This is a genomic window from Microbacterium sp. MRS-1 (assembly GCF_000585455.1).
Taxonomy (GTDB): domain Bacteria; phylum Actinomycetota; class Actinomycetes; order Actinomycetales; family Microbacteriaceae; genus Microbacterium; species Microbacterium laevaniformans.
Genome location: NZ_JAUF01000041.1, coordinates 1 through 56,717, shown reverse-complemented (window position 1 = coordinate 56,717; position 56,717 = coordinate 1). Strand labels below are relative to the sequence as shown.

50 protein-coding genes and 2 tRNA genes (1 of these 52 running past the window's edge) are annotated in these 56,717 nt (G+C 70.1%); 25 read left to right on the top strand and 27 right to left on the bottom strand.

The window, feature by feature from the left end:
• Positions 1-307: the 3' portion of a translocase gene (locus AS96_RS08840; RefSeq protein ID WP_036288532.1), read on the top strand. Its footprint begins 71 nt before the window's first position; 307 of the gene's 378 nt are visible here — the last part of the coding sequence; its start codon lies beyond the left edge, outside the window; it ends in the stop codon at positions 305-307.
• Positions 308-317: 10 nt separating this feature from the next.
• Here the strand turns inward: AS96_RS08840 and AS96_RS08835 are convergent, their stop codons facing one another.
• From AS96_RS08835 to AS96_RS08825, 3 genes are read right to left on the bottom strand one after another with little or no spacing between them, the layout of a single operon-like run.
• Entirely contained in the window at positions 318-1,508 is a 1,191-nt protein-coding gene (locus tag AS96_RS08835) for a P-loop NTPase (RefSeq protein ID WP_036288529.1), read from the bottom strand.
• Positions 1,505-2,044, bottom strand: a complete 540-nt coding sequence (locus AS96_RS08830) for a DUF1003 domain-containing protein (protein ID WP_036288526.1) — start codon at positions 2,042-2,044, stop codon at positions 1,505-1,507. The genes AS96_RS08835 and AS96_RS08830 overlap by 4 nt, the downstream gene beginning before the upstream one ends.
• The gene (locus tag AS96_RS08825; protein WP_036288524.1) at positions 2,044-3,333 is read right to left on the bottom strand and encodes a magnesium transporter MgtE N-terminal domain-containing protein; all 1,290 of its coding nucleotides are present in this window, start codon (positions 3,331-3,333) and stop codon (positions 2,044-2,046) included. Before AS96_RS08825 ends, AS96_RS08830 begins: the two co-directional genes overlap by 1 nt.
• A gap of 98 nt (positions 3,334-3,431) precedes the next feature.
• Here AS96_RS08825 and AS96_RS08820 point away from each other — a divergent pair, with 98 nt between their 5' ends.
• Positions 3,432-4,103, top strand: a complete 672-nt coding sequence (locus AS96_RS08820) for a general stress protein (protein ID WP_036288554.1) — start codon at positions 3,432-3,434, stop codon at positions 4,101-4,103.
• Positions 4,103-4,756 carry an alpha/beta hydrolase family protein gene (locus AS96_RS08815; RefSeq protein ID WP_036288522.1) on the top strand — a complete coding sequence of 218 codons (654 nt, stop codon included), beginning with the start codon at positions 4,103-4,105 and terminating at the stop codon, positions 4,754-4,756. The genes AS96_RS08820 and AS96_RS08815 overlap by 1 nt, the downstream gene beginning before the upstream one ends.
• Positions 4,757-4,762: 6 nt before the next feature.
• Here AS96_RS08815 and AS96_RS08810 read toward each other — a convergent pair whose 3' ends face one another.
• The gene (locus AS96_RS08810; protein ID WP_036288520.1) at positions 4,763-6,193 is read right to left on the bottom strand and encodes an aminopeptidase P family protein; all 1,431 of its coding nucleotides are present in this window, start codon (positions 6,191-6,193) and stop codon (positions 4,763-4,765) included.
• Between the two features lie 55 nt (positions 6,194-6,248).
• Positions 6,249-7,280, bottom strand: a complete 1,032-nt coding sequence (locus tag AS96_RS08805; protein WP_036288518.1) for an endonuclease/exonuclease/phosphatase family protein — start codon at positions 7,278-7,280, stop codon at positions 6,249-6,251.
• Between the two features lie 91 nt (positions 7,281-7,371).
• On the opposite strand from AS96_RS08805, the gene AS96_RS08800 reads away from it, so the two are divergent.
• Positions 7,372-8,253, top strand: coding sequence for a PHP domain-containing protein (locus tag AS96_RS08800; RefSeq protein ID WP_036288516.1), 882 nt, complete (start codon positions 7,372-7,374; stop codon positions 8,251-8,253).
• A 185-nt stretch (positions 8,254-8,438) separates the two neighbouring features.
• Here AS96_RS08800 and AS96_RS08795 read toward each other — a convergent pair whose 3' ends face one another.
• Positions 8,439-9,962, bottom strand: a complete 1,524-nt coding sequence (locus tag AS96_RS08795) for a DEAD/DEAH box helicase (RefSeq protein WP_036288513.1) — start codon at positions 9,960-9,962, stop codon at positions 8,439-8,441.
• A 161-nt stretch (positions 9,963-10,123) separates the two neighbouring features.
• On the opposite strand from AS96_RS08795, the gene AS96_RS08790 reads away from it, so the two are divergent.
• Positions 10,124-10,840, top strand: coding sequence for a ferritin-like fold-containing protein (locus AS96_RS08790; RefSeq protein WP_036288510.1), 717 nt, complete (start codon positions 10,124-10,126; stop codon positions 10,838-10,840).
• 30 nt (positions 10,841-10,870) lie between these two features.
• Here AS96_RS08790 and AS96_RS08785 read toward each other — a convergent pair whose 3' ends face one another.
• Entirely contained in the window at positions 10,871-11,161 is a 291-nt protein-coding gene (locus AS96_RS08785) for a GlsB/YeaQ/YmgE family stress response membrane protein (RefSeq protein ID WP_036288507.1), read from the bottom strand.
• A gap of 17 nt (positions 11,162-11,178) precedes the next feature.
• On the bottom strand, positions 11,179-11,403 hold the full coding sequence (locus tag AS96_RS08780; protein ID WP_036283262.1) for a DUF3107 domain-containing protein: 225 nt from the start codon (positions 11,401-11,403) through the stop codon (positions 11,179-11,181).
• Between the two features lie 175 nt (positions 11,404-11,578).
• On the opposite strand from AS96_RS08780, the gene AS96_RS08775 reads away from it, so the two are divergent.
• Positions 11,579-14,764 (top strand): UrvD/REP family ATP-dependent DNA helicase, encoded by a 3,186-nt coding sequence (locus AS96_RS08775; protein WP_231477184.1) that lies wholly within the window; start codon positions 11,579-11,581, stop codon positions 14,762-14,764.
• Complete coding sequence (locus tag AS96_RS08770) at positions 14,761-18,048, top strand: ATP-dependent DNA helicase (RefSeq protein ID WP_036288504.1); 3,288 nt, start codon at positions 14,761-14,763, stop codon at positions 18,046-18,048. Before AS96_RS08775 ends, AS96_RS08770 begins: the two co-directional genes overlap by 4 nt.
• Positions 18,049-18,072: 24 nt before the next feature.
• Here the strand turns inward: AS96_RS08770 and AS96_RS08765 are convergent, their stop codons facing one another.
• The gene (locus AS96_RS08765) at positions 18,073-19,404 is read right to left on the bottom strand and encodes a phosphotransferase (RefSeq protein WP_036288501.1); all 1,332 of its coding nucleotides are present in this window, start codon (positions 19,402-19,404) and stop codon (positions 18,073-18,075) included.
• A 65-nt stretch (positions 19,405-19,469) separates the two neighbouring features.
• Here AS96_RS08765 and nudC point away from each other — a divergent pair, with 65 nt between their 5' ends.
• Positions 19,470-20,402: an NAD(+) diphosphatase gene (gene nudC, locus AS96_RS08760; RefSeq protein ID WP_036288499.1), complete on the top strand. Its 933-nt coding sequence runs from the start codon at positions 19,470-19,472 to the stop codon at positions 20,400-20,402.
• Positions 20,399-22,114, top strand: a complete 1,716-nt coding sequence (locus tag AS96_RS08755; RefSeq protein WP_036288496.1) for an ATP-dependent helicase — start codon at positions 20,399-20,401, stop codon at positions 22,112-22,114. The genes nudC and AS96_RS08755 overlap by 4 nt, the downstream gene beginning before the upstream one ends.
• 830 nt (positions 22,115-22,944) lie before the next feature.
• Here the strand turns inward: AS96_RS08755 and AS96_RS08750 are convergent.
• Entirely contained in the window at positions 22,945-24,354 is a 1,410-nt protein-coding gene (locus AS96_RS08750) for a zinc-dependent metalloprotease (protein WP_036288493.1), read from the bottom strand.
• Between the two features lie 135 nt (positions 24,355-24,489).
• On the opposite strand from AS96_RS08750, the gene AS96_RS08745 reads away from it, so the two are divergent.
• Together AS96_RS08745 and AS96_RS08740 are read left to right on the top strand one after the other, a co-directional pair.
• The gene (locus tag AS96_RS08745) at positions 24,490-25,608 is read left to right on the top strand and encodes a YlbL family protein (RefSeq protein ID WP_036288490.1); all 1,119 of its coding nucleotides are present in this window, start codon (positions 24,490-24,492) and stop codon (positions 25,606-25,608) included.
• A gap of 63 nt (positions 25,609-25,671) precedes the next feature.
• Positions 25,672-28,584, top strand: a complete 2,913-nt coding sequence (locus AS96_RS08740; RefSeq protein WP_036288487.1) for a UPF0182 family membrane protein — start codon at positions 25,672-25,674, stop codon at positions 28,582-28,584.
• 84 nt (positions 28,585-28,668) lie between these two features.
• On the opposite strand, the gene AS96_RS08735 is transcribed toward AS96_RS08740, so the two are convergent.
• Genes AS96_RS08735 through idi form a run of 7 tightly spaced genes read right to left on the bottom strand, consistent with a single transcriptional unit; the run spans position 28,669 to position 34,295 of the window.
• On the bottom strand, positions 28,669-29,541 hold the full coding sequence (locus AS96_RS08735) for a prenyltransferase (RefSeq protein ID WP_036288483.1): 873 nt from the start codon (positions 29,539-29,541) through the stop codon (positions 28,669-28,671).
• Entirely contained in the window at positions 29,538-29,882 is a 345-nt protein-coding gene (locus AS96_RS08730) for a lycopene cyclase domain-containing protein (RefSeq protein ID WP_036288481.1), read from the bottom strand. The genes AS96_RS08735 and AS96_RS08730 overlap by 4 nt, the downstream gene beginning before the upstream one ends.
• Positions 29,879-30,238, bottom strand: coding sequence for a lycopene cyclase domain-containing protein (locus tag AS96_RS08725; RefSeq protein ID WP_036288549.1), 360 nt, complete (start codon positions 30,236-30,238; stop codon positions 29,879-29,881). Before AS96_RS08725 ends, AS96_RS08730 begins: the two co-directional genes overlap by 4 nt.
• A 1-nt stretch (position 30,239) precedes the next feature.
• A complete protein-coding gene (crtI, locus tag AS96_RS08720) occupies positions 30,240-31,835 on the bottom strand; it encodes a phytoene desaturase family protein (RefSeq protein WP_036288478.1) in 1,596 nt (531 codons plus the stop codon).
• Positions 31,832-32,686 (bottom strand): phytoene/squalene synthase family protein, encoded by an 855-nt coding sequence (locus AS96_RS08715; RefSeq protein ID WP_036288475.1) that lies wholly within the window; start codon positions 32,684-32,686, stop codon positions 31,832-31,834. The genes crtI and AS96_RS08715 overlap by 4 nt, the downstream gene beginning before the upstream one ends.
• Positions 32,683-33,750 (bottom strand): polyprenyl synthetase family protein, encoded by a 1,068-nt coding sequence (locus tag AS96_RS08710; protein ID WP_036288472.1) that lies wholly within the window; start codon positions 33,748-33,750, stop codon positions 32,683-32,685. The genes AS96_RS08715 and AS96_RS08710 overlap by 4 nt, the downstream gene beginning before the upstream one ends.
• Positions 33,747-34,295 carry an isopentenyl-diphosphate Delta-isomerase gene (gene idi / locus AS96_RS08705; RefSeq protein WP_036288470.1) on the bottom strand — a complete coding sequence of 183 codons (549 nt, stop codon included), beginning with the start codon at positions 34,293-34,295 and terminating at the stop codon, positions 33,747-33,749. Before idi ends, AS96_RS08710 begins: the two co-directional genes overlap by 4 nt.
• A gap of 72 nt (positions 34,296-34,367) precedes the next feature.
• Between idi and AS96_RS08700 the strand changes: the two genes are divergently transcribed.
• The gene (locus AS96_RS08700; protein WP_036288547.1) at positions 34,368-34,835 is read left to right on the top strand and encodes a MarR family winged helix-turn-helix transcriptional regulator; all 468 of its coding nucleotides are present in this window, start codon (positions 34,368-34,370) and stop codon (positions 34,833-34,835) included.
• A gap of 81 nt (positions 34,836-34,916) precedes the next feature.
• Here the strand turns inward: AS96_RS08700 and AS96_RS08695 are convergent.
• Positions 34,917-34,993, bottom strand: a tRNA-Met gene (locus AS96_RS08695).
• Positions 34,994-35,124: 131 nt separating this feature from the next.
• Between AS96_RS08695 and AS96_RS08690 the strand changes: the two genes are divergently transcribed.
• Positions 35,125-35,928, top strand: a complete 804-nt coding sequence (locus AS96_RS08690; RefSeq protein ID WP_036288467.1) for a carbon-nitrogen hydrolase family protein — start codon at positions 35,125-35,127, stop codon at positions 35,926-35,928.
• On the opposite strand, the gene AS96_RS08685 is transcribed toward AS96_RS08690, so the two are convergent.
• Complete coding sequence (locus tag AS96_RS08685) at positions 35,909-37,126, bottom strand: aminotransferase class I/II-fold pyridoxal phosphate-dependent enzyme (protein ID WP_036288465.1); 1,218 nt, start codon at positions 37,124-37,126, stop codon at positions 35,909-35,911. The two genes, AS96_RS08690 and AS96_RS08685, sit on opposite strands and share 20 nt — an antisense overlap.
• A 100-nt stretch (positions 37,127-37,226) precedes the next feature.
• Between AS96_RS08685 and AS96_RS08680 the strand changes: the two genes are divergently transcribed.
• Positions 37,227-38,807: a trypsin-like peptidase domain-containing protein gene (locus AS96_RS08680; protein WP_036288462.1), complete on the top strand. Its 1,581-nt coding sequence runs from the start codon at positions 37,227-37,229 to the stop codon at positions 38,805-38,807.
• A 96-nt stretch (positions 38,808-38,903) separates the two neighbouring features.
• On the opposite strand, the gene AS96_RS08675 is transcribed toward AS96_RS08680, so the two are convergent.
• From AS96_RS08675 to AS96_RS08665, 3 genes are read right to left on the bottom strand one after another with little or no spacing between them, the layout of a single operon-like run.
• The gene (locus AS96_RS08675; RefSeq protein ID WP_036288459.1) at positions 38,904-40,193 is read right to left on the bottom strand and encodes a maltokinase N-terminal cap-like domain-containing protein; all 1,290 of its coding nucleotides are present in this window, start codon (positions 40,191-40,193) and stop codon (positions 38,904-38,906) included.
• A 22-nt stretch (positions 40,194-40,215) separates the two neighbouring features.
• Positions 40,216-40,455: a hypothetical protein gene (locus tag AS96_RS08670; RefSeq protein ID WP_051498812.1), complete on the bottom strand. Its 240-nt coding sequence runs from the start codon at positions 40,453-40,455 to the stop codon at positions 40,216-40,218.
• 48 nt (positions 40,456-40,503) lie between these two features.
• Complete coding sequence (locus tag AS96_RS08665) at positions 40,504-41,436, bottom strand: hypothetical protein (protein ID WP_051498811.1); 933 nt, start codon at positions 41,434-41,436, stop codon at positions 40,504-40,506.
• A gap of 102 nt (positions 41,437-41,538) precedes the next feature.
• Here AS96_RS08665 and AS96_RS08660 point away from each other — a divergent pair, with 102 nt between their 5' ends.
• Genes AS96_RS08660 through AS96_RS08650 form a run of 3 tightly spaced genes read left to right on the top strand, consistent with a single transcriptional unit; the run spans position 41,539 to position 44,799 of the window.
• Positions 41,539-42,942: an ABC transporter ATP-binding protein gene (locus tag AS96_RS08660; protein ID WP_036288457.1), complete on the top strand. Its 1,404-nt coding sequence runs from the start codon at positions 41,539-41,541 to the stop codon at positions 42,940-42,942.
• Entirely contained in the window at positions 42,918-44,471 is a 1,554-nt protein-coding gene (locus tag AS96_RS08655) for a hypothetical protein (protein WP_036288454.1), read from the top strand. Before AS96_RS08660 ends, AS96_RS08655 begins: the two co-directional genes overlap by 25 nt.
• 55 nt (positions 44,472-44,526) lie before the next feature.
• Positions 44,527-44,799 (top strand): DUF3039 domain-containing protein, encoded by a 273-nt coding sequence (locus AS96_RS08650; protein WP_005055043.1) that lies wholly within the window; start codon positions 44,527-44,529, stop codon positions 44,797-44,799.
• Between the two features lie 10 nt (positions 44,800-44,809).
• On the opposite strand, the gene AS96_RS08645 is transcribed toward AS96_RS08650, so the two are convergent.
• Positions 44,810-46,144 (bottom strand): nicotinate phosphoribosyltransferase, encoded by a 1,335-nt coding sequence (locus AS96_RS08645; protein ID WP_036288451.1) that lies wholly within the window; start codon positions 46,142-46,144, stop codon positions 44,810-44,812.
• A 66-nt stretch (positions 46,145-46,210) separates the two neighbouring features.
• Between AS96_RS08645 and murI the strand changes: the two genes are divergently transcribed.
• From murI to AS96_RS08625, 4 genes are all read left to right on the top strand, one after another.
• Positions 46,211-47,047, top strand: a complete 837-nt coding sequence (gene murI / locus AS96_RS08640) for a glutamate racemase (protein WP_036288448.1) — start codon at positions 46,211-46,213, stop codon at positions 47,045-47,047.
• A complete protein-coding gene (gene rph, locus AS96_RS08635) occupies positions 47,044-47,781 on the top strand; it encodes a ribonuclease PH (protein ID WP_036288445.1) in 738 nt (245 codons plus the stop codon). Before murI ends, rph begins: the two co-directional genes overlap by 4 nt.
• Positions 47,778-48,422 (top strand): RdgB/HAM1 family non-canonical purine NTP pyrophosphatase, encoded by a 645-nt coding sequence (rdgB, locus tag AS96_RS08630; RefSeq protein WP_051498810.1) that lies wholly within the window; start codon positions 47,778-47,780, stop codon positions 48,420-48,422. Before rph ends, rdgB begins: the two co-directional genes overlap by 4 nt.
• 66 nt (positions 48,423-48,488) lie before the next feature.
• A complete protein-coding gene (locus AS96_RS08625) occupies positions 48,489-49,406 on the top strand; it encodes a cation diffusion facilitator family transporter (RefSeq protein WP_036288442.1) in 918 nt (305 codons plus the stop codon).
• Positions 49,407-50,269: 863 nt separating this feature from the next.
• Here the strand turns inward: AS96_RS08625 and AS96_RS08615 are convergent.
• Complete coding sequence (locus AS96_RS08615; RefSeq protein ID WP_036288439.1) at positions 50,270-52,702, bottom strand: ATP-dependent DNA ligase; 2,433 nt, start codon at positions 52,700-52,702, stop codon at positions 50,270-50,272.
• Between the two features lie 59 nt (positions 52,703-52,761).
• Between AS96_RS08615 and ku the strand changes: the two genes are divergently transcribed.
• Complete coding sequence (gene ku / locus AS96_RS08610) at positions 52,762-53,610, top strand: non-homologous end joining protein Ku (RefSeq protein WP_036288436.1); 849 nt, start codon at positions 52,762-52,764, stop codon at positions 53,608-53,610.
• 1 nt (position 53,611) lies between these two features.
• Here the strand turns inward: ku and AS96_RS08605 are convergent, their stop codons facing one another.
• Positions 53,612-54,337, bottom strand: a complete 726-nt coding sequence (locus AS96_RS08605) for a DedA family protein (RefSeq protein ID WP_036288433.1) — start codon at positions 54,335-54,337, stop codon at positions 53,612-53,614.
• Positions 54,338-54,497: 160 nt separating this feature from the next.
• On the opposite strand from AS96_RS08605, the gene AS96_RS08600 reads away from it, so the two are divergent.
• Together AS96_RS08600 and AS96_RS08595 are read left to right on the top strand one after the other, a co-directional pair.
• A complete protein-coding gene (locus AS96_RS08600) occupies positions 54,498-54,689 on the top strand; it encodes an Arc family DNA-binding protein (protein WP_036288430.1) in 192 nt (63 codons plus the stop codon).
• Positions 54,686-55,378, top strand: coding sequence for a hypothetical protein (locus AS96_RS08595; protein ID WP_036288428.1), 693 nt, complete (start codon positions 54,686-54,688; stop codon positions 55,376-55,378). Before AS96_RS08600 ends, AS96_RS08595 begins: the two co-directional genes overlap by 4 nt.
• Before the next feature lie 35 nt (positions 55,379-55,413).
• On the opposite strand, the gene AS96_RS08590 is transcribed toward AS96_RS08595, so the two are convergent.
• Together AS96_RS08590 and AS96_RS08585 are read right to left on the bottom strand one after the other, a co-directional pair.
• Positions 55,414-55,495 (bottom strand) — tRNA-Leu (locus AS96_RS08590).
• 12 nt (positions 55,496-55,507) lie between these two features.
• On the bottom strand, positions 55,508-56,335 hold the full coding sequence (locus AS96_RS08585) for a formate/nitrite transporter family protein (RefSeq protein WP_036288425.1): 828 nt from the start codon (positions 56,333-56,335) through the stop codon (positions 55,508-55,510).
• A 170-nt stretch (positions 56,336-56,505) separates the two neighbouring features.
• On the opposite strand from AS96_RS08585, the gene AS96_RS08580 reads away from it, so the two are divergent.
• Entirely contained in the window at positions 56,506-56,688 is a 183-nt protein-coding gene (locus AS96_RS08580) for a hypothetical protein (RefSeq protein WP_036288422.1), read from the top strand.
• The last annotated feature ends 29 nt before the right edge of the window (positions 56,689-56,717 follow it).

Sequence of the window (56,717 nt, the reverse complement as noted above, 5' to 3'; positions counted from 1 at the left end):
GCGCCTCCCGCAGTACGCGGAGACCCTGGCGAAGTTCACGGTGCGCGCACGCGAGTGGCTGAGTGGTGCGAAGACGCGCGTGAAGGAGGAGCTCGGCGACGATTTCGACGACGTGGAGTGGCGTCGCCTCGACCCGCGTCAGTACGACCCGCGCCGCATCATTCGCGACGCCCTCCTCGATGATGCGCCCGTTCCCACCGTCCGGGCCGCCGCCGTCGGAACAGCGATCGCCGCCACCGCGTCGGCGCCACCCCTGTCGACGTTCGATCCGGACGGTGTGGTCCCGTTCGACGACGAGGCCACCTAAGCGCGGATCGTCAGCGCGGCGTGACCGGCAGCGACCTGCCGGCAAGGCCGCGCGGCGTCGTCGCGATCCGCTCGGCCAGTGCGGCGATCGCGCGTGCGGCCGCATCCTCCGGTCGTGAAACGACCACCGGGGCTCCCTCGTCGCCGCCGCGGCGCAGATCGACGCTGAGCGGAACGGAGGCGAGCAGCGGAACGACGTGGTCTGGCGTCGACAGCGACGCCGCCACCGCGTCACCACCACCGGCTCCGAACAGATCCAGGGTGCTGCCGTCGGGAAGCGTCATCGCCCCCATGTTCTCGACGACGCCGATCACCCGCTGACCGGTTTGCGCCGCCACGAGCCCGCTGCGCACGGCGACGTCGGATGCCGCGGTCTGCGGCGTCGTGATGACGAGCACGTCGGCGTGCGGCAGCAGTTGCCCGACCGAGATCGCCACGTCGCCCGTCCCCGGAGGCATATCGATGAGGAGCACGTCGAGGTCTCCGAAGAACACATCGGTCAGGAACTGCTGCACCGTGCGGTGCAGCATCGGGCCGCGCCAGGCCACGGCCGCGGAGACGGGCTGATCTCGCGGGAGGAACATCCCGATCGAGATCGCCTTCACGCCGAACGCGACGGGCGGGAGCATGAGGTCGTCGATGCGGGTGGGTGCGGGCGGGCGGCCCTCGGCATCCACGAGACCGAGCAGCCCAGGGATCGAGAAGCCGTGCACGTCGGCGTCGATCAGGCCGACAGCGAGCCCGCGCTGGGCCAGGGCGACGGCGAGGTTCGCGGTGATGCTGGACTTTCCGACACCGCCCTTGCCGCTCGTGACCGCGATGACGCGCGTCAGGGCGTCGGGCCCGAACGGCATGGTCCGCGCGGCACGGCCTCCGCGCAGCCGAGCGGTCAGCGCCTGGCGCTCTGGCGGCGACATCACCCCGACGACGACCTCGACATCGGATACGCCAGGCACGGTGGATGCCGCCGCGCGCACGTCCCGCTCAATGCGGTCGGCGGCGGGACATCCCACGATCGTCAGCGCGATCTCCACACGGGCGCGCGCGCCGCTGACACCGACGCTGCGGATCATGTCGAGTTCGGCGAGCGGACGGCGAAGCTCCGGGTCGATGACCGCGCCGACGGCCCGCCGGACGGCATCCGTGCGCGCATCGCCCTCGCCACCGGTGGCGTCGCCGGCGCCTGCGAGAGCAGACGTCACGGCTGGTCGGCCTTCTCGCCGCGGTGGTCACGGTCCCGGGAGTCCTCCAGCGACTCGAGCAGAGCCTTCAACTCCTGGCGCAGCACGTCGCGGGTGACGGCGTGTTCGGAGACGTCCGTCATCGCCATGTGCAGCGCGACGACCTCGCGGGCGAGGTACTCGGTGTCGGCGAGATTGCGCTCTGCGCGCTGACGATCCTGCTCGATCTGCACGCGGTCGCGGTCGTCCTGCCGGTTCTGGGCGAGAAGGATGAGGGGAGCGGCGTAGGACGCCTGCAGCGAGAGGATCAACGTGAGCAGCGTGAAGTTGTTCTCCGCCGCGTCGAACTGCATCTCGCGCGGCATTGCGGTGTTCCACCAGAGCCACACCGCAACGAATACGCTCATGCCGATGAGGAAGCCGGAGGTCCCCATCGCGCGGGCGAAGGCTTCGGAGAAGCGGCCGAACCGGTCGCGAGAGGGTTGCGGGCTGCGGCTCAGCATGCCCGCGCGCCCGCGCGGCGCGTCCAGCGAGAAGGTGCGGCGGTCCTTCGCCATCAGAGCCTCCTCGGGAGCGTCGCGGTGGTCGCGGGGGTGGTCAGCGCATCATCGTCGCCGTCGTGAGAGCGCCAGTCCTCGGGCAGCAGGTAGTCCAGCACGTCGTCGACGCTGACCGCTCCGACGAGGCGGTGCGCCGCGTCGACGACGGGGAGGGAGACGAGGTTGTAGCTCGCGAGCAGGCGTGCCACTTCGGCGGCGGATGCCGTGACGGGCACCGGGTCGAGCGTGTCATCGATGATCGCGCCGAGTCGCTCGTGCGGTGGATATCGCAGCATCCTTTGGAAGTGCACGGTGCCCAGCAGACGCCCCGTCGGAGTCTCGTACGGCGGGAGCGTCACGAAGACCGCCGCGGCCAGGGCGGGGTGCAACTCGTGGCGGCGGATCAGCGCGAGTGCCTCGGCGACGGTCGCATCGGCCGACAGGACGATCGGCTCGCTCGTCATCAGACCGCCCGCGGTGTCGGGGCCGTACTTCAGGAGGGCACGGACGTCCTCCGCCTCCTCCGGCTCCATCAGCTCGAGAAGCTCCTCTCGCTGCTCCTCCGGCAACTGCGCCAGAACGTCGGCGGCGTCGTCCGGCTCCATCTGATCGAGGATGTCGGCGGCGCGCTCATCGCCGAGAGCTTCGAGGATATGCACCTGGTCGTCTTCGGGCATCTCCTCCAGCGCGTCGGCGAGACGGCCGTCGGAGAGCTCCTCCGCGACTTCGAGAAGGCGCTCGTCGGGCAGGTCGAGCAGGGTGTTGGCGAGGTCGGCCGGCTTGAGCTCGGAGAAGGTCGCCACGAGCTGCTCCGCCGACTGCGCCTGCCCGGGCACAGCCTGTTCGCGCACATCGCCCCAGCTCGCGAACGTCGTCGGTCCCTTCGCGAACGGGGAGGCGCTGGTCTTGGGCTTGCGGAGGAAGAGTTGACCGATGTCCCACTCGCCGAGACGGTTGCGCTCGATCGCGACGTCCTCGATCACGGCATGGCCGGATCCGTCGGTGAAGTACACCCGACGACCGAGCAGCTCGCTCATGACGCGCACCTCGCCGCCGCGCTGCTGGAAGCGTCGAACGTTGATGAGTCCGGTCGTGATGACCTGGCCGGACTGGATCGAGGTGACGCGCCCGATCGACAGGAAGACGTGGCGACGCCCCGGGATCTCGACGACCAGGCCCACCACACGCGGCGGGTCGTCTTTTCGGTAGATGACGACCACGTCACGGACTTTGCCGAGCCGGTCGCCCGCGGGGTCGAAGACGGTGCAGCCCACCAGGCGCGCCACGAAAACCCTCTGCGTACTCACCTGACCAGCGTAGTCCGCGCCCATGGGGAACCGGGGCCACACGCACGATGCGCCGCGGCGGATGCACAGGGTGCGCATGCCAAGATGGTCGGGTGAGCATGTTGGGCGGAATACCCCAGGAACACGGCGAGAAGATCGCCGACTTCGCGACGTACCCGGCGGCGCAGAAGGCGGTGTCTCAGCTCGTGGAGGCGGATATCCCCGCCCGCGACATCGCGATCGTCGGCCATGGCCTGCGCTCCGTGGAGACCGTCACGGGGCGACTCGGGTACGCGGCGGCCGCGCGCTCGGGAGCAGTGAACGGCATCCTTCTGGGTCTGCTCTTCTCTGCCATCTTCGTGCTGGGTACGCCGAACGCGGCGATCCAGCTCTTCATCGGCGTCATGCTGGTGGGTATCGCACTGGGCATGCTGATGAGCATCATCACCTACTCGATCGTCCGCCGCCGGCGCGACTACACGTCGATCACGCAGGTGCTGGCCGACCGCTACGAGGTGACGGTTCTCCCGCGCAGCATCCACCGCGCCCGCGAAGTCGTCGGCAAGACGGTGACGCCTGCCGCCGCGCACCGCCCACCCGCGGCGCCGGTCCCCGCACCCACGCCCGACACGAGCACGCCTCCGCAGTACGGTGAGCGCGTCGATCCGCCGCAGTACGGCGAACGCCTGGCACCGCCCGCGACCACTCCGGCCGAACCGGCGACCCCTCCGACGGACGATGCCGCTGTCGGAGACGGCGGCGAACAGGGACCGACGCCGCCGGAGCGGTGATGGAGGTCGCGCTGCCGACAGGCGCCGTCGAGGTCTCGACGTCGCTGGACAAGGCGCTCGACCCGTGGGCCGTGATGGCGCTCGCTCACGGTGCGGGGGCCGGCATGGACCACCCGTTCTTGCTCGGCTTGGCCGCAGCCTGCGCACGCCAGGGCGTGAGCGTGATGCGCTTCGCGTTCCCGTACGCGCAAGCGGGCCGGAAGATGCCGGGCCCCGCCTCGCACGCGATCGCGACCTGGGCCGCCGTCGAGGCGGCAGCGCGCCAGGCGGTTGCCGGTGTGCCGTTCGTCGCGGCGGGCAAGTCCTACGGCGGACGCATGGCGTCGATGGCTGCCGCCGACGGAGCGATCGCGCCCGCGGCGCTGGTGTACCTCGGGTATCCGCTGCATCCGCCCGGCGCACCGGAGAAGCTCCGCGCCGACCACCTTCCGCAGATCACCGTCGCCCAGCTGTTCGTCGAAGGCACGAACGACCCGTTCATCCAGCCTCGGGCGCAGTACGATCAGGCCCTCAGCGGATGCCGAGACGCCAGCACCGTGTGGATCGACGGCGGCACCCACTCCTTCGAGGTCAAGGGCCGCCGCCGACCCGCCGACCAGATCGGTGCCGAGCTCGCGGACCTGATCGTCCCGTGGCTCCGTCAGCGCTTCTGAACGCCCTCAGCTGGTGACGGTACGCCCCGCGACCCAGGCCTCGACCTCGTCGGCGGTGCGCGGAATGCCCGCAGACAGGTTCACCGGGCCGTCGGCAGTCATGAGGATGTCGTCCTCGATGCGCACGCCGATACCGCGGAACTCTTCCGGAACGGTCAGATCGTCGATCTGGAAGTAGAGCCCCGGCTCGATCGTGAAGACCATTCCCGGCTCCAGAATCCCGTCGTAGTACATCTCGCGGCGCGCCTGGGCGCAATCGTGCACGTCGAGCCCCAGGTGATGACTCGTGCCGTGGACCATGTAGCGGCGGTGCTGACCGCCGTTGTCGGCATCGAGCGCTTCCTCTGCGGTGACCGGCAGCAGGCCCCACGCGGCCACGCGCTCCGCGATGACACGCATGGCCGCTTCGTGAACCGAACGGAACGTCACCCCGGGCCGTGCCGCCGCGAAAGCGGCGTCGGCCGCCTCCCGAACGGTCTCGTAGATCATGCGCTGGACGGGGGAGAAGGTGCCGCTGACCGGAATCGTGCGGGTGATATCGGCGGTGTAGAGGCTGTCGACCTCGGCGCCGGCGTCGATGAGAATGAGGTCGCCAGGAAGGACGGCGCCGTCGTTGCGCGTCCAGTGCAGGTAGCAGGCGTGCGGACCGGATGCCGCGATCGTGTCGTACCCCTCGCCGTTGCCCTCGATACGGGCGCGATGGTGGAAGATGCCCTCCACCGCACGCTCGCCGCGCGGGGTCTGGATGATCCGCGGGAGATCGGCGACGATGTCGTCGAAGCCGCGAGCGGTGACCTCGACGGCGAGGCGCAGCTGGGCGATCTCGTAGTCGTCCTTGACGAGCCGCAGCTCGGAGACGACGCGCGTCAGTTCCGGGTCCTCGTCCAGAACGAGGTCACTCTCTGTCGCCGCGAAGTCTTCGAGCGGGGCGGTGGTCAGTCCCAGCTCGCCGGCGACGCCCGCCAGGGCCGGGCGCGGCCCGATCCAGAACTCGCCGATGGTCGCGTCGCTGTAGAACTCGGCCGTGGTCCGGTCGGCGCGCTCGCGCAGGTAGAGCGTCACGTCGTGGCCGTCGCCGCTCTCACGCGGATCGAAGACGAGGACCGAGTCGGGCACGCTGTCGCTCGCCCAGCCGGTGAGGTGGGCGAACGCCGAGTGCGCGCGGAACGGGTAGTCGGTGTCGTTGGATCGCTGCTTGTATGTTCCTGCCGGCAGCACGAGGCGCTGCCCGGGGAAGGCTGCCGAGACGGCCGCACGCCGCGCCGCCGTGTACGGGACCTGCGGTCGCGGCGAGGGTGTGAGTTCGGGCCGTTCGGCCCAGCCGGTCGAGATGGCGTCGAGGAAGCCGCGCGGGAACGGCTGCTTGCGGTTGGCGTTCTCAACGGGTGCGCCGGCGGTGTCGGTCGTGGCGATCGTGTCGCTCTCGCTCGTGCTCATGGGACAAGTCTCGCACCTCCTCCCTTCGTCGGAGGGCGGCCGGCGGCCCCGGGGTCTACCCTTCGGCCTCGTACTGCACGACGAGCGGACGGTGGTCGCTGCCACTCCCATCCAGCGAGCCGAGCACGACCGATCCGGTCGGCTTCCAGTTCGCCGTCGCCATGATGTGATCGATCGGGGTGCCGATCAGTGGGGGCAGCGACGTGGACCACGTTCCCACCGCGCCGGAACCGGTGCGTGCCGCGGCATCCGTGCATCGGCCCAGGTCGCCGCCGTCGACGCCCAGACGAGCCATGTTGTCGACCGTGGCGTTGAAGTCTCCGGCCATGATCACGTCATCGCTCGCGCACTGATTGGCGATCCAGGTCAGGTCGCTGCGCCAGTCCGACATGCGGTCCTGACGCGGCGCGACCGCGTGGACGGCGACGATCGTGGGTCCGCTGCCGTCGATGGGCATCGCGACGACGCTGGGGACGGCCGAGGTGTTGGTCGCGCCGTCGGAGGTGGACGCCACGACGGCGTAGTCGCCGAGGGTGGGGGAGATGAGCAGGGTCGTCGAGTTCGCGGCCCAGTCCGGATATCCAGGACGCTCACCGTAGTTCTCGTGATGCGCCCACATCGGTGCGCCCATCTCGCGCATCGCGATCGCCACGGCTTCACCGGTCTCGATGGTCGTCTCCGGTAGAGCGACGACGTCGGCCTTCATCGCCACAGCGGTTCGGGCGATGAGGTCGGCATCGGTGGCGGCGCCGGCGGTGTTCCAGGTCATCACGCGGATGCTGGAATCCGTCGCCGGCGGCAGGCTTCCGGTCCCCACCCCGCGCACGAGGAGGACGCCGCCGTTCGCGAGGGCACCGAGCAGGGCGATGACCGCGATCGCGCCCGCGAACGCCCGGAGCGGGCGCACGAGGGCGAGCAGCAGACCGAGCACGAACACGACAGCGAGAACCATGACGACGACGGGGCGCAGGGAGACGATCTGTGCGAACGGGAAGGTCTGCTCGAGGCGGAAGAACTGCGGCCACGTGACGACCGCGGTGGCGATCGCGGCGGCCACCGTCACGAGGATTCCGAGCAGGCGCAGCACGTGGGGGACTCTACGCCAATGCTCCTGGGAGTTCCCGGACCGCGAATGCCGCAGGCGGGAGCCCCGCACGAGCCGGCGGTACGCTCGGGGGATGGTCGTGTCGTCGGTTCCGGAGCGGATGCCGCGGTTTCGCGGGCCCAGCGACCTGCACCTGCACTCCGACCATTCGGACGGTACTGAGCCTCCGGCGCGGGTGATGGCCGCCGCGCATGCGGTGGGTCTCCACACCGCCGCACTGACCGACCACGACACCACGTCGGGCTGGTCCGAGGCCGCAGAGGCGGCCGCCTCGCTGGGCATGACGTTGATTCCGGGCATGGAGCTGTCGGCTCGTCACGAGTGGCGCAGCATCCACGTGCTCGCCTACCTGTTCGAACCGGAGCATGCGGGGTTGCGTGCGCTGACCGACCGGATCCGCCACTCGCGTCTGACCCGCGCCCAGACGATGGCCGAGCGGATCGGTCGTGACTACGATCTCACCTGGGACGACATCCTCGCGCAGACGACGGTGGGGGCGACCGTGGGGCGCCCGCACCTGGCCGACGCGCTCATCGCGCGCGGCTACGTCCGCGATCGGGGGGAGGCCTTCGCCGGCATCCTGCACCCCGGCAGCGACTACTACGTCGACCTGTATGCGCCGGATCCGGTGACCGCGGTGTCCGCTGTCGTGGATGCCGGAGGTGTGCCGATCATCGCTCATCCGGCCGGCCGCGGCGGGCTGCTCCCCGCCCAGCTGCTGGGTCGCATGCTCGACGCCGGGCTCGCGGGATTCGAACTCGGTCATCGGGAAAATCGCGAGCCGGCTCTCGGGGCGCTGCGCACGCTCGCGGCGGAGCGGGATCTCATCGTGACCGGCTCCAGCGACTATCACGGGTTGGGAAAGCCGAACCAGCCGGGCGAGTTCACGACCGCCGACGAGATGGTGCAGCGCATCATCGAGAGGGCGACGGGCAGCGCGCCCGTCTTCGCCTGACGACGCGATGCAGCACTCCACTCCGCTCGAGCGGCTGTGGTGGCGGCGCCGGGCCGGGACGCGCGAACTCCGCAGATGGTGACGAACTCCGCATCGGGTCGCCGATGTGGATGCGGAGGACGTGCGATTCTGCGGAGTTCGTGCGGCGTGAGCGTCCGGCGCGGTGGCCACCGCGGGCCGTGGGGTCAGGCGCCGGCGACGGGGGGAGCGGCCGGCGCGCCGCCAGCCGCGCCGCGGCGGCGCCGACGGCGACGCGCGGGGGCGGGCTTGCCGTCGTGGTGCTCGCTGCCGGTGCCGTCGTGCGTACCGGCGCCGTCGGCGGAGCGGGAAGCGTCATCGGACGTGGATGCGGCGGCATCCGCGCCCGCCGATGCACCCTCGGCGAACGTCGAGCCGACCGCTGACGATCCGGAGCGACGGCGACGACGACGACGCGTGCCGGCCTCACCGGTTCCGTCGGCCGCGGCATCTACCGCCCGCTCGGGTGCCGGGCGCTGCGTGCGCACCGACTCCGTCTTGGGCGCCTTGGCGATGCGGCCCTTGGTGCCCGCCGGGATGTCCAGGTCGGTGAACAGGTGCGGGCTGGAGGAGTACGTCTCGACGGGTTCGGGCTGCCCGAACTCGAGGGCGCGGTTGATGAGCGCCCACTTGTGCAGGTCGTCCCAGTCGACGAACGTGACGGCGATACCCGCCTTGCCCGCACGGCCGGTGCGTCCGGCGCGGTGCAGGTAGGTCTTCTCGTCGTCCGGGATCGTGTGGTTGATGACGTGGGTCACATCGTCGACGTCGATTCCGCGCGCCGCGACGTCCGTCGCGATGAGCACGTCCTTCTTGCCGGCCTTGAACGCGGCCATCGACCGCTCGCGCGCCTCCTGGCTCATGTCGCCGTGCACCGCGCCCGCGTTGAACCCGCGGTCGTTCAGCTCGTCCACCAGCTTCTGAGCGGCGCGCTTGGTGCGGGTGAAGACGACCGTCTTGCCGCGACCCTCTGCCTGCAGGATGCGGGCGATCACCTCATCCTTGTCGAGCGAGTGCGCCCGGTAGACCAGGTGCTTGATGTTCGCCTGCGTCAGACCCTCGTCGGGATCGGTCGCCCGGATGTGGATCGGGTTGCTCATGAACCGGCGTGCGAGAGCGACGATCGGGCCGGGCATTGTCGCGGAGAACAGCTGGGTGTGACGCACCGGTGCGACCTTCTGGAAGATCTTCTCGATGTCGGCCAGGAAGCCGAGGTCGAGCATCTTGTCGGCCTCGTCGAGGACGACCTCGACCGCACCGCTCAGATCGAGCAGACGCTGGTTGTTGAGGTCGATGAGGCGGCCCGGCGTGCCGACCACGATCTGCGCGCCGGCTTTCAGCTGGTCGATCTGGCCTTCGTACGCCTTGCCGCCGTAGATGGCGACCACGCTCGTGGAGCGGTTCTGGGTGAGCATGTCCATGTCTTCGTAGACCTGGACGGCCAGCTCGCGGGTCGGAACGACGATGAGCGCCTTCACACCCGGGGCGGGATCGAGGCCCAGTCGCTGGACCACGGGAATGCCGAAGCCGAACGTCTTGCCGGTGCCCGTCTTGGCCTGGCCGATGATGTCCTGGCCGGGCAGCCCCAGAGGAATCGTCTGCTCCTGAATGGGGAAGGCGTCCACGATGCCCTTGGAGGCGAGGGCCTCCACGATGTCGGGATCGATTCCGAGTTCAGCGAATGTCGTCACAGTACGTGCCTGTCTGGCGGTGAGAAGCCGCCGGTGAGGAAGTCCACGCCTTCTACTCATCCGCAGGCGCGGGGGTCTCGATCCATCGCCGAGACCTGACCAGCCTACCGGAGGGCGTCGCGACGACCTCGGAAGCGGCGGGTCGCATCTAGGCTGGGGGCGTGGTGACCTGGCCCTGGCAGCGCGATCGCACCGTCGCACGTACGCTGCGCGTGCGCTCTCGCGGCGACTTCGGTGACGTCCGGCGCGTCGACTTCGAAGAGCTGGCTCCCGACATCGACACCTTCCTCGGCCAAGCCGCCTACCTCCAGCTCGGCTACTTCGAGACGCTCAGCGAGCTGATCGCACCGACCCCCGAGCTGACGCAGAAGGAGTCGATCTCGGTGGCGGCCGGGGCGGCGCTGCACAAGCACCGCGCGATCCTCGCGCTGATCCGCGAACGCGGCGACGATCCCGTCGACCTCATGCTGCCCTTCCGTGAGCCCCTCGACGCGTTTCGTCGGTCGACGCATGGTGCACGCTCGCTCGAGACGATGCTCTCGGTGCACATCACGGCGGGCATGCTCGACGACTTCTACCTCGCGCTTTCTTCCAGCTACGGCCAGACTGGTCGGCGGGTCGCGGACATCCTGCGCGGCGACGACGACCGGCAAGCCCTCGTCGACATCATCACCGACGCGATCGCCGCCGACGAGCAGTGGAAGTCGCTGCTCGCGCTGTGGGGTCGTCGCCTCGTGGGCGACACGCTCCTCATCGCGCGCGCCGCCCTTCGTCCTCAGACCCTGGATGCCGCGGAGGAGCGCAAGGTCGAGCCGGTGTTCACCGACCTTCTCGGTGCGCACTCGCGTCGCATGTCTGCGATGGGGCTCGACGCCTGACGGTCAGCCCCGCGCGGCGCAGCAGCGACCTCAGGAGATCTTCAGCCGTAGCCGCTCGCGCGCATCGTGGTTCGCACGCGTGCGCGTGAGGACGGCCAGAACCGCGGGTACGACGATCGCGGGGACGGCGATCGAGAGGATCCACAGCCACGGGTCGAGTGTCGTCTGACCGGCCCAGGTGAGGGTCATCCAGACCAGACCACCCAGGACAGCACCGAGCACCGGTGCCACGGCGCTACCGCGCGCGGTGCGTCCGGGCATCAGATAGTGCATCACCGCGCCGTAGGCGCCGCCGAAGATGAATGCGAGGAGGATGTCCACGGGTCGTCCTCCGACGCTCAGGCCACGAAGCCGACGCGGCGGGACTCCTCCGTGCCGACCTCGATGAACGTGATGCCGGTCGTCGGGACGATGTAGGTGTTGCCCTTGACGTCGGTGAAGGTGACGAAGGACTCCGAGGCCTCGAGAGCCTTCTGGATCGTGCTCGTCACGGCATCCGCCGACTGGGCCGACTCGAAGCTGAGCTCTCGAGCGGTGTTCGCGATGCCGATGCGGATCTCCACGGTGATTGCCTCACTTCTGTTCATGACCCGCCGCCGTCGGCGGGCGGAGCGGACCGGTACGCCGGCCGCACCTCGACTCTACGACACCGGATCGGGCGCGGGATCGCGCGCACGGCAGTGCGCCGCTCGCTGTGCGCGAACGCTCGTGTCGGTGTGTCCGGCTAGCGTGAGGGGCATGGATCGTGTGACGTGGGATGCCGCTCAGCGTGCCGTCATCGACCTTCCCGCCGACGCGTCCGGCGTCGTGGTGGGCGCCCCGGGATCGGGCAAGACCGCGACCGCGATCGCGCGGGTCGGCGCGCTCGTTCGGCCGTCGGCGGACGAAGCGCACGGCATCCTGCAGCCGGACGAAGTGCTCGTGCTGACGCCATCGCGCGCCTCCGCGACTGCGCTGCGAGACCGCCTCGCCCTCGCCGTCGGCGTCGCCACACCCGGCGCGTTGGCACGCTCGATCGTGGCGTTCGGCTATCAGATCGTCCGCGCCGAGGCCGTCCATCGTGGCGAGCCGGTGCCCCAGTTGCTGACCGGTCCGGACGAGGACCAGGTGATCGCCGATCTGCTGGCCGGAGACGCCGAGGATGAGATCGACGGGATCGTGCGGTGGCCGCTCTCGCTGCCGGCGGCCGTGCGCTCCACGCGCACGTTCCGCGCCGAGCTGCGCGCTCTGCTCGCCGAGTGCGCGCAGCTCGGAGTCTCCGCCGATCACCTGGCGGATCTTGCCGCGCGGCACGGCGTCGCGGAGTGGGCGGCGGCGGCATCCTTCTCGCGGGAGTACCTGTATGCGCGCGACCGCATGCGCGGAGCCCATCGCGACGCCGCGGGCCTCGTCCGTGAGGCGCTGGGCCTCGTCCGCACGCTTCCGGCCGACGCGCCGGGGCTCGCCGCGTTGGAGCGACTGCGGGCGATCGTCGTGGACGACGCCCAGGAGCTGACTCTCGGCGGCGTGGAACTGCTCGAGGCCTGCCGCGCGCGGGGCGTGGCGGTGCTCGCGTTCGGTGATCCGGATGTCGGTTCGGGAAGCTTCCGCGGCGCCAGTCCGGAGAACTTCTCGCGCCTGGCAGCCGCCGGGCCCGTGTACGTCCTCGACCACATGCACCGCGGCTCCGAGGCCCAGCGACGTCTGATCGCCGCGGTCACGGCCCGCATCGGTGCCGCCGGGGTGGTCGCGCACCGCCTGCGCCCTCCCGCCACCGGTGATGCTCCGGAGGAGGGCGAAGACGACAGCGTCCGCACCGTCACGGCCCGCTCCGCGTCGGAAGAGCACGACGTCATCGCGCGCCTGCTCCGAGAGCGCCACGTCCACGACGCGGTGCCGTGGTCGGCGTGCGCCGTCATCGCCCACGACAGCCGACAGGTTGCGGCACTCGAAGCCGAGCTCGCCGCCCGCGAGGTGCCCACGCGCACCCGCGGGCAGCGACGTCTGGCTCAGGCCCGGGCAGTGGCGGATCTGTTGCGCGTCGCGCTGCTGGCCGAGCTCGAGCCCACCGCCTGGACTCTCGAGGACGCCGTCGACGCCCTCCGCGCCGGAGGGATGGATCCGGTCGAGATCCGGCGACTGCGCGCCGCCCTGCGGCTGTCGGCGCTGGCCGGTGACCCGTCGGTGGGCGAGCAGGCCCCCGACGAGCCGGTCACCTCCAGCGCCGATCTGCTCGTGTCCGCACTGGGGCATCCGGTCGCGTTCGCGCTGCTCGACACGCGAGAGGGACGCCGCGCCGAACGGATCGCGCGCACCCTCGCCGACGTTCACGCACAATGGGACCTCGTTCATGCGGGCGGCGCCGAGGCGCCCACCGCGCACGAGATCCTGTGGGGCGCGTGGCAAGGTCTGGGCGTCGAGCGGGCATGGGTCGCCGCCGCGGAGGGCTCCGGTCCGCTCGCCGCGCAAGCCGGCCGCGAGCTGGATGCGCTGGTGGCCCTCTTCCAGGCCGCCAAACGTCACGGTGAGAGAGCGGACGGCACCTCACCCGGGGTGTTTCTGCGCGGCATCCTCGATTCCGACGTCGCCGAGGACCGGCTGGCCGACGATTCGACCGCGGATGCCGTCGACATTCTCACCCCGGCCGGCGCGGTCGGCGCCGAGTACGACACCGTCGTGGTCGCGGGTGTCCAGGAGGGCGTCTGGCCGAACCTCCGCGCGCGAGGGAGCCTGCTGCAGACCTGGCGGCTGGCGGCACTCGCCGCCGGCGCGGCGCCCGGTGTCACCGAGACACTCGATCGGCGACGCGGCGTGCTGCACGACGAGTTGCGGCTGTTCGCCCGCGCCTGCTCCCGTGCGCGCCGACGACTCGTCGTGACCGCGGTCGACGATGACGATACGGGGCCGAGTCCGCTCTTCGAGCTTCTTCCGCCGGCTCAGCCGGCGGCGCGCTCCGCCGCGCATCCCCTGACCCTGCGAGGACTCGTGGCGCAGCACCGGCGCACGCTTTCGGAGCGTCGAGCCGACCCGTCCGCGCAGCGCGCCGCCGCCGAGCAGTTGCGGCTGCTCGCTGCGGCCGGCGTCCCGGGCGCCGCCCCCGAAGAGTGGTACGGCATCGCGCCCGTGACATCCACGGCACCGCTGCGCGATCTCACGCGGGAGGACGTGCGCGTCTCGCCGTCGCGGCTCCAGAGCGTGGAGGAGTGCCAGCTCAACTGGCTGCTCGCCGACCTGGGGGCCGATGACGGGGGAGCTGTGGCGGGCCTCGGCACGCTGGTGCATGCGGCGATGGAACGTGCGGAGAGTTCCGACGAAGATGCGCTGTGGGCGATCGTGGACGCGCGCTGGAGCGAACTGGAGTTCGAGTCCGCCTGGCGGGAGCGTGCGGAGCGCGCACGGGCACGCGAACTCGTCCGACGACTGTCGGTGTATCTGCGGCGGTTCGAGTCCGCGGGCGGAAGCGTCATCGGTTCGGAGCCGCATTTCGAGGTTCCGGTCGCCCTCGATCCGGTCGGCAGCCACGGCGCCATCGTCAGCGGGTACATCGATCGCGTGGAGCGCACCGCCTCGGGGGAGGTGGTGATCGTCGACTTGAAGACGGGTAAGCGCGAACCGCAGACCGACGCGAAGGTGGTCGACAATCCGCAGCTCGCCGCGTATCAGCTCGCGCTCGATGAGGGCGCCATCCCCGAGGCTGCCGGTCTCACCCCCGGCGGCGCGAAGCTGCTCGTCTTGCGCCCGTCGGCGGCCACGAAGGACTACGTGGAACCCCGCCAGCCGCCGCTGGATGATGCCGCCCGCGACGCGTTCCTCGCGCGGGTGCGTGAGGCGGCGACCGTCATGAGCGGCGCGGAGTTCTCGGCGCCGTATGAGGAGCACTGTCGTGACGATCACTCCTACGGCCTCTGTCGGATCCACACGATCAACGCGGTGAGCGCCTCATGAGCATCGTCTCGCCCGCCGCACTCGCGGCCGCCCTCGGTCAGTTCCCGCCCACCGATGAACAGGCGCGCGTGATCGCCGCGCCCCTCTCGCCCGCGCTCGTCGTCGCCGGCGCCGGCAGCGGCAAGACCGAGACCATGGCGGGGCGGGTCGTCTGGCTCGTGGCGAACGGCCTCGTTCCGCGTGATGCGGTGCTCGGTCTGACGTTCACCCGCAAGGCCGCGGGCGAGCTGGCCGAGCGCGTGCATCGACGACTGCAGCGGCTCGCGGAGTTCGAACGCCGTGGGCTTGTTCCCCACCTCGAGACGCTCCATGCGCGGGGGCATCTCGACGTCCTCGGCGAGATCGAGCGCAGCGGTGCGCCGTCACCGTCCCGGTTCGCCGTCCTCGATCAGCTCGTCGCCGTCACTGGCGCCGCCGCGGTCGCGGACGACCTGTCGGCGGACGCACTGCTGGAGCGGCCGACCGTCTCCACGTACAACAGCTTCGCCGACAGCATCGTGCGTGAGCACGCCGTGAGACTCGGCCGTGACGCTGAGGCCGCGGTTCTCAGCGAGTCCGCAGCCTGGCTGCTGATGCGGCGCGTCGTGCTCGAGTCCGACGATCCGCGGCTGGAGGTGCGCGAGGAGGCGCTGCGCTCGATCATCGACGCCGCACTGCGGATCGCCCGCGACGCCGCCGACAACCGGGTCGACCTCGACGAGCTGGCGCGCTTCCCGGCGCGCTTCTCAGACGTCCTGGAACGCCCCTCGACGTCGGCCCGCGTCACCGTGTACGCCGATATCGCGAAAGCGCACGTCGCCGTGGGCGCACTCGACCTCCTCGCCGACCTGGCGCGGGAGTACGCCCGGCGAAAGCTCCGCCACGGCGTGATCGACTTCTCCGACCAGGTGGCCGGAGCCTGCGACATCATCGATGCGCACCCGGCGGTCGGCGAGGAGCTGAGGGACCGTTATCGCGTCGTGCTGCTGGACGAATACCAGGACACGTCCGTCGTGCAGACCCAGCTGCTCGCCTCCGCCTTCCGCGACGCGGCGGTGATGGCGGTCGGCGACCCCCATCAGTCCATCTACGGCTGGCGAGGGGCCAGCGCCGGCAACCTCGGCGACTTCGCGACGGCATTCAGCACCACCGGTGCGGCCGAGACCTTCGCTTTGATGACGAGCTGGCGCAACAGTGTCGACGTGTTGCGTGCGGCCGACGCCGTGCTGGCGCCCCTCGCCGAGAGCGTTCCGGTCGCCGTCGAAGGCCTGCGGCCGCGTCCGGGTGCGGGCTCGGGCGAGGTGGAGATCCACATCGACACCGACATCGACGCGGAGGCCGATGCGGTGGCGGACTGGTTCGCGCGCGTACGGCATGAGCGCGCGCGAGCGGGCGCCGCGACGACGGGGGCCGTGCTCTTTCGCAGCAAGAAGCACATGGTGCATTTCGCCGATGCCCTGGGCCGGCGCGGCATCCCGCATCGTATCCTCGGCCTCGGCGGGCTGTTGTCCACGCCGGAGGTGGTCGATGTCGTCGCGACGCTCCGGGTCATCAGCGACCCGCGTGCGGGGTCGTCGCTGATCAGGTTGCTCGCCGGTCCGCGCTGGGGGATCGGCGTGGCAGATCTGCGGGCGTTGAGTGAGCTGTCCCGGCGGATCAGCCGTCACGACGGCGCCCTCCAGCCGCTGCATCCCGACATCGTCGCGCGGATGCGGACGTCGGCGGGGGATGATCAGGGCTCGCTCGTCGACGCTCTCGACTTCTTCCTCCGTCACGGCGCCGACCACGGCTGGCTGAGCGACTTCACCGCGGCGGCACGAGAACGCCTCCGCGAGGCGGCGGCCGTCTTCGCCAGTCTGCGTCGGCACGCGACACTGCCGATTCCCGAGCTCGTGCGGATGATCGAGCTCGAACTCCGGCTGGATATCGAGCTGGCCGCGAACGAGGCACGCGGTCCGGCGCGGGTGGCCGGTGACCAGTTGCGCGCCTTCGTCGACGAGTTGCACGGCTTTCTGGCGACCGACGAGCGCGGGTCGCTGCCCAGCCTTCTCGCCTGGCTCGACCATGCCGAGCGTCTCGATGAGTTCGCGCCGCGCACCGAGCCGCCGGAGGACGATGTCGTGCAGTTGCTCACGATCCATGGATCGAAGGGCCTCGAATGGGATGCCGTGGCCGTCGTCCGACTGGTCGAGGATGAGCTGCCGACCCGGCCCAAAGACACACGCGGATGGCTCGGGTTCGGCGTTCTTCCGTACGAGTTCCGCGGCGATGCCGACTGGCTCCCCGCCTTTCGCTGGGGTGCTGACCAGTCCCCGACGCAGCAGGACCTCTCCCGTGCGCTGGACGACTTCGTCGCGGCCGGGCGCGCGCGCCAGCGGGAGGAGGAGCGTCGGCTCGCGTACGTCGCCGTGACCCGTGCGCGGGATCACCTGTTTCTGAGCGCTTCGCACTGGTCGGGGACGAAGTCGCCGCGTCGCCCGAGCGCCTTCCTGGAGGAGATGGCCGCTGCTCTGGGCCGGACGATCGTGCCTGACGTCGACCCGGGCGACAACCCCTTCGAGGGTCGCCGCCGCCTCCTGCAGTGGCCGCTCGATCCCCTCGGGGCCCGGCGCGGCACCGTCGCCGCCGCAGCCGAGGAGGTAGGACGAGCTGCGCAGGCCGAGCCCACGGCTGAACTCGCCCTCCTGCTCGCCGAGCGTGCCGAGCGGGAACGCCGGGCGCGACCGGCGGCGCCGGTGCGCATCCCGGCATCCCGCTTCAAGGACTTCCTCGGCGACGCGCCGGCCCTGCGCCGTCCGCTGCCCGAGCGTCCCTATCGCCAGTCGCGGCTCGGGACGGCTTTCCACTCGTGGGTCGAGCAGCGCTCGGGCGTCGTGGGCGCCGGCACCTCGCTCGATGACGCGCTGTGGGATGAGGACGCATCCGACACCGCGGCCGTCTCCGACGGCGGTCCGGCATCGACAGAGCTCGCCGAGCTGCAGGAGCGTTTTCTGGCCTCCGAGTGGGCATCGTTGCGGCCGTTGGAAGTGGAGACGGAGATCGACGTCACGATCGAGGACGCTCTCGGAGACGGTCGACCGCACGTCGTGATCTGCAAGCTCGACGCCGTCTACCGGCGCGGCGATCGCATCGAGATCGTCGACTGGAAGACGGGCCGTGCGCCGCGCACCGCCGCCGAGCGGGATGAGCGGATGATCCAGCTGCGCCTGTACCGCGAGGCGTACCACGCGAAGCACGGCATTGCGCGCGAGCAGATCGATGTGGTGCTCTTCTACGTCGCGGAAGGCCTCATCCTGCGCGATTGAGGTCGCGGCGGCGCGCGCCGGGTGTCAGGCCGTGCCGGTCCAGCGGCGCAGAGCGTTGCGCGCGGCAGTGTCGCGGTCGATGTCGTCGGCCGAGGGCTCGCCGGGGGCGTCCTGCGTGGCTGCCTCGCCCTGACCGGTAGCGGCCGCGGGTGCGGAGCCATCGTGAACAGGGATGTCGGAGGTGTGCACCGGAACGCGCGTGGCTGACGCGTGTGCAGGCTGCGCCCACTCGGACATCTCGATCGCGACGGTGTCGAGGCGGCTGGTCTCGACCATGCCGGTCGCATTCTCGTCGGCGAGGAAGGTGGCGAGGGTCTCGGGGTCGAAGCTGTCGGTCTGCATCGAGGTGTCGGCGGCCTCGCCCGCACCGGCAGGGACACGCTGGGTCGCCGCAAGCGCCTGATCGAGCGTGACATCGTCGCGCGCCCGTACCGGTTCGTCGCGAACGTTGGCGTCGAGCGACTCCAACAGTGCCACGGCGTCGCGCACGACGTCCTGCTGCCCGGCTTCGTGACCGTGCACCAGCCACTTCGCGAACTCCAGCTCGGCATGCAGCCGGGCGCGCTCGGCGAGGAGGGCGTCGGGTGCGCGGTGCGAACGGTGCGCGTACTCGTCGAGCACGTCGGCCTGAGCAGCCGGGGCCGACGCCGTCCAGCGCACGTCGATCGCCGGATCGCCGACGCCGAGTGCGCCCCAGCTCAGAAGACCGGTGACGGCGGGTGTGCCCTCGGCGTCGTCCTCGAAGACGAAGGATGCCGGGTCGACGCCGCCCAGAACGACGGTCGTCTCGAAGCGCCACAGCGGATCGGATCCGATGGCGGTGCTCCAGCGTCGCAGCAGCCCGAAGGGCAGCAGGCCCGTCGACTCCGCCCGATCGAGGAGGCGCTCGGCCTCGTCGCGCACCTGCGCGGAGGTCCGCATGGGCAGTCCCGCGTCACGGATCACGGTCACCGGAAGATCGTGGACCGCCGCGATCGCGGCGGCCAGAGCGGTGGCGACGCCCCGGCCCGCGGGCACGTGGGCCGCATCGACCCGATAGCCCGGCAACAGCGTCTGGACGAGGGCGCTGCGGCCGTCGACCGTCGTCTGGCCCAGAACATCGGGGGCGCCGAACGGCAGCACACCCCGCACGCCGGCGGTCAGCGAGGTCAGCGCACGGGCCTCGGACAGCAGATCCTGCTCGGCCTGGTCGTTGACGGGCACACGCACCACGACCCGTCGGCCGTCGTCGAGCGTGGCGATCGCGCTGTCGTAGCGGCCGGAGACGCCCTCGGTCAGCGGCGCCACACCGACCACCGCGACGCGGGGAAGGGCCGACGTGACCGACGCGGCTAGAGTGAGTGGTGAGCGTGCCATGCCCCCAGGGTAGGTGTGCCGCGCCCCGTCCCCGTGTGCGCCACGCCCGTCGAGGAAGGTCCCGGATGTCGCCATCGGCTGAGCCGCCTGTTCCCGTGCGTCCTCCCGCGCTTGCGCGCGGCGGCATCGACCGCTGCGCCGAGGAGCGCGACGCACCGGACCTGCTCGCGCGTCTTCGCGCCGAGAGGTCGACGCGGGTGGTCGCCGTGCACGGCGATCGCGCCCCGCTCGACGGCGACGGGACGCTGCGCACCGTGCCCGTCGAGAGCATTCGTGACGGGGTGTCGTGGGCATTCCTCGGACGCGACGGCGCAGGCGCCGCGGTGCTGCTCGCGGCATCCGGTGCCGACCATGACGTTCCCCTGAGCGCGCATCCCGGCGACGGGTGGGCAGCGTTGCGCGCGATCGGCGGCGAGATGTCGGCCACGGACGCCGGGTTGCTCGTCGAGGCGGTCGCCCTCGGGCGTTGGCTGGTCGAGGCGCCCTTCTGCTCCCACTGCGGTGCGCGCACCGAGGAGCGCGCGGGTGGGTGGGCGCGTCACTGTCCGGTGTGCGGGCGCGAGCACTTTCCGCGCACCGACCCCGCCGTCATCGTCGCCGTGATCTCTCCGGACGGCTCGTCGCTGCTGCTGGGCAAGAACGCGCTGTGGGCGGATCGCAATCTCTACTCGACGTTCGCGGGCTTCGTCGAGGCGGGGGAGTCGCTGGAATCGGCGATCGTCCGCGAGGTGCAGGAGGAAGCCGGCGTGCTCGTCGAGGCGCTGCAGTACCGGGGGTCTCAGTCCTGGCCCTACCCTCGATCACTCATGCTCGGCTTCCATGCGACGGCGGCGGACATGTCCGCGGCCCGCGCCGACGGCGAGGAGATCGTCGACGTGCGGTGGTTCTCGCGCGAGGAGATCCGTGCGGCGCTGCGCGGCGACGGCGACATCCTGCTTCCCGGCACGACGTCCATCGCGCACCGGCTGATCGCCGACTGGGCGGGGGACCCGGCGTGAGCGGACGTGCGCTTGAGGGCCTCGACGACGAGCAGCGGGTCGCGGCGGCGATGCTGCGTGGACCGGTCTGCGTGCTCGCGGGAGCCGGCACCGGCAAGACACGCGTGATCACCCACCGCATCGCCCACGGGGTCGACACCGGCGCCTACTCTCCATCGCGGGTGATGGCGGTGACCTTCACGGCGAAGGCGGCGGGGGAGATGCGCGGGCGTCTGCGGGCGCTCGGCGTCGAAGGGGTCGCGGCGCGCACGTTTCACGCGACCGCGCTGGCGCAACTGAACTTCTTCTGGCCGCAGCTCGCCCGCGATACGGCGCCGTCGATCATCGACAACAAGGTGCGTGTGCTCGGGCAGGCCGCCGACAGCCTCGGCCTCCGTCTGGACGGCACCACCCTGCGCGACGTCGCCAGCCGCATCGAGTGGCGGAAGGTCGCGATGCGAACGATCGATCAGGATGCCGCTGCACACCCCGAGGGCCTCGGCAACACTCTGGATGCGCAGGCGCTGGCGGATCTGCAGCGGCGCTACGAGAAGGTCAAGGACGAACGGCGTCAACTGGACTTCGAAGACGTGCTGCTGGCGTGCGCCGGGATGCTGGAATCGGAGCCGCGGGTCGCAGCCGCGGTGCATGAGCAGTATCGCCATCTGACGGTCGATGAGTTCCAAGACGTCTCGCCCGTGCAGCACCGCCTGCTGGAGCTCTGGCTCGGGGATCGGCGCGATATCTGCGTCGTCGGCGACGCGAGCCAGACCATCTACTCGTTCGCCGGGGCCGACCCGCGCTACCTGCTCGCGTTCCCCGACCGCTACGAGGAGGCCACCGTGGTGCGCCTCGAACGCAACTATCGCTCCGACCCGGCGATTCTCGGGGTCGCGAATGCGCTCATGCGCGGCCGACCGGGCGCCCTCGCGCTGCGTTCGGATCGTTCAGCCGGCCCCGTCCCGTCGGTCACCGCCTATGACGACGATCAGGCGGAGGCCGAAGGTGTGGCGACGGCGGTGGCCGCCCAGCTCGCGTCGGGCATCGAGCCGAACGAGATCGCCGTGCTGTATCGAGCCAACGCGCAATCGGCGCCCGTGCTCTCGGCCCTGGCCGCGCGCGGAATCGCCGCGACCGTTCTCGGCGGCAAGCGGTTCTTCGATCTGCCCGAAGTGCGTCAGGCGGTCTCGCTGCTGCGGGGCGCCTCCGTCGCGCCCACCCCGAACGGTCTGGTCGCGGCGGTGCGCGACGTGCTGCGCTCGGTCGGCCTGACCGATGATCCGCCTCCGGCCGGCGGAGCGCTGCGTGACGCCTGGGAGGCACGCGCCGCCGTCCTGCGTCTGGCCGAGCAGGCGCCGGAGGGCACCACTTTGCGGGCATTCACCGACGAGCTGATGGTGCGCGGACGCGGTCAGCATGAGCCCACTCTGCGCACCGTGACACTCGCCACGCTGCATGCGGCCAAAGGCCTGGAATGGGATCACGTCCATCTCCTCGGCCTCGCGGAAGGACTCCTGCCGATCTCCTACGCCACCGGTTTCGACGAGATCGACGAGGAACGACGACTCGCGTACGTCGGCGTCACGCGGGCTGCGCGTACCCTCTCGATGAGCTGGTCGCAACGGTCGGGATCGCGCTCACGTCAGCGCTCCCGCTTCCTTCAGGAGATCGGCACAGGCACTGTGCGTGCGGCCGGTGCGCATGCCACGTCCGCCGGACGTGGGCGAGGCTGAGCCCGACCGACATGCTCGTATGCGCCTTCCCGGGGCGCTCCGTGGGCGCGTCCAGGGCGTCGCGCAGGAGCCGGCCGGTGAGGACTCCGGCTTCGATCAGCAGACCGGGATCCGTGCGCACCGGATCACGACCGAGTAACTGGGCCGCGATGAGCGGCCACTGCGGGTCCTCGGCGGTGCGGCGTGCGTGCTCGCACGCGGTGCACGCCGTCGCACCGGGGATGACCACGGGTCCGACGCGCACGCGGTCACCGGCGAGCTCGATGGGGATGTGGGTGACGTCGGCGCGCATGAGCCGCGCGGCGCGGCGCGGGTCCATGAGCCGGTCGGCGACGACGATCACCGGCACCCCGCGCTGCGGCGCGTCGACGGCCCAGGTGCTGATCGAGACGCGCGCCAGGCCTGCGGCGTCCCACCCTGCCAACAGCGCTTCACGCTCGGCGCTCGTCAGCGACTCGGGCACCTCCACCCGCACGGCACGCGGGGTCGGTGGTTCTCGGATGAGGGCCTGCTCGATTCGTCCCGTGAACTCCGCGGCCTCCGCGGCCGTGGCCCCGAAGCTGCGTGCCAGAGGTCCCAGTCCCGCATCGGCCACGCCGTCGGCAAGGGCGTCGAGGAGGCGCTCCTGCCAAGGGAGCACGCCGTCGACGCGGATCGCCGGATCCGTGCCGAGCTGGAGACTCGAGGGCGTGCGCCACAGCGGCGGGGACGAAGCGGCCAAGCGGAGCATGTCCCGATTCTGAGGCGAGACGGGCCCCCGTGCCGCGACTTTCCACAGCCGCGACACGTGCGGGTGTCCAGACCCGTGAGGGGGAGGAGGCCTCGTCGGATCACACCGGGCGCGGATCCTCCGGACCGTCGTCGTCGGAGGCTTGCGCGCCGGGTTCGCCGGTGGCGTGCTCCGCCTCCTCGGCCGCTTCGGCCAGCAGTGCGTCCAGCGCCTCGTCGAGGGCGTCCCGTTCGGGGTCCTCGCCGCGCTCGTGGGCCACCAGACGCGCCACGAGCGCCTGCGGGTCGTCGATGTCACTCGCCCCCGGCATGAGGTCGGGGTAGTCCCAGAGTCGGTCGCGGGCCTCGATGCCCACGGCATCCGTCACGGCGCGCCACATCGCCGCCGCTTCGCGCAGTCGTCGCGGGCGCAGCTCCAACCCGACGAGGGAGGCCATCGCCTGCTCGGCGGGACCGCCCACGGCTCGCCGGCGACGCACGGCCTCGGCGATCTTCGCCGCGGCGGGAAGGCGCGAGGTCGCGTCGGCGGTCACGACATCCACCCAGCCTTCGATGGTCGCCAGGAGGTTCTCGAGCCGAACAAGCGCGGCATCCTGCGCGGGCGTGCGTTGGGGAAGCAGCGCCCCGGACTCGAGGGCGGAGCGCAGCTCCTCCGGTGAGGACGGGTCGAAGCGCGACGCGAGGTCTTCGAGGGCGGTGGTGTCGACGTGGATGCCGCGGGCGAACTCGGTCACCTGGGTGATCACGTGCAGCCGCAGCCATCGGGCGTGGCGGAAGAGGCGAGCGTGCGCGAGCTCACGGGTTCCGAGATACAGCGCGAGCTGGTCGTCGGTCACGTCCAGGTCACGGGCGAAGTCGGCGAAGTTCTGCGGCAGGATCGCCGCGACGCCGTCGGGCATGACGGGAATGCCGACATCGCCGCCGGACACCACCTCCTGCGACAGGCGTCCGATGACGCCGCCGAGCTGAGCGGCGAACAGCGAACCGCCCACGCGTCGCATGAACGTGCCCGCTCCGGCGACGAGCTGTCGCATCTCCTCCGGGGTCTGCTCGTCGATCGCCGCCGTCAGCGCCCCCGCGATCGAGTCGGCGACGGGCTCGGCGAGCTCCTGCCAGACCGGAAGCGTCGTCTCGACCCACTGTCCGCGGGTCATGGCCTGCGCCGGGGCCGCAAGGTCCGAGATCGTCGTGGCCTCGCTCAGCCAGAGGGTTGCGAGGGCGAAGGCCTGATCGAAGTCGTGGCGAGCGCCCGTCGTGATACCGAGCCCGTCCTTGTTCGCCAGGTGCAGAGCCTGCGTCTTCGCCGCGCTCCAGTCGATGCCGTCATCGCTGCCGGTGGCGAAGGCGTGCTGCATCTGCGCCATCATCTGCTGCAGCATGGCGGGATCCACGCCCATGCGCGAGAGGTTCTCGAGCTGTTCGGGGTCAAGGCCTGCGCCTCCACCACCGAGCAGGTTCCGCAGCAGTTCTTGGAAGTCGTCTTCGGGGCGGTCGGGAGTCTCATCAGCCATATCAGGCGCCTTTCAGCAGGCGGATACCGTCGCGTTCTACGCTAATGGCTGGACTTCCCCGCACGGCCGCCTCGGCCCGCCACGGAGGATGTCCCGTGTACGCCGATCGCGAACGATCGGCCGGGAGGATCTGCTGTGGCACTGTTCGACGAGGGCACGACCGTCGTGCCCTCTCGCCGCCGTCCGGTGTCCCGCCCCCTGCGCGTCGGAGTCTGGGCTCTCGCTGTCGCCCTCGTGGCGTTGCTGACGCTCACACTGCTGCCGAGCACCTACGTCATTCAGCGTCCGGGCCCCGTCTTCAACACGCTGGGGTCGGCCCCGGACTCCTCGGGCGCCGATGTGCCGCTGATCACCGTGAAAGGCGCGCCGACCTTCCCCACCTCCGGTGCACTGGACCTGCTGACGGTGCAGGTCGTCGGCAATCGCGAACGCACCCCGTCGTGGTTCGAGCTCGCCCTCGCCTGGTTCGACCCCGCGAAGGCGGTGCTGCCGCTGGACGACGTCTTCCCGCAGGGGCAGACGACGCAGCAGCGCAACCAGGAGAGCGCGGTGATGATGGTCGACTCGCAGAAGGAGGCGACGGCTGCCGCTCTCACGCAGCTCGGCTACGACGTCAAGCCGATGGTGGAGGTTTACGCACTCACCGACGACTCCGCAGCGCAAGGCATCCTGCAGAAGGGTGACGTCATCCGCAGCGCGAACGGTCAGGCGATCACCGAGACCGATCAACTGCGCACCATCATCAACGCCGGTGCGGGCGCTCCCGTGCGACTCGCGATCGAGCGCTCCGGCGCGAGCGAGAACGTCGAGGTGACCCCCAAGCAGGCGACCGTCGACGGCAAGAGCACGTGGCTCGTCGGCATCTCGACGATGCACGACTACGACTTCCCGATCGACGTCACCCTCCAGCTCAACAACGTCGGCGGGCCCAGCGCCGGCATGATGTTCGCCCTGGGGATCATCGACACGCTCAGCGATGGGAACCTCAACGGCGGCGCGCAGGTCGCCGGCACCGGGACGATCGACGCCGCCGGCACCGTCGGGCCGATCGGTGGCATCCGCCAGAAGATGTACGGCGCGGTCGGCGCCGGAGCGACGTACTTCCTCGCCCCCAGAGATAACTGCGACGAAGTGGTCGGTCACGTTCCGTCCGGTCTTCGCGTCTTCTCGGTCGCCACGCTCAAGGACTCGCTGCAGGTGTTGTCGACGATCCGCGACAAGGGCGACCTCGACGCGCTGCCGACCTGCCGCTGAGCTCACGGCATCCTGGAAGGTTGGTCGGCGTCCCGCCAGAATCACCCCACCTAGGATGGTGGTGTGACCACGACCTCAGCGCCGAATCAGGCCACGCCGAACCCCGTCCGTCGCGCGATTGCCATCACGCTCGCGGTCATCGCGGTCGTCGTGGTGGGCTTCTTCGTCTTCGCGAGCCTCTACGCCGATTGGCTCTGGTACGACCAGCTCGGGTTCTCGAGCGTGCTGTGGACGCAGTGGACGGCGCGCGTGATCATGTTCGTCGTCGGCTTCCTGGCGATGGCGGTGCCCGTGTTCATCGCGATCCAGCTCGCCTACCGACTGCGTCCGGTCTATGCCCGGCTGACGTCTCAGCTCGATCACTACCAGGAGGTCGTGGAGCCGCTGCGTCGCCTGGCGATGTGGGGAATCCCGGTGTTCTTCGGGTTCTTCGCGGGCTTCGCCGCCTCGGCGCAGTGGGAGACGGTCTGGCTGTGGTTCAATCGCGTCGATACCGGCGACCTGGACCCGCAGTTCCAGATGGACACCGGGTTCTACATGTTCTCGCTGCCATTCTTCAGTTCGGTCCTCGGGTTCGCTTCTGCCGTGCTGCTCGTCTCGCTGCTGCTGTCGGCGCTCGTGGCGTATCTGTACGGGTCGGTGCGCATCGGGCAGCGCGAGCTGCGCATCTCGAAGGCCGCGCGCATCCAGCTCGCCGTCCTCGCCGGCCTCTACCTGCTCGTGCAGGGCGTGAGCATCTGGCTCGACCGCTACAAGACGCTGACGCAGCAGAGCGATCGCATCACCGGCGCCAGCTACGTCGACGACCACGCGGTCATCCCCGGCCTCACGATCATCGCCATCGCGGCCGCGATCGTCGCCGTTCTCTTCTTCGTGACGGCGATCATCGGCCGGTGGCGGTTCCCGCTGATCGGTGTGGGCCTTCTCGTCGTTTCGGCGCTGGTCGTCGGCGTTGCGTATCCGTGGGTCGTGACCAACCTGCAGGTGCGTCCCAACCAGGAGACCCTGGAGAGCACGTACTACCAGCGCAACATCGACGCCACGAAGAAGGCGTACGGCATCGACGGCCTGACCAAGAGCGACTTCCAGGCGGTCACGAACGTCGCCCCCGGCCAGCTGCGCTCCGACGCCCAGACGACGGCGTCGATCCGCATCATGGACCCCGCCATCATCTCGCCCACGGTGCGCCAGATCGAGCAGTACCGCGCGTACTACCAGTTCACCAACCCGCTCGACGTCGATCGCTATCAGATCGACGGCAAGTCGCAGGACACCGTCGTCTCGGTGCGCGAGTTGAACATGGCCCAGCTCGGACAGGCCGCCTCCTGGTACAACTCGACGCTCGTCTACACCCACGGTTACGGCATGGTCGCGGCCAAGGGCAATGAGCGCACGGCCGACGGCAATCCCGTCTTCATCGAGCGCGGCATCCCGACCACCGGCGCACTCACCACGAGCGAGAAGTACGAGCCGCGCATCTACTTCGGCGAGAACTCGCCGCCGTACTCGATCGTGGGCGCTCCGGAGGGCACCCCCGACATCGAGCTGGACTACCCTCGCGGCACGGGCGATGCGGCGCAGACGAAGACGACCTTCGAAGGAAACGGAGGGCCGAACGTCGGCAACCCCTTCAACCGTCTGATCTACTCGCTGAAGTTCCAGTCGACCGACATCCTGCTTTCCGACGGCATCAACGCGGACTCGCAGATCCTCTACGACCGCGATCCGATCGACCGCGTCAACAAGGTCGCGCCGTATCTCGAGCTCGACAACGACCCGTACCCGTCGGTCGTCGACGGACGCATCGTCTGGATCGTGGACGGTTACACGCTGAGCGCGAACTACCCGTACTCGTCGATCGTGAGCCTGCGCGACGCGATCAGCGACACGACGAACACGACGCCGCGCGTGGCCCTCGACGACGTCAACTACATTCGCAACTCCGTCAAGGCCACCGTCGACGCGTATGACGGCAAGGTGACCCTGTACGCGTGGGATGACACCGATCCGCTGCTGAAGGCGTGGCAGAAGATCTACCCGTCGACGGTCAAGCCGCTGTCGGACATGAGCGCCGACCTCATGAGCCACGTGCGCTACCCGACCGACCTGTTCAAGGTGCAGCGCGCCATGCTCGGCACCTACCACGTGGACGATGCAGGGTCGTTCTACCAGCGTGACAACGCTTGGAAGACCCCCAACGATCCGACGCAGAAGAACCCGGTGCTGCAGCCGCCGTACTACCTGACGATGAAGATGCCGGGACAGGATGCCGCGAGCTACTCCATGTTCACGACGTTCATCCCGGGCGGTGACGACACCCGCAACGTGCTCATGGGGTACCTGTCGGTGGACTCGGATGCCGGGGCCACGGCGGGCGTGAAGAGTCCGAACTACGGCAAGCTGCGCATGCTGGAGATCAACGCCGAGACGCCGGTGCCCGGACCCGGACAGGTGCAGAACACGTTCGACGCCGATCCGAGCGTGTCTGCGTTCATCAACATTCTGAAACAGGGACAGTCGGATGTCATCAACGGCAACCTCTTGACGTTGCCGGTCGGCGGGGGACTGCTCTACGTCCAGCCGGTGTTCGTGCAGTCGTCCGGCTCGACGAAGCTTCCGACGCTGCAGAAGGTGCTCGTGGCCTTCGGTAACCAGGTCGCCTTCGAGAGCACGCTCCAAGATGCGCTCGACAAACTGTTCGGTGGCGACTCGGGCGCGAGCGCCGGGGACGGCGACGTCACCCCGTCGGCGACGCCGAGCCCCTCTGCGACCGCCGGCTCGGGGTCCGGCTCGGGTGCGACCGGCGGCGGCACCGGGACCAGCGTCGAGTTCCAGGCGGCGCTCAAGGACGCGCAGCAGGCGATGCTGGATCGGCAGAGCGCCCTGACGCAGGGCGACTGGACGAAGTACGGCGAAGCGGACGCACGGCTGACGGCGGCGCTGCAGAAGCTGATCCAGCTGGAGGGTCAGGGCTGAGTTCGCACGCAGGAGCGAAGGGCCGGGGGCGTGATGCCTCCGGCCCTTCTGCGTGGTCGCGTGAGGATGCGCGCGCCGGGGTCGTCAGCGGCCGAGCGCGTACCAGATCAGCAGCAGCGTGACCGCGAAGCCCGTGAACTGATTGAGCCAGAGGAAGCGATCCCACCCGCGTGTGGCGCGCTCGGCATCCTCATCGGCAACGTTGCGGTACGGCCACACGGTGACGATGTAGGGCAGCGCGAGCACCGCTGCCAGCGGGCCCGGCCATGCGGCGCCGAGCATCATGACGCCCGCGGCGGCGTAGCCGGCGATCGCGAGACGGACGGTGGCGCGGGCGCCGAAGACCGTCGCGATGGACGAGATGTCGGCCTCTCGATCCGCCACGACGTCCTGCACGGCCCCGAAAGCGTGTGAGGCGATGCCCCAGAGGGCGAAGGCGACGATCACGGCGCTCAGCTGCCACGTCCACGTCGCGCCGGCGAGCACCAACCCGTACACGGCGGGGGAGAAGAAGTGGATGCTGCTGGTCATCGAGTCCGCGACGGGACGTTCTTTCAGACGAAGCGGCGGCGCGGAGTAGAAGACGACGAAGAAGAGGCTGATCGCGAGCACCAGCCAGGAGATGGGTGTGCCGACCAGTACGAGGTAGACGACGAACGGCAGGCACGACAGAGCGGCCGCCCAGAGCGTGGTGGCGTGCAGGCGACGCTCGAGCACGGCGCCGTGGGCGCCACCCTTGCGGGGGTTGCGCAGATCGGACTCGTAGTCGAAGACATCGTTGATCCCGTACATCGCCAGGTTGTAGGGGATCAGGAAGAAGACGGTGCCGACGATGAGGGTCGCATCGATCCTTCCGGTCGTGAGGACGGTGGCCGCCGCGAAGGGGTAGGCCGTGTTGATCCAGCTGACGGGTCGAGACGAGAGGAGGAGCTGGCGTGCGATGGCGGTCGCGGTCATCGTGCGGGCTCCGTCTCGGTGTCGGTCGGGGCGGGAGGGACGCGTCGACGCGGGCGGAGAAGCTCAGCGATGGCCGGGACGGCGAAGGCGGCCACGATCGGGTAGGACAGGTCTTCGATGGGTGCCAGGCCCACACGGATGCCGCTGATGAGCGCGTCGGGGTAGGTGAACAGGCCCGCCGCGATCATCGCGTTGTCGAAGATCACGGTGAGTGCGACGAGGATCACGGCCGTCACGACGCTTGCCGTCAGCCGCCTGCGCAGTGCCGGACGGCGAGCCGTCGCGGCGAACGCGAGCAGCCCGAGGACGGCGAACGGCGCGACGATCAGGGCGTACGTCATAGCGCCTTCCGCACCCGCCCGCCCCGTGCGGTCAGCACCCGGAGCACGGCAGCGTGGACGACCAGCGCCAGATAGCACAGGAAGGCGAGGAAGACCGGTTCTTCGATCGGAAGGTGCGGGGCCAGGTCGATCCCCAGAAGATAGGGGCTGTCGCCCTTGACGAACACACCGGTGGCGATGCCGACGGCATCCCAGGCGAGGAAGAACACGGTCCCGACGAGGACCGCGGCGATGGCGCGCCCCCTCGTCGGACCGACGTGCCCGGGCGCCGACCACAGCACGAGTCGCAAGCGCGCATCCAGCACGATGATCCCTCCCAGCGACACCAGGAGGATGAGCAGATAGGCGCCGGGCATCTCAGGCGTCGTCTCGGCCGGGGCCGACGCCCCGTCCTGCCCCGACACCGCTCGGTTCTGGCAGGCGGGCCGCGCCGTCGTCGCCGCGAAGCCGTTTGACCACCAGTTCGGCGGAGATCAGGCACATCGGAAGGCCGATGCCCGGCAGCACCGACGTGCCGGCGTAGAACAGTCCGCCGACCTTTCGCGATGCGTTGCGAGGTCGGAAGACGGCGCTCTGAGCAAGAGTGTGCGCGAGCCCCAGAGCACCGCCACGCCACGCCCCCAGATCGGCTTCGAAGTCGGCCGGCGCGATCGTGCGTCGCACGCGGATGCGGGCCGCGAGGTCCGGGATGCCGGTCCATGCGGCGATCTGGGCGATGACGCGATCCGCGGCTTCCTCGATCAGGGGCGCTCCTGTTCCGCCGATCCCACCGCGCCCGAGCGACGGGTCGGCGGGCATCGGAACGAGCACGAACAGGTTCTCGCTGCCGACCGGTGCCACCGTCGGGTCGGTGGCCGACGGGCGGCACACGTAGAGCGAGGCGGGGTCGGGGATCCGCGTGTCACGGCCGAACACGTCGCCGAAGTTCTTCTGCCAGTCGCGGGCGAACAGCAGCGTGTGGTGAGCCAGCTCCGGCAGTTCGCCCTCGACGCCGAGCAGCAGCAGGAGGGCGCCCGGGCCCGGATTGCGCCGTCGCCACCACCGTTGCGGGTAGGTCTGCAACGACGCGGGCAGCATCGTCGTCTCGGTCGCGTGCAGGTCCGCCGAGGAGACGACGATGTCGGCCTCGTGCACCGTTCCGTCGGCCAGGCGGATGCCGATCGCGCGCGCGTCCTGAGTGAGGATCTCCGCCACCGGCGACGACGTGTGCATCGTGGCGCCCTGGGCCTCGGCGACACGGGCGACCGCCGCGATGACCTCCGTGAAGCCGCCCTGTGGGTAGAGGACCCCTTCGTCCAGATCGAGGTGGCTCATGAGGTGATACAGGCTCGGTGCGTCGAAGGGTGACGACCCGAGGAAGACCGCCGGATAGCCCAGGATCTGGCGCAGGACGGGATCGGAGAAGCGGCGTGCGACGTGATCGTGGAGCGAGCGGGTGAGCAGGGGGGCGAGGCGGGGGAGCTGGCCGGCGACGGCCGGGGATCGCAGACCCTTCGTGGAGGCGTAGGTGTCATAGAGGAACCGCGACACGGCGAGGTCGTACGCATCGTGGGCCGAATCGAGGTACTCGTCGAGACGTGCTCCGGCGCCCGGCTCGCGGCTCTCGAAGAGCTCCCGCGCCTGCGCGCGACCGGACACCACGTCGATCGGATCGCTGGGTGCGGCGCCGTCGGGCTCGGGATAGACGCGATAGGCGGGGGTCAACGGCACGAGATCGAGCTGCTCGGCCGCTGTGGTGCCGCACAGGCGGAAGAAGTGATCGAAGACCTCGGGCATGAGATACCAGCTCGGTCCCGTATCGAAGCGGAAGCCGTCGCGCTCCCACGACCCCGCTCGACCGCCCAGCTCGGGGGAGGCCTCGTGGAGGTCGACTCTCCAGCCGTCGCGCGCGAGCAGGGCGGCGGTGGCGAGCCCTGAGATGCCTCCGCCGATGACGAGGGCCGTGCGGCTCATGCGGTGCTCCGTTTCGGGGGGCGGCCGGCGAGGGCACGGGCCGCGATGGTTGCTTTGACGGGGGTGGGCACGGAGACGCGCGCGGTCTCGTCGTCATCGCGCAGGCGGCGGGAGAGCTCCGCGAACAGGCCGTGTGCGGTGGTCACCGCGCGCCGGCAGTCGGCGGGCAGGTCGGCGATCGCCCGCGCGGCGGCATCCAGGTCGGCGTCGATGCGGTCGAGGACGGTGATCCGGTCCCGGTGTCCGTCCTGGAGGCCGAGGTAGTCACGGCCCAGTCGGTTCTCGTCGTCCGCGCGGTCGCGGAGGAAGTTGACGTCCTGGAAGGCGGCGCCGAGGCGGCGGGCGCCCTCGACCAGCGTCGGGTCGGGGCTCAGCGGCGTGCTGCGACCGGCGTTGACGAAGATCTGCAGGCACATCAGACCGACCACCTCCGCCGACCCGTACACGTAGGCGTCGTGCGAGGCGTCATCATGCTGCGTGCGCGTGAGGTCGGTGCGCATGGAGGCGAAGAAGGGGCGGATGAGATCATGACCGATCCCGCATTCGCGCGCCGCCAACGCGAACGCGTGAACGATGAGGTTGGTGCTGAAGCCGCGCGCGACCGCCGCCAGCGTCTCGGCTTCGAGCTCGTCCAGCAGCAGCCGCTGGGTGGGCGCCGGCAGGCCGGTCGCCTCGGCCGCGCCGTCGACGACCTCGTCCGCGACCCGCACGAGTGCGTAGACGCTGCGCACATGCGTGCGCACGCGCGGGCCGAGCAGGCGGCATGCCAGCGCGAACGACGTCGAGTAGGCCGTGATCACGGTCGCGGCCGCATCCTGCGCGCACCGGTCGTACAGGGATCCACCGCTCACGGGATGCGCCCCTCGATCGTGTTCGCGACTTCGGCCAGCAGTGCGACGGCGGCAGGCGGCAGCGACGGCGACGCGGCCCGCGAGCGCGCTCGGCTGAGGCGGTCGTGAATGAGGGCGACCAGGTCGTCGCGTGCGCCGCTGGCCTCGAGTTCGCGCTGTGCGCGCCGCACGGCGATCGGACCCGTATGCGCGACGGCGAGAGCCGAGCTGACCCGCGGCCAGGCGGCGGTGTCGCGCGCGAGCGCGATGAGAGGAGTGCGCTTGGCTTCGCGAAGGTCGGCCCCCGGGTCGCGGCCGGCCTGACGACGTGAGCCGAACGTCCCGATGAGGTCGTCGACCAGTTGGAAGGCGAGCCCGAGGTCGGCCGCGGCGAGCGAGAGCTGCGCGCGGGCGGCATCGGTCGCACCGGCCATCACCGCTCCGGCCAGCAGCGGTGCTTCGAACGAGTAGGCGGCCGTCTTGTCGTGCGCGGCGCCGAGCAGCGCGTCGGTTTCGGGATAGTCCGCGCGGGCAGCGTGCTCGACGTCGGCGAGCTCGCCGGATGCCGAGACGAGGATCGCGTCGTCGATGATCTGAAGCAGGGCGACGCGTGTCGGAGCATCCACGGAGGCGCACGCGACCAGTCGGCTCGCCTCGAACAGCAGGAGATCGCCGGCGAGCACGGCCGCGGCGTCGCCGACGGTCGCCGCCTGGTCGCCCGACGCTCCGAAGGCTTGCGCGCGAGTGCGGAAGCGACCCGCGACGTTCGGGATGCCGCGTCGCTCCAGATCGCGATCGATGAGGTCGTCGTGCACGACGAAGGCGGTGTGCAGCAGCTCGAGGGCGACGGCGACGTCCCAGACGGCCGCATCGGCGGCGTCGGACGACCCGCCGAACGCGCGGTACGCCGCGACGACGAGCGCCGGCCGCAGGCGCTTGCCGTCGGCGGTGGCCGCGGCGGTAGCGGCTGCCAGCGCCCGGGCGCCATCGCCGAGGGGCGCGGCCCGCCGTTCGAGCCGCTCGAGGGCGCCATCGATCGCCGCGTCGATCCTTCGCCGCGCGTCGTCGTCGAGGAGCGTGATCACGAGGCTCTCCGAACGGTCGCTTCCTCGAAGACGCCGAGCTGTTCGGCCTGAAGCACCAGCCACGGGCTGAAAGCCCAGGGGGTCGCCCGCAGCGAGACGGCGAGATCGGACGGATCGACCCAACGGGCCTCGGCGACCTCGAGCGGGTTCAGTCGCGGTTCGTCGTCGACGAGAGCGGTGTAGACCGGGCAGATCTCATGCTCGACGATGCCGCTCGCATCGACCGCGCGGTAGCGGAAGAGCGGCAGGGCGATCTGCACGTCGCGCAGGGCGACACCGAGCTCCTGCTCCGCGCGGCGGTGCACTGCGTCGATCACCGGCTCTGCCGGTCGCGGGTGTCCGCAGAAGGAGTTGCTCCACACGCCCGGCCAGGTCTTCTTGTCGAGCGCTCTGCGTGTGACCAGGGTTTCGCCGCGCGAGTTGTACACGTGGCAGGAGAATGCGAGGTGAAGTGCGGTGTCGGTGCCGTGGACGCTCGCCTTGGGCGCAGTGCCGATCTCATCCCCGTTGTCGTCGAGCAGGACCACGTATTCTGTCGGGGACACGATCTTCTCCTTATTGCTAGTTTAGCTAGCGATTTTAAGGGATACTACCTTTCGAGTGAGGGGGTGTCCAGCGTGACAGACCGATGGATCCCGACGACAGACCGCGACCAGCTCGTGCGCGACGCGCTCGTCGCCGTGCGCTCGTTCAGCGATTCTATGGACCGCATGCACGGCGTGCTGCGCAGCGACATGGACATGAACGGATCCGATCTGGCGGCGCTGCGCATGCTGATCGTGCGAGAGCAGCGGGGTGAGTGGGTGTCGCCCCATGAGATCGCGAGACACCTCGCGATCTCGACGGCCTCGACGACGAAGCTTCTCGATCGCCTCGCCGAGCGGGGACACATCGAACGCCGTCCTCACCCGGCCGATCGGCGCGCCCGCATCGTCGTGCTCACCGACCGCGCCCGGAGCGAGTTCTATCGCCATCTCGGCGCGCGCATGGCGAAGATGCGCGATGTCATGGACGCCTACAGCGATGACGAGCTGCGTGCGATCGCCCGCTTCCTCGACGACATGGACGACGCGATGGTCGACTGAGTCGCGCGTCGGGCTCAGAAACGAAGAAGGCGTCCCGATCGGGACGCCTTCTTCGTTGACCGGATGACACATCCGATCGATTGGTTGCGGGGACAGGATTTGAACCTGCGACCTCTGGGTTATGAGCCCAGCGAGCTACCGAGCTGCTCCACCCCGCGGCACAAGGAATAGCCTAACACGGGTTTCGCGTGCCGGAGTACACGGGCGGGTACGGCCGGTCATTGCTCCCGACGCGGTGGTCGGGGAGGATGGGACGAACGCCCGGCCGCCCTCCGAGAGGACACCACCGATGAGAACGGATGCCGTGGGTGTCGCCGTCGCCCAGTTCGCGCCCACGGCGGACAAAGCCGACAACCTCCGCGTCATCGACGAGCTGAGCGGCGTGGCCGCCGCTCGTGGCGCCGCGGTGGTGCTCTTCCCCGAGTACGCGAGCTACTTCGTCGATCCGTTCGATGCGACGCTCGCTGCCAACGCGGAGGACCTGGACGGAGCATTCGTCGCAGGGCTGACGGAGATCGCGGCACATCGCGGTGTCGTGGTGGTCGCAGGCCTCGTCGAACGCGGCGCGGCCGACCGCGTGCGAAACACGGTGGTTGCCGTGGACGCTGCGGGAGTGCGGGCCGTCTCGCGCAAGCTTCACCTCTACGACGCATTCGGACAGCGAGAGTCCGATTGGGTCGAACCGGCACCTGTCAGCGCTCCCGAGACCTTCGACGTGGGCGGTCTGACGATGGCGCTCATGACCTGCTACGACCTGCGCTTTCCGGAGGTGGGGCGCGTGCTCGCCGACGCGGGCGCCCACGTGATCCTGGTGGCTGCGGAGTGGGTCAGGGGACCGCTGAAGGAGCACCACTGGCGGACGCTTCTGCACGCGCGTGCCATTGAGAACACCCTGTATGTCGCCGGCGCCGATCACCCGCCGCCGCTGGGCGTGGGCGCTTCGGTGGTCGTGGACCCTCAGGGCGTCGAGATCGCCGGGATCGGAACGGCGACGGATGTCGCGGTCGGTTTTGCGGATGCCGGCACCATCGACCGTGTCCGGCGCGTCAACCCGGCGCTGCAGTTGCGGCGGTTCAGGGTCGAGCCGCGCTGATCAGCGCCAGTCGGCGGCTTGCCTCGGCGATGACGTCCATCCGTTTGCAGGCAGCGAAGCGCACCAGCGTGGCATAGTCGGGGCGGTGTTCGGGAGCGACGAACGCCGTGAGCGGAATTGCCACGACACCCGCGCGTGCCGGCAGCTCGCGGCAGAACTGGGCCGCGTCGATTCCCGGTTCCATCAGCGCCGCGGCATCCGCCACCGTGAAGTACGAACCGGCTGGCGTCGACACCGTGAACCCAGCGGCGTTCAGCCCTTCGGCGAGTCGGTCGCGTTTTGCCCGCAGCGTGGCCGCGATACCGGCGAACACGGCGTCGGGAAGCCCGAGCCCGACGGCGACGGCGTCCTGGAACGGCGTCGTACTGACGTAGGTGAGGAACTGCTTGACCGCCAGGACGGCGTCGATCAGGTCGGCGGGACCGGTGATCCACCCGATCTTCCATCCCGTGGTAGAGAACGTCTTGCCCGCGGAGGAGATCGACAGGGTGCGCTCTGCGGCTGCGGGATCTGTCGCGATCGGAACATGGGCGCCGTCGAAGACGAGGTGTTCGTACACCTCGTCCGTGACGATGAGAGCGTCGTGATGCTCTGCCAGCCGGACGATCTCGGCGCGCACGTCCGCGGAGAAGACGGCGCCGGTCGGATTGTGTGGATCGTTCACCAGGATGATCCGCGTGCGGTCGGTCACGGCGGCCGCAAGGAGGTCGAGGTCGGGCTGGAAGTCGGGCCATCGCAGCGGCACGGTGACCAGTCGCGCGCCGGTCAGCGCCACGATGGCCGCGTACGCGTCGTAGTAGGGCTCGAAGACGACGACCTCGTCCGCAGGGGAATCGATCAGCGCCAGCAATGTGGCGGCCAGCGCCTCGGTCGCTCCCGCGGTCGTCACGACCTCGCGGTCGGGATCAACGGTGAGCCCGTAGAAGCGCGCCTGATGCGCGGCGATCGCTTGGAGCAGGGCGGGGACGCCGCGACCAGGCGCGTATTGATTGCGTCCGTTCGCGATGGCCGCGCGGGCCGCCTCCAGAACCACGGCGGGGCCGTCCTCGTCGGGGAAACCCTGGCCGAGGTTGATCGCCCCCGATTGTGCGGCCAGCGCACTCATCTCCGCGAAGATCGTCGGGGCGGCGACTCCCGATGCGGACAGTAGTCCCGCGCCCTGTGCCGTGCGGCGCCACGTGCCGGGAATCTCTCGCATCGCGCTCAGGCTACATGCATAGGCTGGGCGAGGTGCGGGCATAAGCAACACACAGAATCGCGCGACATCCTGGTCAGGTCTTGGGAAGAAGGAAGCACACATGAGCGAGAACACCCCCACCAACAGCGAACCGCAGGATGACGCCGCGCAGGGCATCGATGCCGCGCAGCAGCGTGAGACCGCGCCGGAGCGTCCGCCGCTGCCCGAGCAGTCGGCCACGCACGCGGCTCAGAATTCGCCGGCAGGCGCCGCGGCCTCCGCGCCCGCCGGTACGCCGGAGCCGGGCACCGGCTACGCCGCGCAGGCGCCGTACACGGCCCCGACCCCACCGACGGCTCATACGCCGCGCCCGCAGGCGCCCCACGCGTCCTACCCGGCCCCGTCGTACGGCAGCCCGGCCTTCGGTACCTCGGCGTTCGGCACTCAGGCCACGGCCGTCTACCCGGCTGCGACGAACGCAACGGAGCACGCGCCGTCGGCGAAGCTCGGCGCGGGCAAGATCGTCGGCATCATGGTCGCGGCGGCGCTCGTCGGCGGTGCGGCCGGAATCGGGGGAGCCGCGGCGGGGGCGTCGTTCTTCCCGCAGTCGCAGACCGTGGTCAGCGGAGCACCCTCGACGGTGACGGTGAACAACACGGCCTCGGTCAATCAGACGACGGCGATCGCCGCGAAGGTCGTCCCGAGCGTGGTCACGATCTCGGCGACCGCGGGCTCTTCGGGCGGCACCGGGTCCGGGGTGGTTCTCACCTCCGACGGCTACGTCGTGACGAACACGCATGTCGTGACGCTCGACGGTCAGACCGCCGACGCGAAGCTGTCGGTCACCGCATCGAACGGCAAGGTGTACGCGGCGACCATCGTCGGCACCGACCCGACCTACGACCTCGCGGTGATCAAGCTCACTGATGCATCGGGGCTGACTCCGATCGAGTTCGGCGACTCGTCCAAGCTCAACGTCGGCGACGCGACGGTCGCCGTCGGAGCTCCGTTGGGCCTGTCGAACACGGTGACCACGGGGATCGTCAGCGCTCTCAACCGCTCGATCCAGATCGCCTCGTCGGCCGCGCCGAAGGGTGACTCGCAGGATCAGACCCCCCAGCAGGGTGACGGCAACGGCTCGCCGTTCCAATTCGACTTCGGCCAGGGGCAACAGCAGTCGACCGCGCAGAGCTCCATCTCCATCGCCGTGATCCAGACGGATGCCGCGATCAACCCCGGCAACTCCGGTGGCGCGCTCGTCGACGGCGAAGGCAAGCTGATCGGCATCAATGTCGCCATCGCCTCTGCTGGCGGCTCGAGGTCCAGCGGTCAGTCCGGGTCGATCGGTGTGGGCTTCTCGATCGAGTCCGACATCGTCAAGCGCATCACCGACGATCTGATCAAGAACGGCACCGCCACGCATGGTCTGCTGGGGGCAGGTGTCCGTGACGCCGCCACCCAGGAGGGCGCCACGACCGCCGGAGCCTACATCGCGGACGTGACTTCGGGCGGTGCCGCTGCTGCGGCGGGTCTGAAGAAGGGCGACGTCGTGACGTCGTTCAACGGAGTGCCGATCACCGATGCCACCGACCTGACGGCGCAGGTGCGGGCGCTCGCTGCGGGATCGAAGGCGACGATCGTCTACGACCGCGGAGGAAAGACGAGTTCCGCCGAGGTCACGCTCGGCCAGCTCCAGCAGTAGCGTCGCTCCCCGCCCGCGGCAGCCGGGCGCCACCGAAGGCCACCGTGCGAGTTCCTCTCACGGTGGCCTTCGTCGTCGCGCGAGAGCGGAGTGGAGTCAGTCTGCGAGCAGACGCTCGATCGCCGAGAGCGGGATCGCGAGCCAGGCGGGCCGATGCCTGGCCTCGTAGATGGCCTCGTAGACCGCTTTGTCGAGTTCGAGTGCGTTGAGCAGGATCTGGGCGGTCGCGCCTCCGGTGTCGGAGTATCCGTCGAGAAAGGCGGTACGTGCCGAGCGGGCCCAGGCGTCGGCGGCCCCGTCGACAGCGCCGTCGTGCTGCTGGGGCGCGCGCTGCAGTCGCAGCGATCCCGCGACGTAGTCGAACGAGCGCAGCATGCCGGCGATGTCGCGCAAGGCGAGATCCGGTGCGCGTCGCTCGGCGATCGGTCGCATCGGTTCCCCCTCGAAGTCGAGCAGCATCCAGCCCCGCGTCGGCGAATGCAGGACCTGGCCGAGGTGGTAGTCGCCATGCACTCGCTGCAGGGCGGGCCAGGAGGAGGCCTCGGCGGCGGCGTAGATCCGGTCGATTGCCGCCGCGTGGGCGGCGAGCGCAGGCACTTCCACCGCCGCGATGGCACGTCGTCGCCGCCACGCCGCGCTGATGGCGCGCCGGGCGACCCCGTCCGCGCGCGGGGTGGGGAACAGGCGGGCGAGATCTCGATGGACCGCGGCGGTGACCTGACCGAGGGAGGCGGCTTCGGCGGTGAAGTCGGTGTTGACGGCCGCCGCGGCCAGCGCCACCCGCCAGGCGTCATCGACGTCGGGCAGGAACTCCTGCGCGAATGCCAGCGATCCCCGCTCTGAACCGCCGCCCGGCGCCATCGTCCAGCGGCCGTCGAGATGGCCCACGACGGGGGGAACGTGGCGGCTGCCGGCGGCTGCGAGGGCGGACTGGAGTTCGATGTCCGGGTTGATGCCCGGATGCAGGCGGCGGAACACCTTGCAGATCGTCGGCGCGGCGTCGCGTGGACGGTAGATGATCGAGGTGTTCGACTGCTCGCCGACCAGCACCTGCGACGGACCGTCCAGATCGCTGCGACCCAGTTCGGCGAGCAACGCCGAGGCGAATGCGTGATCGTGCGGTCCGTCGATCAACGCACGACCCTCGTGGACCGCGATCGTCCACGGCTCCGTGACATCGGCGGGACGGGTCACGAGCGGAACCTGATAGACGATGGCGTTCTCGTCGTCGCCGTCGGCGACGATCAGGACCTGAACGGCCGCATCCGGGTCGCCGGTCGTCAGCTCGCGTTCGTCGAGAATCCGCAGGCGGGGTGAGCGTCCGGTCGGCGAGTACCACCGCTGCTGCGGCATCCACACAGCCAGGTGCCCCAGCGTCGTCTGCATGCGTCGAGGCTAGTCAGGGTGGTCACGGGCTGTCGAGGTCGCCGGTCTGATCGTTGCCGTCGCGGTCGGCCTCCGTCGAGGGCGATGACGTCGTGAGAAAGGTCTCGAGCGGAACCGAGATCGCGACGCCAGCAGCGCCGAACACACCGAGATCGTCGAACGGCGGCGGCAGCACTTCTGCCGGCTGCGGCTGTTCCCGCGGGTCTGCGGGCAGCCCGCCCCACTCGGACGGATCCTCGGGCCGACTCTGGAAGATACCCATGCGCCCATTGTGCGCGATGCGGCTGCGACGAGCGCTCGCCGCGCGGGATCACCCGGGTTCGCGGTCCCCGTCATCCGGTGTGAGGGGCCGACCGGACGTGCGCGCGCCGCGCCGCGGAACGAGACCGGCGACGGCCGTCACGGCCGATCGCCCGCGGTCGCCGATAGTGCTGCCGGTGCGCCGGACGAAGCCGAACGCGGTGCTCTCGAGACGTGTCGCGCCCGGCCGTGGCTCGAGTTCGGCGGGGTACTGCGGCGGCGCTCCTCCGAAGGCGCGCCGGGATCCGACCGCGACGCGTCGCCCGAGCAGGTGATTGCCGGTGCCGCCCACGGCGGCACCGATACCGAAGGGGAGAGCCTTGCCGATGACGGATGCGCCGCCCTTGGCGGCGAACTGGCGGATGAAGGCCGACTTCAGCCTGTCCACGAGAGGGCCCACGGCGGCGCGAGGCAGCGACTTCGTGATCAGTTCGCCCCAGTACGTGGGGCGGGGCGTCCCCGTCCCGGCGAGCTGTCGCCCGAACTGCGCGACGAGATCGACACCCTCCTTGCCGAGCATGAGCGTCAGCACGAGGGCGCGCGCCCGGTCGGGGTTCTCGACGCGGATGCCGTGCAGCTCCGCCAACGACTGCGCGAACAGCGCGGTCGCTTCGAGGAAGCCCACCGTCTCGACGCCGGACAGCGCGAGGGTCATGCCGGTGCCGATGCCGGGCACCACGGCGGTGGCCCCCACGGCTGCGCCGCCGGTGGTCACGGCCGCCAGGTAGCGGCGTTCGAGCATCCGCACGATGTCGCTGGTCGCTGCCTCGGGGTGGCGCAGGCGGATGCTGCGCAGGTGCGCGATGACGGCGGGGCGCTGCACCTGAAGAACCCGGTCCAGGGCACGGATGGTCCGAGGGTGCTCGGAGGACCCTTCCGGCGGCAGGCCTCCGGCCCACGGCGCGTCATCGGGGAGCGAATGGATGCGGGGGATCTGGACCATGTCGGCACGATCCTATGGACGGCCCCTGGAGAGCGGCTGAGCGTTGACGTGCGGGTGTGGACGATCGGGGCGATCGTCGAACCGGCTTGCTAGGTTTGACGGGTGAGCGCCCCCCATCCGACCCCCGCGGAAGACGACGGCGTGCACGATCTGCCGCCGCTGCCGTCGGTGCCCGCTGCCGAGGCGGCAGCTCAGCTCGATCGCCGCGAGGACGAACCGGCGGCGGCGCCTGCGGCGCCCCGACCGCGTCGTCCCGCGGCACAGCGCGGTGCCCCGCGCGTACCGCGGCCACGCAAGCCCAAGGCCACGCTCCCGCCGCCCCCCGACGTGCCGCCGGAGGTGGCTGCCGCACGATTCGAGGCGGCCCCGCCGCCACCGCCGTCGTCCATCGACGCGGGAGCCGAGATCTCGGAGAGTCCCGACCTCGAACCGGCGCTGCCGGAGGCCACCGCTGAGGGTGAGGTCGAGCCCGAGGCAGAGGCAGAGGCAGAGGCCGAGGTCGAGCCCGAGGTCGTGATCGAGGCTGAGCCCGAGGCAGAGGCCGAGCCCGTGATCGAGCCCGATCAGACCGTTGCGGACGACGCTCAGGTCGCGCCCGAGGGTGCCCTCGAGGTCGAATCCGTCGCGGACGACGTTCCCGACCCGGACGAGGCGGTATCCGCGCTCGCGGAGATGCTGGCGGTGACGGGACCGGCCTCGACGGCGGACACCGATGAGTCCGTCGACGACGCCGGCGCGAACGTGCAGATCGAAGCGGTGCGTCTGAGCGGGGTCACGAAGACATTCGGCGCGACCGTCGCGGTCGACGCGATCGACCTCCGGATCGCCGCCGGTACGTTCTACGGGATCGTGGGGCCCAACGGGGCGGGCAAGACGACGACGCTGTCGATGATCGCGGGTCTGCTCCGCCCCGACAGCGGCGAGATTCGCATCGCAGGTGTCGACCTGGCATCCGCGCCGCGTCAGGCGAAGCAGAAGATGGGCATCCTCCCCGATCGGCTGCGCACCTTCGACCGGCTGACCGGTCGACAGCTGCTCCACTATTACGGCGTGCTGCGAGGGCTGCGGTCGGCGGTCGTGGAGAGTCGCACGGCCGAGCTGGCGCGGGCGTTCGATCTCACCGATGCCCTGTCCCGACCGGTGTCGGACTATTCCGCCGGCATGACGAAGAAGATCATGCTCGCCGGCGCGATGATCCACTCGCCGCGCGTTCTGGTGCTGGACGAACCGTTCGAGTCGGTCGACCCGGTCTCGTCCGCGGTCGTCCTCGACATCCTGTCCGCCTACGTCGCGCACGGCGGCACGGTGGTGCTCTCCAGTCACGGGATGGAGCTCGTGGAGCGCGTCTGCTCCGGACTTGCAGTGATCGTCGGAGGCCGCGTGCTCGCCGAGGGGACCGTCGACGAGGTGCGAGGGGAGCTCACCCTCGAGCAGCGCTTCATCGAGCTGTCCGGCGGCATCAGCGACGCGGAGGGGCTCGAGTGGTTGCACACGTTCTCCGACTGAGGCTCGACCTCCTCGTCGGCGCCCTGCGCGCAGACCGACGCCAGATCGTGCGCACACTCGTGGGTGTCGCTGTGGTCGCGCTCGTCGTGGGCGCCGTGTGCGTCGCCGCATGGCGGCTGCGCTCGTCATCGGAGGACGCGGCATTCGCGGTGACGATGGTCGCGGCATCCGCTCTCACCCTCGGATTCTTCGTCACGGCCCTGGTGGGGGGCGTGGACGATCAGCTCGACCCGCGGCGATTCTCCGTCGTCGGAGCGTCGCCTCGCGCGACGGCCGGAGCGACGCTGCTGGCGAGCATGATCAGTGTGCCGGCGCTCGCCCTGATCGTCGTCGCGGTGGCGTTGAGTGCGCTGTGGGCCGATCGTGGCGCTGCGGCGTGGGTGTGCATCGTCTCCGCCGTCCTCGGCGTGCTCACATGCCTGCTGCTCGCGAAGATCGGCCTGGCCCTCGCGAGCATGGTGCGCGATCATCGCTCCAGAGAGCTGACGGGGGTGTTCCTCATCGCCCTGATCGTGGTCGTCGTTCCTGTTGTGGTCTTCCTCGCATCCCTGCAGTGGACCGACGGCGTACCGTCCGCTCTGGTCGCGGCCGTCGACCTGCTCGCGCTCACGCCTCTGGGCGCAGCGTGGGCGCTTCCCGAACGCGCGCTGAGCGGCGGCGCCGCTGCCCCCGCCGTGATCGCGGTCCTGTCGGTCGCGGTGCTTGCGGCGCTGTGGTTCTGGCTCGTCGACCGGCTGATGACGACGACGGAGCGCCCGGGGGCCGCACGTCAGCGACGCGGGCTCGGCTGGTTCGATCTGACCGGCGGGACGGCTGCCGGCGGTATCGCTGCGCGCAGCATCATCTACTGGTTCCGCGATCCGCGATATCTGGTCAACATGATCATCGTGCCGATCGCGGCAGCCCTGACGATCGTCCCGCTTCTGCTGGTCGGCGTGCCGTCCGAGTTCGTGGTGCTGCTGCCGGCACCGCTGATCGCGCTCTTCTTGGGCTGGTTGCCGCACAACGACCTCGCCTACGACTCCACGGCCTTGTGGATGCACATCGCGGGCGCTGTGCGCGGCGCGGCCGATCGGGCCGGACGTCTCGTGCCGATCACGGTCGTCGGCGCGGTCCTGCTGGCGGTGGCCGTGCCGGTGACGATCTCCCTGCACGGGCGTTGGGCGATGCTCCCGGCGATGGCGGGCGTATGCGCCAGCCTGTTCCTGGCCGGGCTCGGATTGTCCTCCCTCACCTCTGTCATCGCTCCCTACGCCGTCTCCCGACCCGGCGACAGCCCGTTCCAGCAGCCGCAGCGCACCGGCGGTGGACTCTCGCAGGCGGTGGTCATGTTCGGTGCGGTGCTCCTCAGCGTTCCGGCGTTGTGGTGGGCCTGGCTCGCGTTGTCGGTGGACGAGAGCTGGGCGTGGACCGCGCTGTGGGGCGGTGCGGGGATCGGCGCGGTGGCGCTTTTGATCGGGATCTTCGCCGGCGGGGCCGTGTTCGACCGCACGGGCGAGCGTCTGATGGAGTTCGCCGAGTCGACGTGACCCTCTGTGAACGAACCGTCCCGGGGGCGCCCGACCGCCGATAGAATCGGTCACCATGAGCCCCCTCGACAGCCCCGACGCACCCGGTGACGGCGGCGTCGCCACCCTTGATCGCGAGCTCGAAGAGCTTCTGCGCGAGGAGAACATCGAGCCCGGCGACCACGAGCGGTTCTCGCACTACGTGAAGAAGGACAAGATCCTCGAGTCCGCGCTCACGGGCAAGCCGGTACGCGCGCTGTGCGGCAAGAAGTGGACTCCCGGTCGCGACCCGGAGAAGTTTCCGGTGTGCCCCACGTGCAAGGAGATCTACGAGTCGCTCATGAGCTGACCCGTCCCGCTCACGCGTCGATGTAGACCGTGGGCAAAGCCGGGTCGGACCGGCTCAGTGCGAGCCCTGTGACGGGAAGCTCTTCGCGAACGAGCGCGTGATGCTCCCTCGCGCGAGCGACGCCCTCGGCCCCCTCGAATGCGGGGTCGGGCTCACCGGCTTCGACGAGCGCCACCTGCAGGGCGCGCGCCTCGGGATGATCCGCGGTCGTCTGCATCTGCTCGAACCCGTCGGAGACGGCGATGAGCTCGCTCGTCGCGGTACCGCGGGACAGGGTGCGGAACGCGGCCTTGCGGCCGCCCTTGGACCCCTTGTCGGTCGAGGTCTTGGCCACTGCGACCCAACCACCCGCGGCATCCTGCCGAGCGACGAGTTTGTAGACCATCCCTGCCGTCGGCGCGCCGGAACCGGTCACCACCGACGTCCCGACGCCGTAAGCATCGACAGGGGATGCCGCGAGCGCTGCGAGGGCGAACTCGTCGAGGTCGCTCGTCACCGTGATGCGCGTTCCGGTCGCGCCGAGCTCGTCCAGCTGCGCGCGCACCTCCGCGGCGACGGTGGGCAGGTCGCCGGAGTCGATGCGCACCCCGCCCAGGCCCGTGCCGGCGACGCGAATCGCGGTCTCGACGCCGCGGCGGATGTCGTAGGTGTCGATGAGCAGCGTCGTGTCGGTGCCGTGTGCCGCGATCTGGCTGCGGAAGGCGTCCTCTTCGCTGTCGTGCAGCAGAGTCCACGCGTGGGCGGCGGTTCCCATCGTCGGGATGCCCCACTCCCGCCCTGCCTGCAGGTTGCTCGTCGCACCGAACCCGGCGATGTAAGCGGCGCGCGCGGCCGCGACGGCGGAACGCTCTCCGGCGCGGCGGGAGCCCATCTCGGCGAGGGGACGGTCCCCGGCGGCGATGCTCATGCGTGCGGCGGCGTTGGCCACCGCGGAGTCGTGGTTGAGGATGCTGAGGGCCAGCGTCTCGAGCACGACCGCCTCGGCGAAGGAGCCCTCGACGGTGAGTACCGGCGATCCCGGAAAGTACAGCTCGCCTTCGCGGTAGCCGCGGATGCTCCCGGTGAAACGGTAGTTCTCCAGATAGCGCAGGGTCTCGGCTCCGACGACGCGGTTGTCGCGGAGGTAGCGCAGCTCGTCGTCCCCGAACCGGAACGCCCGCAACTCCTGCAACAGCCGTCCGGTGCCGGCGACCACGCCGAAGCGGCGCGCTCCCGGCAGGCGCCGTCCGAACAGCTCGAACACGCAGCGGCGGGCCGCTGTCCCGTCCCGCAGGGCCGCATCGATCATGGTCAGCTCGTAGCGATCGGTGAGGAGGGCGGACGACGGGGCCTCGGCGCGGGTCATGCCGTCACTCTAGCGACGGCGCTGGTGACGTCGCCGTCAGTGCAGCGGCGGGTAGGGTGGAGAACCGTGAATGACGCACCGATCGGGATCTTCGACTCCGGTGTGGGTGGACTCACGGTGGCGCGCGCGGTCTCGCAGTTGCTGCCGCGCGAGTCGGTGCTGTACATCGGCGACACCGCGCATTCGCCCTACGGCCCCAAGCCGATCGCGGATGTCCGCCGCTACAGCCTCGAGGTGCTCGACACCCTCCTGGATCAGGGCGTGAAGATGCTGGTGATCGCCTGCAACACGGCATCCGCGGCGGTGCTGCGCGACGCGCGGGAGCGCTACGACGTGCCCGTCGTCGAGGTGATCGGGCCGGCGGTGCGGACGGCGATCTCCACCACGCGCAACCGCCGTGTGGGCGTCATCGGCACGGTCGGCACGATCGGCTCGGGCGTCTACCAGGACATGCTCGGCGTCAACGAGGATCTGTCGGTGTTCACACAGGCGTGCCCGCGGTTCGTCGAGTTCGTCGAGGCGGGTGTGACCGGGTCAGCGGAAGTGCTCACCGTCGCCGAGGAGTACCTCGCGCCGCTGCGCCACGCCGGAGTGGACACCCTGGTGCTCGGCTGCACGCACTACCCCTTCCTGGAGGGCGCCATCAGCTACGTGATGGGGCCGGACGTCTCGCTCGTCTCGAGCGACACCGAGACCGCCAAGGACGTCTACCGCCAGCTCGTCTCGCGTGACCTGCTGGCCGGGCCGGATGCCGTGGCCACCCATGTCTACGAAGCGACCGGCGACTCCGCCGACGACTTCATCCGTCTCGCCGATCGGCTGATGGGCCGCGGCGTGTCCAGCGTGCGCCTGGTGCAGACCGGCGCCATCGACCTCCCGCACCCCTGGAAGGGGACCCCATGACTGATTCCACCACCCGCGCCGACGGCCGCACCCCCGATCAGCTGCGTCCCGTCACCATCGAACGCGGCTGGTCCGCGCACGCCGAAGGCTCGGCGCTGATCTCCTTCGGCGGCACGAAGGTGCTGTGCACGGCATCCTTCACCGGCGGTGTGCCGCGATGGCTCACCGGCAAGGGCAAGGGGTGGGTGACCGCGGAGTACGCGATGCTGCCGCGTGCGACGAACTCACGCAACGACCGGGAAGCCGTCAAGGGCAAGATCGGCGGACGCACCCACGAGATCTCGCGCCTGATCGGGCGCGCGCTGCGCGCCGTCGTCGACACCAAGGCGCTGGGCGAGAACACGATCGTCATCGACTGCGACGTGCTGCAGGCCGATGGCGGCACCCGCACCGCCGCCATCACGGGCGCCTACGTCGCCCTCGCCGACGCGATCGAGTGGGGGCGGGCCAAGGGGCTGGTCGGCAAGAACGCCAAGGTGCTGCTCGACTCGGTCGCGGCGGTGTCGGTGGGCATCATCGACGGCGAGCCCATGCTCGACCTCGCCTACGTCGAAGACGTGCGCGCCGAGACGGACATGAACGTCGTGGTCACCGGGCACGGCCTGTTCGTCGAGGTGCAGGGGACGGCGGAAGGTGCGCCCTTCGACAAGCGCGAACTCGATGCTCTGCTCGAACTGGGCGTGGCGGGTTGCGCCGATCTGCGCGACGCGCAGATCGAGGTGCTCGCGTCGTGATCGGTGTTGCGAACTCCTCCGCGGCGGGCGACGGCGTCCGCCGCATCGTGCTGGCGACCCACAATCCGCACAAGGTGGAGGAGTTCGGTGCGATCGTCGCGCGCGTGCGCCCCGACCTCGAGGTGATCGGTTATGACGGCCCCGAGCCCGTCGAGGACGGCGTGACCTTCGCGGCGAACGCCCTCATCAAGGCGCGAGCCGCCGCGGCGCACACCGGGTTGCCGGCGCTCGCGGACGACTCCGGCGTGTGCGTGGACGTGCTCGGCGGTGCCCCCGGTGTGTTCTCCGCGTACTGGGCCGGGCACCGCAAGGACGCGCGGGCCAACCGGGAGCTGTTGCTCGATCAGCTCTCCGACATCGCCGACCCGCATCGCACCGCTCAGTTCGTCTCGACCATCGCTCTGGTCGTTCCGGGGCCAGGCGGTGTCTTCCGTGAGGAAACGGTGGAAGGCGTCTGGCCGGGAAGACTCGCGACCGCTCCGTCGGGTACGGGCGGGTTCGGCTACGACCCGATCTTCCTGCCCGACGACCAGGGCGGGCGATCGGCCGCTGACCTGTCGCCGGCGGAGAAGAACGCCGCATCGCACCGGGCTCGCGCCTTCGTCGCGCTGGCTCCGCTGCTGAGCACGCTGGAGCGATAACCGCTTTCATTCCCGACTAGGCGAAAGCTGCCGCGTGAAGGCTGAGCGCGGCCTAGCCTCGTTCCTATGCACGATCACGCACCGACCGGCATCCGTGGCGCGAGCAATCGCCGCCTGCTCACGATCTCGCTCTGTCTCACCGCAACCGTCATGCTGGTGCAGGTCGTCGGCGCCCTCCTGACCGGGTCGCTCGCTTTGCTGGCCGACGCGGCGCACATGTTCACGGACTCGTCCGCACTCGTGGTCGCACTGATCGCCTCGACCGTGGCCGCGCGTCCTGCGAACGACCGCAACACCTACGGCTACCAGCGCGCCGAGGTGTTCGGCGCGCTGGTCAACGCGGTGATCCTGATCGCGCTGATGGTGTGGATCGCCGTCGAGGCGGTGCAGCGACTGCTCGCTCCGTCGGAGGTCGAGGTGGCCGGAGCGCTGATGCTGCTCATCGCCGCCGTCGGCCTCGTCGCCAACGCCGTGTCGATGTACCTTCTCAGCGCCGCGCAGCGCCGCAGCATCAACGTGCGCGGCGCGTACATCGAGGTGCTCGGAGATCTCATCGGCTCGGCGCTGGTGATCGTCGCCGCCGTCGTCATCTGGACGACGGGATGGATGCCGGCCGACGCGCTGGCGTCGCTGCTCATCGCGGTGATGATCCTGCCACGCGCGATCGGACTGCTGCGCGAGGTGTTCTCGGTGCTGGGCGAGCGCGCGCCGCGGGGGACCGAGGTCGCGGAGATCCGCGATCACATCCTCGGCGAGGACGGCGTCGTCGACGTGCACGACGTGCACGTGTGGCAGCTCACCCGGGGTGCTCCGGTCTTCACCGCGCACGTCGTCGTCAGCGACGATCTGCTCGCCGGGGGATCGCCGGGAACGGGCGCGCTGCTGTCCCGTCTGCAGGGGTGCCTGTCCCGACACTTCGACGTGGAGCACTCGACCTTCCAGTTCGAGCCCGCCGGTCATCGGGAGCACGAGGCGCACGTCTGACACGCGCAACGGCTGCCAGCGACGCATCGCGTCGTCGATGTGTCACGATGCAGAGCATGGATGCCGCCACACGCGAGGAGTTCGCGACGCTGCGCCGACGCGCGTACGGGCCGGATGCCGACATCGACGACGACCCGGCGGCGCTCGCGCGGCTTCGCGAACTCGAGCAGCGTCAGGACCGCGGTTTTGCCGCCGAGCAGTCGGCACGGATGGCGGAGGCCGAGCGCCTGTTCGGACCGCCGGTGCCGCGACCGGAGAGTGCCGTGCCGGAGACGCCTGCGCCCGCCGGGGACGCGGCCGCTGTCGGCGTTGCTGAGCCGCACGGGGCCGGGCAGCACTATCGCTCGTCGCCGACCCCTCCGCCGATCGGCCGTGCGCTGCTCATCGGGTGGGCTGCGTCGATCGTGGTCGTCGCGATCGTCGTGGGCGCGCTCGTGTTCGCACTGGCGTCGCTGCGACCGGTGTCGGCGGTCACCGGTGCCCGTCAGGTCGCGAGCCTGGACCAGCCGACGGCGGACGTGCCGATGGTGCTGCCGTGGGCGCGCAACGGCGACCGGGGCACCACCTACAGCTTCGTTGGTCTGCTCATCGTCGTGTCCTCCGGCGAGAACCGTGGTTTCGAGGGGGAGTGCGTCACCGTGCTCCAAGACGTGCCGGACGTCGCGGGCTCCCAGATCGGCAACAGCGCGTGCAGCGCGAGCCCCTTTCACCCGGCGGTGTCCATCCACGTCGACCGCGGCAGCCCGGAAGAACTGACGGCAGCCTTCCCCGTCGGCACGGTGATTCAGTTTGAGTGGGACGGCACCGCCGTCGCTGTCTTCGCCGCGGACCCGTCTGCGCCGACCAGCGCGCCGGCGTGGAGGTTACTGCTCGCGACGAACGTCCATCGGCTGCTTGTCGGTGCGGAGCCCTCGCCACCGGGCGTGACGGAGTGTGCCGTTCGGAGTGAACTCCGCGAACTCGACCTCGCCGACCAGCTCCGGGTGTAGCCAGAGAGCGTCCGTGGCGTCGGCCGCAGGGACACCCACGAAGGGGTTGGCGTCGGTGCGCAGCGGCTGCAGCCGGCTCTCCAGGCGGGCGAGCTCGCGGTCGGTGAACCCCGAGCCCACGCGGCCGACATAGCGCAGGCCCCCGGCATCCGGGATGCCGAGCAGCAACGATCCGATGCCGCCGCGTCGTTCGCCCTTTCCGGGACGAATGCCGCCGATCACGACCTCCTGCGTCGCCGTCAGCTTGACCTTGAGCCATCGTTCGGAGCGGATGCCGCGTCGATATGGCGACTGCGGATCCTTCACGACGACACCTTCCAACCGCAGGTCGGCGGCAGCCGTCAACGCGTCGGCGATGTCATCGGTGACGGGCGGCACGACGAGCGGCGATGCGGCGTCTGCGGTCACCGACTCGAGCAGTTCTCGTCTTTCGCGGAGGGGTCGCTCTGCGATGTCGTCGTCGCCGATGCGCAGCAGGTCGAAGACGAAGTAGTGCACGGGCGTGGCGGTGGCTTCGCGGGCGATGTCGCGGGCGCCGGCCAGATGCATCCGCGACTGCAGTCGCGTGAAGCTCGGGTGCCCGGCGGCATCGAGCGCGACGATCTCGCCGTCGAACACGGCGGGCAGCGCGCCGAGCCCGAGGTCTGCGGCGGTGAGCTCGGGATAGCGCTCGGTGATGTCGACGCCGCTGCGTGCACGCAGCCGCATCCGCTCGCCATCCCATGTCGCGACGGCCCGGATGCCGTCCCACTTGAACTCGACCCACGGGAGGCCGCCCCAGCGTCGGGCCGCGGAGGTGGCCAGCGCGGGTGTCGACGACACGGCGAGCATCGGCGCCGCGCTGTCGCGAGACGAGCGAGACGGCATGCGCTGACCGGCGCGGGCAGCGGCCACGGCGCCCGTCGCCGCGTCCTTCCCCGCCGGCTTCGTGCGGTGCAGCAGCCACTGCGACTTCTCGTCGGCGCCCGACGTGCGGATCAGGGCGAGGCGCACGCGTCCGAGCGGTCCGCCGGGACGGCCGGTGAGGGTCGCGATGACCTCGTCATCCCGCCATTTCTCCACGGTGAAGGTGCCGGAATCCCACACGGTCATGGCACCCGCCCCGTACTCGCCTGCGGGAATCTCGCCGGCGAACGTCAGGTACTCGATCGGGTGCGGTTCGGTCATCACCGCCAGGTGGTTGCGGTCGGGAGAATCGGGGATGCCGCGAGGCACCGCCCAGCTCACGAGCACGCCGTCGCGCTCGAGCCTGAGGTCCCAATGCAGCCGCGACGCGTGGTGCTCCTGTATCACGAACCGCCAAGTTCGCGCCGAGCCGCCATGATTCGGCGCGTCAGAACGTGGCGGCTCGGCGGAAGAATGGCGGCTCGGCGGGAAGGGTTCGGGCGTGGCGGAGGGGGTGCGCTTGGCCACGTACGCGGCGAGCGGATCGGGGGCGGCGGGGGCGAGGGGGGCGAGCAGGTCGCCGTCGACCGCGACGCGCGCGAGCACCTCGTCCAGGACGAGATGGCGCAACTCGGGGTCGTCGAGCTCGGCCCAGGTGCGCGGAGCCGCGACGGTCGGTTGGGCGCGCCCGCGGAGCGAATACGGGGCGATGGTGGTCTTCGCCGCGTTGTTCTGCGACCAGTCGACGAACACCTTGCCGGGACGGGCGGCCTTGCTCATCGCGCTGACGACGAGATCGGGATCGTCCGCTTCCAGGGCGCGTGCCAGTTCGCGGGCGAACGCCGAGATCTCGTCGCTGGATCGAGTCGTGTCCAGCGAGGCATACAGGTGAATACCCTTGGATCCGCTCGTCACCGGCGACGGCTCCATGCCCATGTCCGACAGGATGCCGCGGGCCCGTCGTGCCACCTCCGCGCATTCGGCGAGCCCGACGCCGGGGCCCGGGTCGAGGTCGAGCACGAGGCGGTCGGGGTATCTGCGCCCGCCGTGGTCGAAGCGCCACTGCGGCGTGTGGAGTTCGAGGCTCGCGACCTGCGCGAGGTAGACGAGTCCGGCGACGTCGGCGACCAGAGGGTAGTCCTTCGCTCCGCCGGAATGGTCGATCGGGTGTCGCGGCATCCAATCGGGCGCGCCGGCTTCGAGGTCTTTCGCGAAGAAGGGCGCCTCGCCCGTGCCCTCCGGCCAGCGCAGCCGCGTCACCGGCCTGCCGGCCAGGTGCGGCAGCATCACGGGAGCGATGCGCGAGTAGTAGTCGATCACCTCGGCCTTGGTGGTGCCGGTGGCAGGATAGAGCACTTTGTCGAGGTTGCTCAGACGCAGGCGACGCCCGCCGACGTCGACCACCTGCGCTGACTGTGCCATGGCGCCAGGCTAGCGTCCAGCCCCTGGCGTCGGCCGCCGCGAGCCGGTTGGATGGCCCCATGAGAGCGATCTGGAAGGGCGCGTTGACGTTCGGCCTCGTCAACGTGCCGGTGAAGGTGTACTCGGCGATCGAGGACCACGACGTGCCGCTGCACCAGGTGCACGCGGCCGACGGCGGGCGCATCCGGTATCAGCGCATCTGCGAGCTCGACGGCGAGGTCGTGCCCTACGCCGACATCGACAAGGCATACGACGACGGCGAGCGCACCGTGGTGCTCACGGCGGAGGACCTCGCCGCACTGCCGTCAGAGCGCAGCCGCGAGATCGAGGTGGTCGAGTTCGTCCCCAGCGACCAGATCGATCTGCCGACGCTCGACCGGCCGTACTATCTCGAGCCCGACTCGTCGTCGCCCAAAGCGTACGTGCTGCTGCGCAAGACCCTGGAGCGGACCGATCGGACAGCCGTCGCGCGCTTCTCGCTGCGCCAGAAGACGAGACTGGCTGCTCTGAGGGTCCGCGGCGACGTGCTGGTGCTGCAGACCCTGTTGTGGGCCGACGAGGTGCGGCAAGCCTCATTCGCCGCCCTCGATGAGCCGGTCAAGATCTCCGACAAGGAGTTGGAGCTGTCGGCATCCCTCGTGGAGAGCTTCTCGGCCGACTTCGATCCCGCCCAGTTCGTCGACGAGTATCAGCAGGAGCTCCGCACCCTCATCGACGCCAAGCTCGAGAAGGGTGACGCCCTTGACACGTCCGAGACCTTCGGTGAGAAGGGCGAGAAGGATGCCGGCGGTGAGGTCATCGATCTGATGGCGGCCCTCAAGGCCAGCGTGGAGCGCAGCCGAGCGGCGCGGGCGGAGAAAGAGAAGGTGGCCTCGCCCAAGAAGGGCAAGGCCACCAAAGCGTCCTGAGTCAGACGGCGGGCGCGTCGTCCTCGAGCGGCTCGACGGTCTCGGGGGTGAGCCCGGCCGCCTTCTCCTTCTTCACGCTGCGGCGCTCGGAGAAATAGTGCCAGATCGTGACGAGGGCGGTGCCGCCGACGACGGCGAGCAGGATGAGGTCGATGTAGTTCTCGACGAACGTGGCCACCGGCGGGATGAACCCGATGAGGTAACCGAACATCGTCAGGCCGAAGCCCCAGAGGATCGCGCCGATGAGGTTGTAGAGCGAATATTTGCGCCACGGCATGTGGCCGACGCCCGCCGCGACGGGCGCGAAGGTGCGCACGATCGGAACGAAGCGGGCCAGGATGACCGTGAGGCCGCCGTAGCGCTCGAAGAACGCGTTGGTGCGCTCGACGTTCTTGCGGCTGAACAGACCCGATTCCTTGCGTTCGAACACGGCCGGTCCGCCCTTGTGACCGATGAAGTAGCCCACTTCGCCGCCGATGAACGCGGAGAGTCCGATCAGCAGCGCCACCCACCAGACGCTGATGCCGAAGATCCCGTGCGGCGTCGTCGCGGTGGCGTGCGACAGCAGGCCGGAGATGACGAGCAGCGTGTCGCCCGGAAGAAGGAACCCGATGAGCAGACCGGTCTCGGCGAAGACGATGAAGCACACCACCAGCAGAGCCCACGGGCCCGCGTTCTGGATGATGGCCGCAGGATCGAGCCAGGGGATGAGGGCGAGAGCGTGCACAGACTTCCCGTCGGTAGATCGGCGGTGGAGGGGCCCGCTCCGAGAGGTGAGCGGTCGCGGTCAGTCTACCGGGGCGGTTCCCGAGTGATTGCGGTGAATCGGCTGATCAAACCGGGCGCGGATCGTTGAGCGGTCGTGGCTAGATTGCTAGCATACTGTCATGCCCCTCGACCCTATCGCCAGTCGCGCCGACAAGGCGCAGTTCAACGTCTATTTGCCACGTGCGCTCATCACGCAGGTCAAACACCGGGCAATCGATGAAGGGCTGAGCCTCAGCAGCTTCGTCGAGCGGGTGCTGCAGGCCTCTCTCGACACTCCATCCTCGACCCGTCAGAAGGGGGATCTCTCATGATCGTCAGTCGTCCCGTGCAGTACACCTCCGACGTTGCCGGATACCGGCGCCTGTTCGCGGCGCTGGGGCTGGTCGCTCTCGTGGAGGAGGCGGACTGGTCGGTCTACGCGGCGGGAGACGGGCGCGTCGCGCTGCACCGCGTGGAGCCGGGTGACCCGCTGGACGGCCTCGCCGCGTTGGGCTTCGAGTCCGACGACCTGGATGCCGCGGCCAACGCCTTCGGTGATGCGGCCCGGTGCTTCGTTGCGGACAACGGCGCATCGGGCGTCGCGATCGCCGGCGAGCTCGAGCTCGTGGTGCTCGAGCTCGCCCCGGGGGAGCGGCACGGAACGCAGGGCTTGCGCGCGCTCGGCCTGTGGGTGAGTGCGCATGTGGATGCCGCGGCATCCGTGCTGGAGCGTCTGGGACTGCGCGCCGAGGTGCGCAGCGACACCGGCCGGTGGGTGCAGCTCGTGGCGGATGCCGGGCTTGCGGCCGTGCACGCCGGCGATGTGCCTGCGGCGCAGGTGTCGTTCGAGTACGAGGGTGATGTGGACGAGCTGGCCGCGCGGGTGCGCGCGGAGGGAGTGGACGCGCACGTCGTGGACGAGTCGTATGGGCGGACGCTTCTGATCCCGCGACCGGAGGGCGGCGAGCCGATCTGGATCAATGAACGCCAAAGCGACCTTTACGGCTACACCGCGCTCTGATCGGGCGTCGGTGCGCCCCTCCGTCCATGCTTCTGTGCGGAAGGTGGGACTTGAACCCACACGCCCGAAGGCACAGGAACCTAAATCCTGCGTGTCTGCCGATTTCACCACTCCCGCGCAACGGCCAGTCTATCCGGCGGCCTCGACCGTCTCGGGAGTGCGGGCGTCGGTGAGCGCCGTGACGCGCGGGCGACCGCCCACGATCCAGTAGCCGAGTCCGACGACGATGCCGCCGCCGACGAGGTTGCCGAGGCCCACCCACAGCATGTTGTTCGCGAACAGGCCCCACGTGAAGTGGGGGTCGCCGCTGAACAGGCCGATGCCGTAGGTGGTCATGTTCGCCACGACGTGTTCGAAGCCCGAGCTGATGAAGGCAAGGATCGCGGCGAAGATCAGCAGGATCTTGGCGACGTCGGAGCGCACGCGCGCGCACATCCAGATCGCGAGGCACACGAGCACGTTGCAGAGGATGCCGCGCACGAACAGCTGCAGCGGTGCTTCTTCCGCCTTGGCGGCGAGCATGTCGGCGAGCATCTTGCCGGCGGGAGCGTTGGCGTGCAGCACGCCCGAGGCCACGATCAGCCCGGCGAAGATGAGAGCACCGACGAGGTTGGCGACGAAGGTCGCGAGCATCGTGCCGATCGCACGCCACCAGCCCACCGCGCCCATGAGCGCCCCCTGGGGGAGGATCATCATCGCGCTCGTGAGCAGGTCGGCGCCGGCGAAGACGACGAGTGTGAGGGCGACGCCGAAGACGAGTCCCGACACGAGCTTCGCGAGCCCGTCTCCCGCGGCCAGGAGCGGCCCGGCGGTCGCGACCATCAGCACGACACCGATGCCGATGTAGGCGCCGGCGAGCATGCCGGAGACGGCGAAGCGGCCGGGGGAGCGCACTCCCTCGGCCTTGTGAACCGCGGCATCGGCCTGTACCTGCAGGGTCTCGGGAATCGTGAGCACGACGGCAGTCTACGAAGAGTGGTCGGACCACATCGGGCGGTTGGGCGGTGGAAAATCGAGCACTGAGATGTGAACGGGTAGGTTCGCAACGGAGCGTGCAGCGCCTCTCGCGCCGACAGCAGTGCACCTTCCTCGTGTGTCGACCAGCCAGCCCAGAGAGATGAGTATCGATGATGATGCAGGACAAGCATGAGGGCCGGCCTGGCTGGTTCGCCACCATCGCGCGGCCCGGCCCGCACCTCTTCGCCACAGCCCTCACGTTCGGAATGATCGTGATGGGGGTGGGGCTGAGCATCGCGGTTCCGGATGCCGCTCCCGCTGTCGCGCGTCAGACTTTGTGGCAGGACCATTGATTGAGTCCTGAGCGGAGAGTTCGACATGG

Excerpts from the sequence above, each read along its gene's own strand:
- AS96_RS08830 (WP_036288526.1), bottom strand. The coding sequence starts at position 2,044 with ATGGCGAAGGACCGCCGCACCTTCTCGCTGGACGCGCCGCGCGGGCGC.
- AS96_RS08820 (WP_036288554.1), top strand. The coding sequence starts at position 3,432 with ATGTTGGGCGGAATACCCCAGGAACACGGCGAGAAGATCGCCGACTTC.
- AS96_RS08815 (WP_036288522.1), top strand. The coding sequence starts at position 4,103 with ATGGAGGTCGCGCTGCCGACAGGCGCCGTCGAGGTCTCGACGTCGCTG.
- AS96_RS08810 (WP_036288520.1), bottom strand. The coding sequence starts at position 6,193 with ATGAGCACGAGCGAGAGCGACACGATCGCCACGACCGACACCGCCGGC.
- AS96_RS08800 (WP_036288516.1), top strand. The coding sequence starts at position 7,372 with ATGGTCGTGTCGTCGGTTCCGGAGCGGATGCCGCGGTTTCGCGGGCCC.
- AS96_RS08775 (WP_231477184.1), top strand. The coding sequence starts at position 11,579 with ATGGATCGTGTGACGTGGGATGCCGCTCAGCGTGCCGTCATCGACCTT.
- AS96_RS08770 (WP_036288504.1), top strand. The coding sequence starts at position 14,761 with ATGAGCATCGTCTCGCCCGCCGCACTCGCGGCCGCCCTCGGTCAGTTC.
- AS96_RS08765 (WP_036288501.1), bottom strand. The coding sequence starts at position 19,404 with ATGGCACGCTCACCACTCACTCTAGCCGCGTCGGTCACGTCGGCCCTT.
- nudC (WP_036288499.1), top strand. The coding sequence starts at position 19,470 with ATGTCGCCATCGGCTGAGCCGCCTGTTCCCGTGCGTCCTCCCGCGCTT.
- AS96_RS08750 (WP_036288493.1), bottom strand. The coding sequence starts at position 24,354 with ATGGCTGATGAGACTCCCGACCGCCCCGAAGACGACTTCCAAGAACTG.
- AS96_RS08735 (WP_036288483.1), bottom strand. The coding sequence starts at position 29,541 with ATGACCGCGACCGCCATCGCACGCCAGCTCCTCCTCTCGTCTCGACCC.
- AS96_RS08730 (WP_036288481.1), bottom strand. The coding sequence starts at position 29,882 with ATGACGTACGCCCTGATCGTCGCGCCGTTCGCCGTCCTCGGGCTGCTC.
- AS96_RS08725 (WP_036288549.1), bottom strand. The coding sequence starts at position 30,238 with ATGCCCGGCGCCTATCTGCTCATCCTCCTGGTGTCGCTGGGAGGGATC.
- crtI (WP_036288478.1), bottom strand. The coding sequence starts at position 31,835 with ATGAGCCGCACGGCCCTCGTCATCGGCGGAGGCATCTCAGGGCTCGCC.
- AS96_RS08690 (WP_036288467.1), top strand. The coding sequence starts at position 35,125 with ATGAGAACGGATGCCGTGGGTGTCGCCGTCGCCCAGTTCGCGCCCACG.
- AS96_RS08685 (WP_036288465.1), bottom strand. The coding sequence starts at position 37,126 with ATGCGAGAGATTCCCGGCACGTGGCGCCGCACGGCACAGGGCGCGGGA.
- AS96_RS08680 (WP_036288462.1), top strand. The coding sequence starts at position 37,227 with ATGAGCGAGAACACCCCCACCAACAGCGAACCGCAGGATGACGCCGCG.
- AS96_RS08675 (WP_036288459.1), bottom strand. The coding sequence starts at position 40,193 with ATGCAGACGACGCTGGGGCACCTGGCTGTGTGGATGCCGCAGCAGCGG.
- AS96_RS08670 (WP_051498812.1), bottom strand. The coding sequence starts at position 40,455 with ATGGGTATCTTCCAGAGTCGGCCCGAGGATCCGTCCGAGTGGGGCGGG.
- AS96_RS08665 (WP_051498811.1), bottom strand. The coding sequence starts at position 41,436 with ATGGTCCAGATCCCCCGCATCCATTCGCTCCCCGATGACGCGCCGTGG.
- AS96_RS08650 (WP_005055043.1), top strand. The coding sequence starts at position 44,527 with ATGAGCCCCCTCGACAGCCCCGACGCACCCGGTGACGGCGGCGTCGCC.
- AS96_RS08645 (WP_036288451.1), bottom strand. The coding sequence starts at position 46,144 with ATGACCCGCGCCGAGGCCCCGTCGTCCGCCCTCCTCACCGATCGCTAC.
- rph (WP_036288445.1), top strand. The coding sequence starts at position 47,044 with ATGACTGATTCCACCACCCGCGCCGACGGCCGCACCCCCGATCAGCTG.
- AS96_RS08625 (WP_036288442.1), top strand. The coding sequence starts at position 48,489 with ATGCACGATCACGCACCGACCGGCATCCGTGGCGCGAGCAATCGCCGC.
- AS96_RS08615 (WP_036288439.1), bottom strand. The coding sequence starts at position 52,702 with ATGGCACAGTCAGCGCAGGTGGTCGACGTCGGCGGGCGTCGCCTGCGT.
- ku (WP_036288436.1), top strand. The coding sequence starts at position 52,762 with ATGAGAGCGATCTGGAAGGGCGCGTTGACGTTCGGCCTCGTCAACGTG.
- AS96_RS08600 (WP_036288430.1), top strand. The coding sequence starts at position 54,498 with ATGCCCCTCGACCCTATCGCCAGTCGCGCCGACAAGGCGCAGTTCAAC.
- AS96_RS08595 (WP_036288428.1), top strand. The coding sequence starts at position 54,686 with ATGATCGTCAGTCGTCCCGTGCAGTACACCTCCGACGTTGCCGGATAC.
- AS96_RS08580 (WP_036288422.1), top strand. The coding sequence starts at position 56,506 with ATGATGATGCAGGACAAGCATGAGGGCCGGCCTGGCTGGTTCGCCACC.